Annotated in this window: 54 protein-coding genes and 1 pseudogene (2 of these 55 only partly in view); 25 read left to right on the forward strand and 30 right to left on the reverse strand. The window is 38.1% G+C overall.

Going from position 1 to position 57671, the window contains the following annotated elements; genetic code table 11:
- On the reverse strand, positions 1 to 685 hold the 5' portion of the coding sequence (locus tag K6I41_RS04285; RefSeq protein ID WP_013197042.1) for a Tim44 domain-containing protein. It extends 308 nt beyond the left edge of the window; 685 of the gene's 993 nt are visible here — the first part of the coding sequence; it begins with the start codon at positions 683 to 685; its stop codon lies beyond the left edge, outside the window.
- 82 nt (positions 686 to 767) lie between these two features.
- Positions 768 to 2156 (reverse strand): DNA repair protein RadA, encoded by a 1389-nt coding sequence (gene radA, locus K6I41_RS04290; protein ID WP_111854510.1) that lies wholly within the window; start codon positions 2154 to 2156, stop codon positions 768 to 770.
- Between the two features lie 488 nt (positions 2157 to 2644).
- Here radA and K6I41_RS04295 point away from each other — a divergent pair, with 488 nt between their 5' ends.
- From K6I41_RS04295 to K6I41_RS04315, 5 genes are all read left to right on the forward strand, one after another.
- On the forward strand, positions 2645 to 4051 hold the full coding sequence (locus K6I41_RS04295) for an amino acid permease (RefSeq protein WP_005307657.1): 1407 nt from the start codon (positions 2645 to 2647) through the stop codon (positions 4049 to 4051).
- Between the two features lie 140 nt (positions 4052 to 4191).
- Positions 4192 to 4413 (forward strand): LPS translocon maturation chaperone LptM, encoded by a 222-nt coding sequence (lptM, locus tag K6I41_RS04300; protein WP_004790575.1) that lies wholly within the window; start codon positions 4192 to 4194, stop codon positions 4411 to 4413.
- 22 nt (positions 4414 to 4435) lie between these two features.
- Complete coding sequence (lysA, locus tag K6I41_RS04305) at positions 4436 to 5686, forward strand: diaminopimelate decarboxylase (RefSeq protein WP_151964215.1); 1251 nt, start codon at positions 4436 to 4438, stop codon at positions 5684 to 5686.
- A 5-nt stretch (positions 5687 to 5691) separates the two neighbouring features.
- Positions 5692 to 6537, forward strand: a complete 846-nt coding sequence (gene dapF, locus K6I41_RS04310; RefSeq protein ID WP_250375268.1) for a diaminopimelate epimerase — start codon at positions 5692 to 5694, stop codon at positions 6535 to 6537.
- A 99-nt stretch (positions 6538 to 6636) separates the two neighbouring features.
- On the forward strand, positions 6637 to 7242 hold the full coding sequence (locus K6I41_RS04315) for an alpha/beta fold hydrolase (protein WP_250375269.1): 606 nt from the start codon (positions 6637 to 6639) through the stop codon (positions 7240 to 7242).
- A gap of 50 nt (positions 7243 to 7292) precedes the next feature.
- Here K6I41_RS04315 and K6I41_RS04320 read toward each other — a convergent pair whose 3' ends face one another.
- Positions 7293 to 7916, reverse strand: coding sequence for a LysE family translocator (locus tag K6I41_RS04320; RefSeq protein WP_250375270.1), 624 nt, complete (start codon positions 7914 to 7916; stop codon positions 7293 to 7295).
- A gap of 169 nt (positions 7917 to 8085) precedes the next feature.
- On the opposite strand from K6I41_RS04320, the gene xerA reads away from it, so the two are divergent.
- The 7 genes from xerA to gyrA all read left to right on the forward strand — a co-directional run bounded on the left by xerA (position 8086) and on the right by gyrA (position 16790).
- Complete coding sequence (xerA, locus tag K6I41_RS04325; protein WP_250375753.1) at positions 8086 to 8979, forward strand: site-specific tyrosine recombinase/integron integrase; 894 nt, start codon at positions 8086 to 8088, stop codon at positions 8977 to 8979.
- Positions 8969 to 9550, forward strand: a complete 582-nt coding sequence (locus tag K6I41_RS04330; RefSeq protein WP_250375271.1) for an HD domain-containing protein — start codon at positions 8969 to 8971, stop codon at positions 9548 to 9550. The genes xerA and K6I41_RS04330 overlap by 11 nt, the downstream gene beginning before the upstream one ends.
- Before the next feature lie 449 nt (positions 9551 to 9999).
- Positions 10000 to 10749 carry an electron transfer flavoprotein subunit beta/FixA family protein gene (locus K6I41_RS04335; protein WP_005307637.1) on the forward strand — a complete coding sequence of 250 codons (750 nt, stop codon included), beginning with the start codon at positions 10000 to 10002 and terminating at the stop codon, positions 10747 to 10749.
- 17 nt (positions 10750 to 10766) lie between these two features.
- A complete protein-coding gene (locus K6I41_RS04340) occupies positions 10767 to 11699 on the forward strand; it encodes an electron transfer flavoprotein subunit alpha/FixB family protein (RefSeq protein ID WP_005307634.1) in 933 nt (310 codons plus the stop codon).
- A 78-nt stretch (positions 11700 to 11777) separates the two neighbouring features.
- Positions 11778 to 12620 carry a helix-turn-helix domain-containing protein gene (locus K6I41_RS04345; protein WP_005307632.1) on the forward strand — a complete coding sequence of 281 codons (843 nt, stop codon included), beginning with the start codon at positions 11778 to 11780 and terminating at the stop codon, positions 12618 to 12620.
- Between the two features lie 90 nt (positions 12621 to 12710).
- Positions 12711 to 13670 (forward strand): MBL fold metallo-hydrolase, encoded by a 960-nt coding sequence (locus tag K6I41_RS04350; protein WP_151988345.1) that lies wholly within the window; start codon positions 12711 to 12713, stop codon positions 13668 to 13670.
- 405 nt (positions 13671 to 14075) lie between these two features.
- A complete protein-coding gene (gene gyrA / locus K6I41_RS04355) occupies positions 14076 to 16790 on the forward strand; it encodes a DNA gyrase subunit A (protein ID WP_250375272.1) in 2715 nt (904 codons plus the stop codon).
- A 51-nt stretch (positions 16791 to 16841) separates the two neighbouring features.
- Here gyrA and K6I41_RS04360 read toward each other — a convergent pair whose 3' ends face one another.
- The 8 genes from K6I41_RS04360 to K6I41_RS04395 form a co-directional block, all read right to left on the reverse strand.
- Positions 16842 to 18488, reverse strand: coding sequence for an ArnT family glycosyltransferase (locus K6I41_RS04360; protein ID WP_250375273.1), 1647 nt, complete (start codon positions 18486 to 18488; stop codon positions 16842 to 16844).
- Between the two features lie 9 nt (positions 18489 to 18497).
- On the reverse strand, positions 18498 to 18878 hold the full coding sequence (locus K6I41_RS04365) for a GtrA family protein (protein ID WP_005307623.1): 381 nt from the start codon (positions 18876 to 18878) through the stop codon (positions 18498 to 18500).
- Complete coding sequence (locus K6I41_RS04370; RefSeq protein ID WP_250375274.1) at positions 18878 to 19858, reverse strand: glycosyltransferase family 2 protein; 981 nt, start codon at positions 19856 to 19858, stop codon at positions 18878 to 18880. Before K6I41_RS04370 ends, K6I41_RS04365 begins: the two co-directional genes overlap by 1 nt.
- A complete protein-coding gene (locus K6I41_RS04375; RefSeq protein WP_250375275.1) occupies positions 19855 to 20649 on the reverse strand; it encodes a ChbG/HpnK family deacetylase in 795 nt (264 codons plus the stop codon). The genes K6I41_RS04370 and K6I41_RS04375 overlap by 4 nt, the downstream gene beginning before the upstream one ends.
- Positions 20650 to 20908: 259 nt before the next feature.
- The gene (locus K6I41_RS04380) at positions 20909 to 22000 is read right to left on the reverse strand and encodes an A1S_2622 family ABC transporter permease subunit (RefSeq protein ID WP_005307614.1); all 1092 of its coding nucleotides are present in this window, start codon (positions 21998 to 22000) and stop codon (positions 20909 to 20911) included.
- Complete coding sequence (locus K6I41_RS04385) at positions 22000 to 23127, reverse strand: ABC transporter permease (RefSeq protein WP_250375276.1); 1128 nt, start codon at positions 23125 to 23127, stop codon at positions 22000 to 22002. Before K6I41_RS04385 ends, K6I41_RS04380 begins: the two co-directional genes overlap by 1 nt.
- A gap of 3 nt (positions 23128 to 23130) precedes the next feature.
- Entirely contained in the window at positions 23131 to 24252 is a 1122-nt protein-coding gene (locus K6I41_RS04390) for an HlyD family secretion protein (protein WP_250375277.1), read from the reverse strand.
- Positions 24253 to 24264: 12 nt separating this feature from the next.
- Positions 24265 to 25752 carry a TolC family protein gene (locus tag K6I41_RS04395; RefSeq protein ID WP_013197058.1) on the reverse strand — a complete coding sequence of 496 codons (1488 nt, stop codon included), beginning with the start codon at positions 25750 to 25752 and terminating at the stop codon, positions 24265 to 24267.
- A gap of 381 nt (positions 25753 to 26133) precedes the next feature.
- Here K6I41_RS04395 and serC point away from each other — a divergent pair, with 381 nt between their 5' ends.
- Positions 26134 to 27213 (forward strand): 3-phosphoserine/phosphohydroxythreonine transaminase, encoded by a 1080-nt coding sequence (gene serC, locus K6I41_RS04400; RefSeq protein WP_005307603.1) that lies wholly within the window; start codon positions 26134 to 26136, stop codon positions 27211 to 27213.
- Between the two features lie 239 nt (positions 27214 to 27452).
- On the opposite strand, the gene K6I41_RS04405 is transcribed toward serC, so the two are convergent.
- Positions 27453 to 28394, reverse strand: coding sequence for a hypothetical protein (locus K6I41_RS04405; RefSeq protein WP_004790613.1), 942 nt, complete (start codon positions 28392 to 28394; stop codon positions 27453 to 27455).
- Between the two features lie 245 nt (positions 28395 to 28639).
- Between K6I41_RS04405 and K6I41_RS04410 the strand changes: the two genes are divergently transcribed.
- Together K6I41_RS04410 and K6I41_RS04415 are read left to right on the forward strand one after the other, a co-directional pair.
- Positions 28640 to 29128, forward strand: a complete 489-nt coding sequence (locus K6I41_RS04410) for a YaiI/YqxD family protein (RefSeq protein ID WP_014207405.1) — start codon at positions 28640 to 28642, stop codon at positions 29126 to 29128.
- A gap of 7 nt (positions 29129 to 29135) precedes the next feature.
- On the forward strand, positions 29136 to 30044 hold the full coding sequence (locus K6I41_RS04415) for a DMT family transporter (RefSeq protein ID WP_005307596.1): 909 nt from the start codon (positions 29136 to 29138) through the stop codon (positions 30042 to 30044).
- Positions 30045 to 30073: 29 nt separating this feature from the next.
- On the opposite strand, the pseudogene K6I41_RS04420 reads toward K6I41_RS04415, so the two are convergent.
- Positions 30074 to 30154 (reverse strand): annotated as a pseudogene (locus tag K6I41_RS04420) (PilZ domain-containing protein); the annotation flags it as partial.
- Between the two features lie 149 nt (positions 30155 to 30303).
- Between K6I41_RS04420 and K6I41_RS04425 the strand changes: the two are divergent.
- From K6I41_RS04425 to K6I41_RS04435, 3 genes are all read left to right on the forward strand, one after another.
- The gene (locus tag K6I41_RS04425) at positions 30304 to 31539 is read left to right on the forward strand and encodes a lipoprotein-releasing ABC transporter permease subunit (RefSeq protein WP_004790618.1); all 1236 of its coding nucleotides are present in this window, start codon (positions 30304 to 30306) and stop codon (positions 31537 to 31539) included.
- Positions 31532 to 32218: a lipoprotein-releasing ABC transporter ATP-binding protein LolD gene (gene lolD / locus K6I41_RS04430; RefSeq protein ID WP_005307591.1), complete on the forward strand. Its 687-nt coding sequence runs from the start codon at positions 31532 to 31534 to the stop codon at positions 32216 to 32218. The genes K6I41_RS04425 and lolD overlap by 8 nt, the downstream gene beginning before the upstream one ends.
- Positions 32219 to 32301: 83 nt before the next feature.
- Positions 32302 to 34734, forward strand: a complete 2433-nt coding sequence (locus tag K6I41_RS04435; protein WP_250375278.1) for a DNA internalization-related competence protein ComEC/Rec2 — start codon at positions 32302 to 32304, stop codon at positions 34732 to 34734.
- On the opposite strand, the gene K6I41_RS04440 is transcribed toward K6I41_RS04435, so the two are convergent.
- Entirely contained in the window at positions 34687 to 35670 is a 984-nt protein-coding gene (locus K6I41_RS04440) for a lysophospholipid acyltransferase family protein (RefSeq protein WP_005307585.1), read from the reverse strand. The two genes, K6I41_RS04435 and K6I41_RS04440, sit on opposite strands and share 48 nt — an antisense overlap.
- Before the next feature lie 133 nt (positions 35671 to 35803).
- Here K6I41_RS04440 and sppA point away from each other — a divergent pair, with 133 nt between their 5' ends.
- A complete protein-coding gene (gene sppA / locus K6I41_RS04445; RefSeq protein WP_004790623.1) occupies positions 35804 to 36820 on the forward strand; it encodes a signal peptide peptidase SppA in 1017 nt (338 codons plus the stop codon).
- Between the two features lie 21 nt (positions 36821 to 36841).
- Complete coding sequence (locus tag K6I41_RS04450) at positions 36842 to 37651, forward strand: alpha/beta fold hydrolase (RefSeq protein ID WP_199942886.1); 810 nt, start codon at positions 36842 to 36844, stop codon at positions 37649 to 37651.
- 67 nt (positions 37652 to 37718) lie between these two features.
- On the opposite strand, the gene purN is transcribed toward K6I41_RS04450, so the two are convergent.
- Complete coding sequence (gene purN / locus K6I41_RS04455) at positions 37719 to 38348, reverse strand: phosphoribosylglycinamide formyltransferase (RefSeq protein WP_250375279.1); 630 nt, start codon at positions 38346 to 38348, stop codon at positions 37719 to 37721.
- The gene (gene purM, locus K6I41_RS04460; protein ID WP_005307576.1) at positions 38345 to 39415 is read right to left on the reverse strand and encodes a phosphoribosylformylglycinamidine cyclo-ligase; all 1071 of its coding nucleotides are present in this window, start codon (positions 39413 to 39415) and stop codon (positions 38345 to 38347) included. The genes purN and purM overlap by 4 nt, the downstream gene beginning before the upstream one ends.
- Before the next feature lie 135 nt (positions 39416 to 39550).
- On the opposite strand from purM, the gene cxpE reads away from it, so the two are divergent.
- The 4 genes from cxpE (at position 39551) to K6I41_RS04480 (ending at position 46082) form a co-directional block, all read left to right on the forward strand.
- Positions 39551 to 40744: a chloramphenicol efflux transporter CxpE gene (gene cxpE, locus K6I41_RS04465; RefSeq protein WP_004790632.1), complete on the forward strand. Its 1194-nt coding sequence runs from the start codon at positions 39551 to 39553 to the stop codon at positions 40742 to 40744.
- A 20-nt stretch (positions 40745 to 40764) separates the two neighbouring features.
- On the forward strand, positions 40765 to 41463 hold the full coding sequence (gene hda, locus K6I41_RS04470; protein ID WP_004790634.1) for a DnaA regulatory inactivator Hda: 699 nt from the start codon (positions 40765 to 40767) through the stop codon (positions 41461 to 41463).
- A 335-nt stretch (positions 41464 to 41798) separates the two neighbouring features.
- A complete protein-coding gene (gene rbtA, locus K6I41_RS04475) occupies positions 41799 to 43649 on the forward strand; it encodes a rhombotarget A (protein ID WP_250375280.1) in 1851 nt (616 codons plus the stop codon).
- A 15-nt stretch (positions 43650 to 43664) separates the two neighbouring features.
- On the forward strand, positions 43665 to 46082 hold the full coding sequence (locus K6I41_RS04480; RefSeq protein ID WP_250375281.1) for a CSLREA domain-containing protein: 2418 nt from the start codon (positions 43665 to 43667) through the stop codon (positions 46080 to 46082).
- 94 nt (positions 46083 to 46176) lie between these two features.
- On the opposite strand, the gene K6I41_RS04485 is transcribed toward K6I41_RS04480, so the two are convergent.
- The 5 genes from K6I41_RS04485 to K6I41_RS04505 form a co-directional block, all read right to left on the reverse strand.
- Complete coding sequence (locus K6I41_RS04485) at positions 46177 to 46566, reverse strand: DUF3106 domain-containing protein (RefSeq protein ID WP_004790640.1); 390 nt, start codon at positions 46564 to 46566, stop codon at positions 46177 to 46179.
- Positions 46556 to 46876 carry a hypothetical protein gene (locus K6I41_RS04490; protein ID WP_004643705.1) on the reverse strand — a complete coding sequence of 107 codons (321 nt, stop codon included), beginning with the start codon at positions 46874 to 46876 and terminating at the stop codon, positions 46556 to 46558. Before K6I41_RS04490 ends, K6I41_RS04485 begins: the two co-directional genes overlap by 11 nt.
- Entirely contained in the window at positions 46866 to 47480 is a 615-nt protein-coding gene (locus K6I41_RS04495) for an RNA polymerase sigma factor (RefSeq protein WP_013197068.1), read from the reverse strand. Before K6I41_RS04495 ends, K6I41_RS04490 begins: the two co-directional genes overlap by 11 nt.
- Positions 47481 to 47639: 159 nt before the next feature.
- A complete protein-coding gene (locus tag K6I41_RS04500) occupies positions 47640 to 48416 on the reverse strand; it encodes a TrmH family RNA methyltransferase (RefSeq protein WP_005307562.1) in 777 nt (258 codons plus the stop codon).
- Between the two features lie 59 nt (positions 48417 to 48475).
- Positions 48476 to 49447: a class 1 fructose-bisphosphatase gene (locus tag K6I41_RS04505; RefSeq protein WP_004790649.1), complete on the reverse strand. Its 972-nt coding sequence runs from the start codon at positions 49445 to 49447 to the stop codon at positions 48476 to 48478.
- A 184-nt stretch (positions 49448 to 49631) separates the two neighbouring features.
- Here K6I41_RS04505 and K6I41_RS04510 point away from each other — a divergent pair, with 184 nt between their 5' ends.
- Positions 49632 to 49817, forward strand: a complete 186-nt coding sequence (locus K6I41_RS04510) for an NF038105 family protein (RefSeq protein WP_004790651.1) — start codon at positions 49632 to 49634, stop codon at positions 49815 to 49817.
- Positions 49818 to 49874: 57 nt separating this feature from the next.
- Here K6I41_RS04510 and pal read toward each other — a convergent pair whose 3' ends face one another.
- The 9 genes from pal to ruvA all read right to left on the reverse strand — a co-directional run.
- Positions 49875 to 50435 carry a peptidoglycan-associated lipoprotein Pal gene (gene pal / locus K6I41_RS04515; RefSeq protein ID WP_013197071.1) on the reverse strand — a complete coding sequence of 187 codons (561 nt, stop codon included), beginning with the start codon at positions 50433 to 50435 and terminating at the stop codon, positions 49875 to 49877.
- Between the two features lie 27 nt (positions 50436 to 50462).
- Positions 50463 to 51743: a Tol-Pal system beta propeller repeat protein TolB gene (tolB, locus tag K6I41_RS04520; RefSeq protein WP_250375282.1), complete on the reverse strand. Its 1281-nt coding sequence runs from the start codon at positions 51741 to 51743 to the stop codon at positions 50463 to 50465.
- A 93-nt stretch (positions 51744 to 51836) separates the two neighbouring features.
- Positions 51837 to 53300: a cell envelope integrity protein TolA gene (tolA, locus tag K6I41_RS04525; protein WP_250375283.1), complete on the reverse strand. Its 1464-nt coding sequence runs from the start codon at positions 53298 to 53300 to the stop codon at positions 51837 to 51839.
- Between the two features lie 3 nt (positions 53301 to 53303).
- Positions 53304 to 53756, reverse strand: coding sequence for a protein TolR (gene tolR, locus K6I41_RS04530; protein ID WP_250375284.1), 453 nt, complete (start codon positions 53754 to 53756; stop codon positions 53304 to 53306).
- Positions 53756 to 54454 (reverse strand): protein TolQ, encoded by a 699-nt coding sequence (gene tolQ, locus K6I41_RS04535; RefSeq protein WP_004790660.1) that lies wholly within the window; start codon positions 54452 to 54454, stop codon positions 53756 to 53758. The genes tolR and tolQ overlap by 1 nt, the downstream gene beginning before the upstream one ends.
- Positions 54455 to 54477: 23 nt before the next feature.
- Positions 54478 to 54885, reverse strand: coding sequence for a tol-pal system-associated acyl-CoA thioesterase (gene ybgC, locus K6I41_RS04540; protein WP_004699892.1), 408 nt, complete (start codon positions 54883 to 54885; stop codon positions 54478 to 54480).
- A 212-nt stretch (positions 54886 to 55097) separates the two neighbouring features.
- A complete protein-coding gene (locus K6I41_RS04545) occupies positions 55098 to 56432 on the reverse strand; it encodes a M20 family metallopeptidase (RefSeq protein WP_250375285.1) in 1335 nt (444 codons plus the stop codon).
- Between the two features lie 204 nt (positions 56433 to 56636).
- Positions 56637 to 57641, reverse strand: a complete 1005-nt coding sequence (gene ruvB, locus K6I41_RS04550; RefSeq protein ID WP_004790665.1) for a Holliday junction branch migration DNA helicase RuvB — start codon at positions 57639 to 57641, stop codon at positions 56637 to 56639.
- 7 nt (positions 57642 to 57648) lie between these two features.
- Positions 57649 to 57671: the 3' portion of a Holliday junction branch migration protein RuvA gene (gene ruvA, locus K6I41_RS04555; RefSeq protein ID WP_016137345.1), read on the reverse strand. It continues 577 nt past the right edge of the window; the window shows 23 of its 600 coding nt (coding positions 578–600); the start codon falls outside the window, past its right edge — the gene reads right to left on this strand; it ends in the stop codon at positions 57649 to 57651.

Genomic DNA, 57671 nt, shown 5'->3' on the forward strand with positions numbered 1-57671 from the left:
TGTGATTAAAACGTTGACGTGCAATACGTAAGAAAGCAGCAGGTTCACTACCATCTGGAAGTTGATTGCCATTGCTCGTTGTTGCACCGCCAAAAGGAGCTTGGGTTGCTGCACCGCCACCAACAGATTGACCAAAGATATTTGTATTATCTCCAGCATTACGTGGTGTTGCTTGTGGTGCAGCAGAACGACCAAATGGGTTTTGACCGTCGTTATTTGGTGCGTAAGGATTATTAGCTGCTAATTTTTTTTTTGCGCCCAATTTGCGGAAAACAAAAAAGGCTAAAGCTGCTGCAAGTAATACCCAAAGCCAGCTAGGAATTCCACCTTTTTTCTCTTCTTGTTGCGCTTGAGCAGCTTGTTCTGTTCCAGCTTGAGTTGCTTGATGTTCAGTTGATGTTGGTTTGTCATCAGCTAAAGCATTTGCTGCAACAGCACCTACGGCAGCACCAGCCACACCAGCTGCAACCATTGAACCAACACCCGGACCTGATCGTTGAGGTGCAGTAGCAGGTTGTTGAGCAGGAGTCACTTGACGAGGTTGTTGATAAGACTGGCTTGAAGTAGTAGAGCGTGCCATACCGTGGCTTTTACCACCACCTGCACGTTTAGCTTCAGCAAGAGGCGAAATTGCTAAAGCAGCCATTAAAATACCGGTAATCAAGCCACGCTGGTGTACTTCCATAGGAAATTCCTGTCTAAAATTAAATTGTAATAGTATTTATGAAGGTATTTACGCTAAATTTCAACCATAAAAGTATGTTTTTTTATGTCAATTCATCACTGAGTTGCATTGCCTCAGTCAATGCTTCATGCAGACGGGCAACCGCAATGACTTGTACGCCTGGAATTGCTTTTTGGGGCGCATTACCTCTAGGCAAAATGACATACTTAAAGCCATGTTTTGCAGCTTCTTTCAAACGCTCTTGGCCATTTGGTACAGGACGAATTTCACCAGAAAGGCCAACTTCTCCAAAAACTGCAAGTTGCTGAGGCAATGCTTTGGTTCGTAAACTCGATGCACAGGCCAGTAAAACAGCCAAGTCCGAACCTGTTTCGGTAATTTTTAAACCACCGACAATGTTGACATAGACATCTTGTCCGGTGGTTTGAACACCACCATGACGATGCATTACAGCAAGCAGCATGTTCAAACGGTTTTGTTCCAGACCCAATGCTACGCGACGAGGTTGTCCTTGAGCATCATCAACTAAAGCTTGGACTTCTACCAAAAGAGGACGAGTTCCTTCACGGCTAATCATGACAATTGAACCCGGAATCGCTTCATCATAACGGCTTAAGAAAATGGCAGAAGGGTTAGCAACTTCACGTAAGCCTTTATCTGTCATGCCAAATACGCCAAGCTCGTTCACCGCACCAAAACGGTTTTTAACAGCACGTATCATTCGATAGCGTGAGTCTGATTGGCCTTCAAAGTAAAGTACACAATCCACCATGTGTTCTAAAACACGTGGACCAGCCAGTGCACCTTCTTTGGTCACGTGACCAACAATGAAGAGTGCAGTGCCACTATTTTTTGCATAACGAGTTAATAAAGCAGCAGATTCACGAATTTGCGAAACACCACCTGGTGCCGATTGAAGTGTTTCTGTATACAGCGTTTGGATCGAATCTAAGATCGCCACGACAGGTTTTTCTTGTTCTAAGACTTCGCAAATACGTTCAACACAGGTTTCTGCCATGACTTTTAACTGGTCAGTAGGTAGGTCAAGACGTTGAGCGCGAAGTGCAACCTGAGATAAAGATTCTTCACCGGTAATATAAAGTGCAGAGCTTTTCGCACTTGCCATATAGGTTGCTGTTTGCAAAAGAATAGTCGATTTACCAATACCCGGATCACCACCAATCAATACGACTGAACCCGTAACTAAGCCTCCGCCAAGTACGCGATCAAATTCGCTGATGCCTGTTGCTAAGCGTGTTTCATGGGAAAAAGTGACTTTATTTAGAGTTGTAATATTGGCAGCTTGACCAGCATAGCCCCCAACTTTTGGACGTGCGCGGTGAGCAGTGGTAGGCTCAAGTTTGACTTCAGTCAAAGAATTCCATTCACCACACTCTGAACATTGACCTGCCCATTTAAGATGATCGGCACCACATTGTTCGCAACGGTAAACAGTTTTGACTTTGCTCATATTCGACTTCAGTTAAAAACTTCTTAATTAATAGTAGAAACGGAGTATAACAAAACCAAAATAGAGAATCAGTTTTGAAGTGGAATACATTTTGCTTAATTTAAAACAACGAAAATATTAGGTCATTGTCATGCGTTAGTTAATTTAAAAGATTAAGGTCGAGCAGGGGTGTTTTTAATAAACAGATGAAGGACTGAAATGAAATTGAAGATTAGAAAAATGGTCAATTGAATCGTCTTTTTAATTTAAAAATCAGACAAGTTCAAGTCATGTTTTTAGACCGTAAAGTGCGTTGTATTGCTATGGGCTTGTGCGTATTATCAGATTTAATTGTATGTAGCTTGAAATCATCAGCAATACAGATAAAAATCGGTTAGCTGAAAAATTATCAAAGAATATACATTTAAAAGATACCTGCAAATGGTGCGATATCGTCTTTTTGATTTTAGCTAACGGACTAAAAAAAATTACTGGAGTGTATTGATAAGATGTCGAATCAAAATCTGAATGAGCCTCATGAACAAGGTGAGCTCCATCGTAGCCTCTCAAATCGGCATTTACAGCTGATCGCGATTGGCGGTGCAATTGGTACGGGATTGTTTATGGGATCAGGCAAAACGATTAGTCTTGCTGGCCCTTCAATCTTATTCATTTACCTGATTATTGGTGTGATGGTGTTTTTTGTCATGCGTGCGCTTGGCGAATTACTTCTTTCAAATCTTGCCTATAAATCATTTATTGATTTCACAACAGATTTAATTGGCCCATGGGCAGGTTATTTTGTAGGTTGGACCTATTGGCTGTGTTGGATCACTATTGGTATTGCCGATCTTTCTGCAATTATCTATTACTTACAATTCTTTAATAATGGTCTACCTTTCTCGCCAGTCGAAGGTGCCATGATCAGTGTTGCAGCCATTGTATTCATTATGGGCTTGAACTTGTTAACAGTTCGCCTGTTTGGTGAGTTGGAGTTTTGGTTTGCACTTATCAAAATCCTAGCAATTATTATTTTAATTGCAGTGGGTCTATGGATGATCTTTACAGGCTTTACCTCGACTACTGGTGAAGTGGCATCCTTTACTCATTTGTGGGCCAATGGCGGCTTCTTCCCGACGGGTGTACATGGCTTCTTGGCAGGCTTCCAGATTGCGATTTTTGCTTTCGTTGGTGTAGAGCTTGTCGGAACAACGGCTGCGGAAACTAAAGATCCTGAACGTAATTTGCCTAAAGCAATTAACTCAATTCCAATTCGTATCATTATTTTCTATGTGTTCGCATTAATTATTGTTATGTCAGTAACACCATGGAATAAAATTGATCCAGCGATCAGCCCGTTTGTAAACTTGTTTAGTCAAGCAGGCGTTGCGGCAGCAGCAATCTTAATGAACTTGGTTGTGTTGTCATCAGTGATGTCATCAATGAACAGTGGCGTGTTTTCAACAAGCCGCATGTTGTTTGGTCTATCTCGTGAAGATCAGGGACCAAAAGCTTTTGGTAAATTGAACAGACGTGCGGTACCTGCAAATGCATTGTATTTCTCTGCTGCGTGTTTATTGTTAGGTGCAGCATTACAGTATTTTGTACCAAATACCGTTGAAGCGTTTACGCTTGCAACAACACTTTCAACGATTCTGTTCATTTGCGTGTGGTTACTCATTATCTGGAGTTATATCCGTTACTACACTACACGTCCTGAGCTGCATGCAAAATCAACATTTAAATTGCCGGGCGGCCTATTTACATGTTGGATCACGATTATTTTCTTTATTGGTATGATTTACGTGTTGTCTTTAGAGCCAGATACGTTTAAAGCGCTTAAAGTCAGCCCAATCTGGTTTATTATCTTGATCATTGGTTATTTCTTCTTCTATAAACCGCGTCATAAAAAGTAATTAAATTTATTTAGTTATGATCAAACGCCAGCTGAAAAGCTGGCGTTTTTTATGCATATTGTTTTTCTCTTTAAGTTTACTCTTTAGCCGCCTGCATGATCACGGTATACTGCATCGAATTGTTTAAATCAGGTGCTCAGATGCGTCGTGTCATTTGCCTCATCAGTTTATTGAGCAGCAGTATTTTGCTAAGCGCTTGCGGTCAGTCAGGAGCATTACAGCTACCTTCTGATCCGAATTATGACAAACGCGCGAAATACTTGCTCTATCGTAATAAAGAACAGAAACAAGTTGTGCAACAGGATGAACAAGCTGATCAGCCAGTTGAATCATCAGCCCCAACCCAAACAACTTCACCTTAAGCTTTGAAATAAGGACAAATTCATGAGTTTCACTCGCATTAATGGAGTATTGCACGCAGAGCAATGTTCTATGGAGCAGCTTGCGCAGCAATTTGGCACACCTTTGTATGTTTATTCAAAAGCAGCTTTTGAAAAACATTACTTAGATATGGATCGTGCTTTTGATTTTATTGATCATCAAATCTGTTTTGCGGTGAAGTCTAACTCAAATTTAGCTGTTCTTAATGTATTGGCAAAACTTGGTGCTGGTTTTGATATCGTATCAGGTGGTGAGCTTGCACGTGTTTTAAAAGCGGGTGGAGATGCATCTAAAGTTGTTTTTTCTGGCTTAGGTAAAACTGAAGCCGATATTGAAACATCGTTAAATGTAGGCATTGCTTGCTTTAATGTAGAGTCGTATGCCGAACTAGATCGTCTTCAAAAAGTTGCAGCTCGTCTAGGCAAAAAAGCACCGATTTCTTTACGTGTAAATCCAGATGTAGATGCAAAAACACATCCTTATATTTCAACAGGTTTAAAAGAAAATAAATTTGGTATCCCAAGTGATACCGTTTATGAAACCTATCAATATGCTGCATCTTTACCAAACCTTGAGATTATTGGAATTGACTGCCACATTGGTTCGCAATTAACCGAGACTAAACCATTCGTTGATGCTTTAGATCGTGTGATGGTAATGATTGAGGAACTAAAAAAACTTGGTATCAATCTTAAACACATCGATATCGGTGGTGGTTTAGGGGTTTGCTATAAAGATGAAACACCACCAAGTGTTGAAGAATATGCCAACTCAATGAAACCTGCTTTAGAAAAGTTAGGTCTTAAGGTTTATATGGAACCGGGTCGTAGCATTAGTGCAAATGCAGGTGTGCTTTTAACCAAAGTCGATTTGCTCAAGCCTACGAGTCACCGTAACTTTGCCATTATTGATGCAGCAATGAATGATTTAATTCGCCCTGCATTATATGAAGCTTGGATGGATATCCAACCTGTGGTACCAAGTTCAGATACTGAAGAAAAAACTTGGGATCTCGTGGGTGCAATCTGTGAGACAGGTGATTTCATTGGTAAAGATCGCTCATTAGCGTTAAAAGAAAATGACCTGTTAGCTGTTCTTGGCGCTGGCGCTTATGGTTTTGTAATGAGTTCAAATTACAATACACGTGGACGTGCCGCAGAAGTAATGGTGTCTGGCGACAAAGCCCATTTGATTCGTGAACGTGAAACAGTTGAATCCCTTTGGGAAAAAGAAAGTTTATTGCCTGAGGAGTAAATGAAATGTTGTTAGAATTTACTAAAATGCATGGCCTAGGCAATGACTTTATGGTGGTTGATCTGATCAGCCAACGCGCCTATTTGGATACAGAAACAATTCAACGCTTAGCCGATCGTCATTTCGGTATTGGTTTTGATCAACTTTTAATTGTTGAACCACCTGATTTACCGGAAGCAGATTTTAAATATCGTATTTTTAATGCAGATGGTTCGGAAGTTGAACAATGTGGTAACGGTGTACGCTGTTTTGCTCGCTTTGTACATGAGCGTCATTTAACAACGAAAACTAGTATTACTGTTCAAACCAAAGCTGGGATTGTCAAACCTGAACTGGGGCAAAATGGTTGGGTTCGCGTGAATATGGGCTACCCAAAATTCTTGCCGAATGAAATTCCATTCATTGCTGAACAACCAGAAGCTTTATATACACTAGAGTTAGCCAATGACCAAAACATTAGTATTGATGTGGTCAATATGGGCAATCCTCATGCTGTCACTATTGTTCCAAATGTATTAACTGCAGATGTTGCTAGCATTGGTCCACAAGTTGAATCACATAAACGTTTCCCTGAACGTGTGAATGCTGGCTTTATGCAAATCATTGATGAAAAGCATGTACGTTTACGTGTATTTGAACGTGGTGTAGGTGAAACCCTTGCATGTGGCACAGGGGCTTGTGCTGCTGCGGTAAGTGGTATGCGCCGTGGCTTACTGGGTAATTCAGTGGAAGTTGAATTGGCTGGCGGTAAGCTACAAATCGAATGGCAAGAAGGCGATGTGGTCTGGATGACGGGTCCAACAACTCATGTATATGATGGGCGTTTGGATTTACGTTATTTCCAAAGTTAATAGCATTACCTAAATAGAAGCCTCTTTTATTAACTAAAATGATAAAAGAGGCTTTCTTTTATATACAATAATTTTTCAATTTTATTACTTTATAAAAATATGAATAATCTAATTTTCTTACCTGGTGCATCAGGCAGTACGACATTTTGGCATCCCTTAATTGAAAAATTACCTCCGCATTACCAGACAAAAATTATTGGTTACCCCGGTTTCGGCGATACAGCTGAATCCTTTGAGGTCAAAATTTTTAAAGACCTAACAAATCATGTGGTCGATCAAATTAATGAAGAATCTGTAATTATTGCGCAATCTATGGGTGGCATTTTTGCTGTTGCGGCAGCGTTGCAAAAACCTAAGCTGGTGAAAGGGCTGGTTTTGATTGCAACTTCTGGTGGAATTAACCTTGAAAGATTTAATGTACAAGACTGGCGAGAAGCATATCGCCAAGCATTTTTAAAATATCCAGATTGGTTTATTACTACCAATGCCAACTATGAAGAGTTTTTATCAGATATAAACATTGAAACTTTATTAATCTGGGGCGATAACGATCCAGTGAGCCCCGTTCAAGTGGGTCAATATTTAAATCAAAAGTTTGAAAATTCGACGTTATATGTTGTGAAAGGTGGGGACCATCAATTAGCAGAAAAACATGCCGATGAAGTTTCAGTTCAAATAAAAACCTACTTAGAACAACTAAAGTAAATTTTTAAGTCTTATTTAGCGTGCTATGCGTTAGCACGCTTTTTTAAAATTTATCTTTTACTCAAAGCCAGTTTCAAAGCAAACAACACAAAAATACTGCCCGTAATTCGGTCCATATATTTCACAAATTTGGGTTGCTTCAGATAACGTGAAAGTGGCTGCATAGCCAAAATTAATAAAATTGACCATAAGGTTCCAATCACCACATGAATCATCACAAGCGCTATAATCCAAGTGACAGCCGATGCTTGTGGTGGAATAAATTGTGGAAGAAATGAAATATAAAAAATACCAACTTTGGGATTAAGTAAGTTACCCAAAAAACCTTTAATAAACCAATTCTGTGAAGAAGGGATATTGGAGTTACTTTCTTGCATGTCTGCAAGTTGGCTACGCGGTTTTAAAATCATATTCAAACCTAGCCAAGCTAAATAAGCAGCCCCCATCCATTTCAGAATATTAAAGGCTAGATCAGAAGCCATGAGTAAAGCCCCTAGACCACAAGCAACCACAATTCCCCATGCAATACAGCCAAGGCTAATACCCACTGCTGCTTGAAATGCTTTAGATTTGCCTTCAAGAGTAGCGGTACGAATAATTAAAGTCGTATCCAGACCAGGGGTAAGCGTAAGTAAAGTAATGGCAATTAAGTAGGGAATGAGTATGGTAGTCATGACAGCAGGGTTCCGACGAATACTTAAAGTGAAGTGTAATATATAAGGTAATGAGTTGTTGCGCTGTACGATCTTAAATTTCCTGAACAACTACTTTTTGATACACTGAAAAAATAAAATGAGCAAATAAATGGAGAGCAATTTGGATTTTGCATTACAGCTGCTCTCAATATGGTTAAAAGAAAGAAAAATTCAGAACCAGTCTGAGCACACGATTACAGCGTATGAAAGAGATGTTAAAAGCTTTCTTAAGTTCTGCGAGCTCAAACAAATTGATTTAAGAAATATTGAAGCTTCAGATTTACGTGAATATTTGGCCCAGCGTGTTGAGCAAGACCAGTTAAGTTCAAGCAGTATGCAGCGTCATCTCACATCAATTCGCCAGTTTATGAAATGGGCTGAGCAAGGGAAATATTTAGAAATTAACCCTACTGATGATTTTAAGTTAAAACGTCAGCCTAGACCCTTGCCGGGTATGATCGACATAGAAACGGTTAATCAAATTTTAGATCAGCCAATGCCTGAAAAACCAGTTGATCAGCAATTATGGTTAAGAGATAAAGCCATGCTCGAGTTACTTTACTCAAGCGGTTTGCGTCTGGCTGAACTGCAAGGCTTAACAATTAAAGATATCGATTTTAACCGTCAACTCGTACGTATTACGGGTAAAGGAAATAAAACCCGAATTGTACCATTTGGGAAAAAGGCGAAAGAAAGCCTATTGAATTGGCTGAAAATTTATAAAATCTGGAAAGGCCATTTTGATCAAAATGCTTCTGTTTTTATTTCTCAAAGAGGCGGTGTGTTAACCCCACGGCAAATCGAAAAGCGTGTAAAGCTTCAAGCGCAAAGAGCAGGTGTGAATGTAGATTTGCATCCTCATTTATTACGGCATTGTTTTGCTAGCCATATGTTATCAAGTAGTGGTGATTTACGATCAGTACAAGAAATGTTAGGCCACAGTAATTTGTCTACGACACAAATTTATACGCATATTGATTTTGATCATTTGGCACAAGTCTATGATCGAGCTCATCCGAGAGCACAAAAGAATGAACACTAAAGAAGGTTTGATTTTATCACTTGATCAAGATGCATTTAGACAATGTAGTATCTTGATTGAGACAATTTTACAGGAATATCAAACTACGATTGATGCAGATTATCAAGGCTACCTAAATCACTGTAAACGTGTGGCAGCATGCTGTTTAATATTAAGCCAAGATAGTAATGAAGAGACTATACGTAAAATAGCTATTGCAGCTGCCTTTCATGATATTGGGATATGGACAAGTAAAACAATTGATTATTTAGAGCCATCCGTCAAAGTGATGTTAAGTTATTTGACTGCGCATCGGTTATTAGATTGGCAAATAGAAATAACATTAATGATTACAGAACATCATAAATTAACAACGACAAAGTTTTCAGAATACCCATTGGTTGAATATTTTAGACAAGCTGACTATGCAGATTTCTCTTTAGGCTTATTACGTTCAAATATTTCTAAAAGTGAGTTCAAAAAGTTAACACGCCAATATCCAAATGCTGGATTTCATAAAACGCTAGTTTATTTAGGATTAAAGCGTTTTTTACAAAAGCCTTGGAGTCCTTTGCCTATGTTTAAATGGTAACTTAATATTTTGTTTTTAATGGAAATATATTCTGAAAAATTAAGTAATTAGCAGTAAGTGGCTTTTTATTTTGTTCAACATTTATTTATGGATGTTCTTACCTAATTGCCAATTTTTCAGAGTACCGTGAGTGCTCTCATGCGGGGAGGAAATGATGTTTTTGTTGTTTTTTTCCTCTCTAAAATTAAAGGATTTTAAGCTACTATATTTTTTAAAATATTAAGAAATTCAAGGTTTAAAATTTGTTTGACTTATTTGCTAAATTCATTGAGCGAATAAGCAATTTGAATTAGTGAACTGGGCATTTCATCTTTTTTATAGCAGTAGCGAAAATTGTGACTTGACCGAAATGCCAAACACATTGCAAGATAGGGTACCTAAAAAATTTTAATTGAAGAGTTAATATACTTTTCTCAACATTTACTTTTGCTAGAACAGCCGAGGATTACATGAAGGCTCTTGTTGCTGTAAAACGCGTGGTTGATGCCAACGTCAAAGTTCGTGTTAAGCCGGACAATAGTGGGGTTGACCTAACTAACGTTAAAATGTCAATTAACCCATTTTGTGAAATCGCAGTGGAAGAAGCGGTTCGCTTAAAAGAAAAAGGAACAGTAACAGAAATCGTTGTTGTTTCTGTGGGTCCTAAAGAAGCTCAAGAACAAATCCGTTCTGCAATGGCTTTGGGTGCAGACCGCGGTATTTTAGTTGAAACCACTGATGAAATTGGCGCTTTAGAAGTTGCTAAAATTTTAAAAGGTGTTGTTGACGCTGAAAAACCAGAACTTATCCTTCTTGGTAAACAAGCAATTGATGATGACTCTAACCAAGTAGGACAAATGCTTGGTGCATTATTAGGTGCGGGCCAAGGTACATTCGCTTCTGAAGTGAAAGTTGATGGTGGCAAAGTACAAGTAACTCGTGAAGTTGACGGTGGTTTACAAACTGTTGAACTGGCACTTCCAGCAATCATTACAACTGACTTGCGTTTGAATGAGCCACGTTATGCAGCATTGCCTAACATCATGAAAGCTCGTAAGAAGCCACTTGATACTAAATCTCCTGCTGATTATGGCGTTGCAGCTGGTACTAAGCTTAAAACTGTTAAAGTTGAAGCTCCAGCAGAACGTAAAGCTGGCGTACAAGTGAAATCTGTAGATGAGCTTGTTGAAAAATTGAAAAATGAAGCGAAAGTGATCTAATACGGAAGGATAAAATCATGAGTATTTTAGTTATCGCTGATCACAACAACCAAGCACTTAACGGTGCTACTTTAAACGTTGTTGCTGCAGCACAAAAAATCGGTGGTGATATTACTGTATTAGTTGCTGGTTCTGGTGCTCAGGCAGTTGCTGATGCTGCTGCTAAAGTTGCTGGTGTAAGCAAGGTTTTACTTGCTGACAATGCTGCTTATGCAAACCAGTTAGCTGAAAACGTAGCTGCCCTAGTTGCCGATTTAGCTAAAGGTTACAAATACGTATTAGCTGCTTCTACAACAACTGGTAAGAACATTCTTCCACGTGTTGCTGCTCTTCTTGATGTAAGCATGATCACAGACATTATTTCTGTTGAATCTGCAAATACATTCAAGCGTCCGATTTATGCAGGTAACGCGATTGCGACTGTTCAATCTGACGAAGCAATCATTGTGGGTACAGTTCGTGGTACAGCATTTGATCCAGTAGCTGCTGAAGGTGGTTCTGCTGCGGTTGAAGCGGTAAGTGAAGCGAAAGATGCAGGTATTTCTCATTTTGTATCTGAAGAAATCGTTAAGCTTGATCGTCCAGAATTAACTGCGGCTCGCATCGTAGTTTCTGGTGGTCGTGGTGTAGGTTCTGGTGAGAACTACCATAAAGTACTTGATCCATTAGCTGACAAGCTTGGTGCAGCACAAGGTGCTTCACGTGCGGCAGTTGATGCGGGCTTCGTACCTAACGACTTCCAAGTGGGTCAAACTGGTAAAATCGTTGCGCCTGATCTTTATGTTGCTGTAGGTATTTCTGGTGCGATCCAGCATTTAGCTGGTATGAAAGATTCTAAAGTTATTGTTGCAATCAACAAAGACGAAGAAGCGCCAATCAACAGTGTTGCTGACTACTGGTTAGTTGGTGATTTGAACACTGTAGTACCAGAGTTAGTAAGCAAGTTGTAATTTACAGCTTGTCACTTATTCGAAAAACGCCCTTGTGCTATAAATAGCCAAGGGCGTTTTTTTATTTAGATCATCATTATGAATATTAATTATTCCGCTTCCCTAGAGGCCCACCAATTGCATCAATCACTTGTGAGATTGGCACGGGCAGATATGGCACGAGATTATTTATGTATTCGTTCGAAAAATCAGCATGGACTGTCCAATATTAAAGTTAGTCAGTTGCACATGGGATTTATTTTATATGGGCAACAACAATTAAATCTTCAAACAAAACAAATCAATTTTAGCGCTGGCGATCTCTATATTATAAAACCCGATACGGTTATCGATGCAGTTAATCTGCCTGACCCTATAACGGGTGAATATCTCACTATTCTTGTGCCTATGTGTGAAGAAGTCATTCAAGCTGCACAAATGATTTGGGCTAAGCCAGTTGTAGACAGAACTGAAGCAATATTAAAGTTTTCAATTGATGATTTTGCTACCTCTTTAGCTGAGTGGCAAACGGCTTTATTTAATCATGATGTAGTGAAAGCACGTTTATGTATTACCGCTATACTTGTACAGCTATGCCAACAGCATTGTTCTGATGTTTTAATTGTACCTCCACCTAAATTGACAAAAATCATTCATGATTGGGTCATAGAAAATCCACAGCACCATTGGCAGTCTAGTGAGTTTGAAATGAGACTAGGTTTGAGCAGTGCCACACTTCGCCGCAAGCTTAGCCATGAAGACACAACCTTAAGAGAAACGATTACGCATGCACGGCTTACTTTTGCACTTGAGCTGTTGTATTCGAAAAAGTTACCTATGAAAACTATTGCAGCAAAATCTGGGTACCAGTCTGTTGCTATTTTTCGTGATCGCTTTGTAGAGCGTTATGGTATAGATCCTGCTGTGCTAGCTGCCGAATAAGTCAATTTGAGCGTTTCTTATCGCTTATTGAGCGATTTAAATAGATAAAAACCAATAGAGTTAAAGTATGAAAATACGAAGGACTCTATGATGAAATCATTAAAATCACTTACGATATTATTGCTACTGAGTGCCAGTACAGTTATACATGCAGAACAAACGCCAAGTGTACATCAAGTCGATGGTTACTTTTTACAACCAGTAGGCAACCTTAAGGTAACAGCATTGTTTGATGGGGAACTGGGACTGCCTCGTAGTGATTTACTAGGTATTTCAGCTGAAAAAGCCAATCGACTGTTTGCAGAAAACTTTGTTCCTGTAGATGAGCATAATCAGATTGTCACAGATTTCTCTGCCTATCTTGTTCAAACACCCACACAAAATATTTTAATTGATGCTGGCACTGCAAAATGTTTTGGTCCAACCTTGGGTCATGTACGTGAAAATTTAAAGAACGCAGGCGTACAGCCTGAACAAATAGATACCATCTTGATTACACATGCCCATCCTGATCATTTATGCGGTATTACACTCGATGGCAAAATGGCTTATCCAAATGCGAAGGTTTATCTAGCTAAAGAAGATGTCGATTTTTGGACATCATCTGCAAATGAAGCAAAAGCTAATGATTTTTTTAAGCCAATATTTAAAATGACGAGAGATGCCTTACAGCCATACCAAAAGGCAGGGCAACTCGTCGCTTTTACCAAAACCTCTTTTAACGTACCGAATGTTCAACTCATCGTTACTCATGGTCATACTGAAGGTCATTCTTCATATTTGGTAGATGGACAAAACGGTCAAAAGTTTTTAGGTCTTGGCGATGTTGTACACTATGGTGCAGTACAATTTCCTTATCCTGAAGCAAGCTACAAACCTGATACTCACTCGAATCAGGCTATAGCTGTTCGTAAAAGTATTTTTGAACAAGCCTATAAAAACCAATGGTGGGTGGGAGCTGCGCATGTTGCTTTTCCTGGTATTGGGCATATTAGTAAAAATTCAAAAGGATATCAGTGGATTCCTGCTCAATATCGGCCTACAAAATGATATTTCAAACCTATTATTAAAAGAATAATGGGTTTACAACAAGACAAGTATGTTGAAGCTAAATATTATTTATTTTGGCTAATAAACTAAGTTTTGTTTTTAAGATTAGATGAAAAGTGCTCTAAAGAGAGCACTTTTGTGTTGTCTATATTTTGGTCGAACTGTTGAGTTTTAAGAAATACATTTAAAACTAGAATTCTCTAATTTTAACTTATTAATTCTAATGAAATTTTTATTGTAAAAAAATGCTATTTTCAGATTGCTAAACTCCCAGTTAACGAGCAGTTTGTGCTATACTATACAGCTATATTTTTTTCGATTTTAGTTCAGTTTTCAGAACTAAATTTTTTGCAAGATCAAGACATATTAGCAGATGGAAATTTCTATCTGTAAGAAGGAGTATGCATGAGCGTATCGGAAATCCGACCGATTGCCATTGAGGATGAACTCAAGCATTCATATTTAGATTACGCAATGAGTGTAATCGTATCTCGTGCATTGCCGGATGTGAGAGACGGTCTGAAACCTGTTCACCGTCGTGTGCTATTTGCCATGCACGAATTGGGCAATGACTATAACAAAGCCTACAAGAAATCTGCACGTGTTGTTGGGGACGTAATCGGTAAATATCACCCTCATGGTGACTCAGCTGTTTATGAAACTATTGTACGTATGGCTCAGGATTTTAGCTTACGTTATTTATTGGTAGATGGTCAGGGTAACTTCGGTTCAATCGATGGTGATAGCGCGGCTGCAATGCGTTATACCGAAGTCCGTATGACTAAGTTAGCGCACGAGCTTCTTGCAGATCTAGAAAAAGACACAGTTGACTGGGAAGATAACTACGACGGATCTGAGCGTATTCCTCAGGTGCTTCCAACACGTGTTCCTAACTTGTTAATTAATGGCGCTGCTGGTATTGCCGTAGGTATGGCAACCAACATGGCACCGCATAACATGACAGAAGTTGTGAATGCATGCTTAGCCTATGCTGACAATCCGAATATCTCGATTGAAGGATTGATGGAATACATTACTGGTCCTGATTTTCCTACTGGCGGTATTATTTACGGTAAATCAGGCATTGTTGATGCTTACCGTACAGGTAAAGGCCGACTACATATTCGTGGTAAGTACCATTTCGAAGAAGATGAAAAGACAGGCCGTACAACCATTGTCTTTACTGAAATTCCATATCAAGTCAACAAGGCAAGAGTTATTGAACGTATTGCCGAGTTAGTTAAAGAGAAAAAACTTGAAGGTATTTCAGAGCTTCGTGATGAGTCTGACAAAGACGGTATGCGTATTGCGATTGACTTGAAACGTGGTGAAAACGCAGAAGTCGTTGTAAATAACTTATTCTTAAATACACAGCTTGAAAACTCATTCAGCATCAACATGGTTTGTCTTGATAACGGACAACCAAAATTGATGAATCTGAAAGATATTATTGCGGCATTTATTCGTCACCGCCAAGAAGTAGTGACACGCCGTACCATGTTCGAATTACGTAAAGCACGTGAACGTGGTCATATCTTAGAAGGCTTAACTGTTGCTTTAGCCAATATTGATGAAATTATTGAAACCATCAAAACTTCTGCTAACCCAGCTGAAGCGCGCGAGCGTTTACTAGCTGGTGAGTGGGCTGGTGGTGGCGTTATTTCTTTACTTGAAAAAGCTGGCGCTATTTCTGTTCGCCCAGATGAAATCGAAGGTGAAAATCCAGATCGTCCATTTGGTCTAACTGAATCAATTTACCGTTTATCACCAACGCAAGTGGGTGCAATTTTAGAATTGCGTTTACATCGTTTAACGGGTCTTGAGCAAGACAAATTACATGCAGAATATACTGAAATTTTAGGTCAAATTGCTGAACTTACGGCAATTCTTAATGATTTCAATTTATTGATGGCTGTAATTCGTGAAGAATTAGCGCAAGTACTACAACAGTATGGTGATGGTCGTCGTACAGAAATTATTGAATCACGTATTGATTTTAGCCGTGAAGATTTAATTCCTGAAGAACAAGTTGTATTAACGGTTTCACAAACAGGTTATGCAAAAACTCAACCACTTTCAGACTATCAGGCTCAGCGCCGTGGTGGACGTGGTAAGTCTGCAACCTCAATGAAAGATGATGACTTTATTCAACATCTGATTGTGGCTTCAAACCATGCGACTGTACTCTGCTTTACTAACGTAGGTAAAGTGTATCGTCTTCGCGTATTTGAAGTACCTCAAGCATCACGTGGTGCTAAAGGCCGCCCGATTGTAAACTTGTTACCTTTAGAGGCGAATGAAACAGTTACAGCTATCTTGCCGTTAACTGAGTTCCCAGAAAACCATTATGTATTTATGGCGACAGCTTCAGGTACGGTTAAACGTGTTGATTTGGAGCAGTTTGCTAACATTCGTTCAAATGGCTTACGTGCAATTGAACTGAATGAAGAAGATACCTTGATTGGTGTTGCGATTACTGATGGTAATCAGCAAATCATGTTGTTCTCGAATGAAGGTAAGGCAATTCGTTTTGCAGAAACTGACGTGCGTTCAATGGGTCGTACTGCTAAAGGCGTCCGTGGTATGCGTGTTAGCTTTGCAAGCAGTACTTTAAGTGAAGAAGATGCCGAAGTTGAAAATGATGAATCTGATGACAATGAAGATTCAGCAGATTTAAATGTAGTAAGTCGCATCGTATCGCTTGTTGTTGTTCCTGAAACGGGTGAAGTGCTGTGTGCGAGTGCTAATGGTTATGGTAAACGTACTCCTGTAAATGACTTCCCAACCAAAAAACGTGGTGGTAAGGGCGTTATTGCGATTAAGACAAGTGAACGTAATGGTGAGCTTGTAGGTGCAGTATCTATTGATGAAAGCAAAGAACTGTTGCTTATTTCTGATGGCGGTACATTAGTTCGTACGCGTGCTGCTGAAGTTGCAATGACTGGTCGTAATGCACAAGGTGTTCGTCTGATTCGTTTAAGCGAAGAAGAAACTTTAGTGGGTGTTGTGTCTATTGAAGCTGTTGAAGATGAAGAAGAGTTTCTCGAAGGAGAAGTTGATACTTCAGAACTAGATGGCGAAGATGCAGTTTCTACGAATGACGATGTGTCAGAAGAGTAAGTCTTAATTAAATAAAAAAGGAAGCGTAAGCTTCCTTTTTTATTGGGTTATTTATTTGTTTGAGTGGAAGATAAATACATCATAATTTCGATAATGGAGTGTTTTAACAGATGGATCTTTAGTTGCAAAATTATTAGGCTGACTTACGACAATCAAATCTTGCTTTTGCGTTAAAGCATCTTGAAGCTGTTGCTCACTCCATAAGTATTTTTTGCGTTGTGGTTCAAACAATAAACCATCTTTAATTTCTAAAGAAGCACTATCTGAATGTACTGTATCCCATTGATTCACAATATATACAGGTTGTTTTAGCTGTAAAAGGAAAGGCACATCATAGAAATAGTAATTGTAGAAAACTATTTTTATTGATGGTGTCATATATTCAGAAAAACTCGTTTGTCCCACATTATTTTTAGTATCTAAAATACGAACGGCAAATGGGACTGAACTACACAGAACAATTAAACTGATAAAAATATAGTTCAAATAGTTTAATTTCTGCTTTTTATATAACCAGACTAAAGCCAGTGGAAGCATAACCAATAGCGTGCCAATGATATAAATAAATACCGCTTGGTTTTGGAAAAAAGGTTGATGTGCATGCATGAAATGCGGTGTAGCAGCAATACCTATTCCGACAAGCATAATAAATATAGGTAAACCCCAAACCTGTAATTTGGTTTTATATTCACTTTCAAGTACTTGGTTAATAACAAGAGCCAAGAAAACAGCGAGTGGAGGTACAGCTGGTAAAATATAGCCAGCTAGTTTAGATGGAGGAATAGAGAAGAAAATTGTGACAGAAATAAACCACCATACAAGCAGGGCAAGTAAAGCGGATTGCTTGTAATTTTGAAATACGGCTTTAATAAATCCAAATCTACTTGACAGAATCCATGGTAAAAAGCTGAACATTAAAATAATCAGATAGAAACACCACGGTTGTTTATTATTAAACTCTTTTGAGCTAAATCGACTAAATTGTTGGTCGATAAAGAAATAATGCAAAAATTGAGGGTATTTAAGCTGAACTGCATAGAGCCATGGACTAACCAGTAATATAAATAGCAAAATCGCCAAAGGGTTAAGCAATGAAGGGATTTTTTTCCATTGTTTGGTGTAAAGCAACCACGGTAAGAGAATCATACCGGGAATTAACACACCAATCAGGCCTTTACTTAAGAACGCAGCCGCACCTGCAAAATATCCTAAAAATAAAATAGATTTACGCGCTGAAATTGTGAAATCAACAAAACATAAAACACTGACGGTAATCCATGAAGCAAGCAGTAGGTCATGGTTAATATATTCACTACTACCAAAAAACAGTAAATTTGTGCCTAAAATAATGGCAGTAAGTTGGGCTACACGTTCTGAAATGTGCTTTCTAACGAATAAAAATAGGCTGACTAGCATGAGTGTAGCTGCTAGTACGGGAACTAATCTCAATACCCAAATATGCATACCGAAAAGTTCCATAAATATAGAACTTAACCAGTGTAATAGAGGAGGCTTATGCATAAATGGCAAGCTATTGATACGGGGAATCAACCAATCTCCCGACTCAAACATAGATCGACTAATATCTCCGTAGCGTCCTTCATCTGGCACAGAGAGGGGTCTTATCCAAGACAAAACAAACAACCAAATCGGTAAAAATATTAATAAGAATTTGGAACTACGAAGCCATTGCTGCATACATAATCCTTAATGTTGAAATGCAAAAAAACGGTTAAGCAAGAAAGTCACAATTGAAGTCAGGACAATAGCTACACAAACCAATGTTGAAACAGGGGCGCTGAAGTAAAGATTAGAAAGTAAGAGAAAACTCTCATTAAATAAAAAACCTAATCCAGCGACTAAGGTAAATTTGGGTAGTGTGTGTCGATGAGAAATATGCTGGGCTTTAAAAGTAAAAATACGATGCCCGAAATAGCTTACCCAATAGGCAAGTAGAAAGGCGACTAAGTTGGCATATTGCAATGCAATGTTTCGTTTAAACAAGAGCATGACAATACTGTAGTGCGTAAGTGCCGCCGCGGCCCCAGTCGTGGTAAACCGCGCGAGCTGAAAAATATGTGCAAACATTAGAAACTAGAGAACGTATTTTCGGAGTGAGTGATTGGGTGTTCTTGCTTAATACGAGAATGTTCGGTTGAAACAATATATTTAGGTCGATTTTTAACTTCTGCATAAATTCGGCCAATGTATTCACCTAAAATTCCAATGAATAACAATTGAATGCCACCTAATAGCGTCATACCTGCCGCAAGAGTTGCCCAACCTGGTACAGAAACTCCTTCAATTAAGGTTTTAATAATGATCCAGACACCGTAACTCATAGCGCCTAAAGCCAATAGGGCGCCTAGATAAATACAAATTCGTAAAGGTAAATCTGAAAACCCAGTTAAACCAGACATTGCCAGATTGAATAATGACTTTACGTTAAAACTAGAACGACCATGTTGACGATCTTGCTCAGAGAAATTGATCCCGATACTTTTAAAACCGACCCATGCATAAAGGCCTTTCATGTAGCGATTTTTTTCTGGTAGTTGTTTAATTGCTTCAACAACTTTTGCGTCAAGAAGTCTGAAATCACCAGCATTTTCGGGAATATCAATAGGTGAGCTTAAATTTAAAATACGATAGTAACCTTGGGTGAGAGTCCGTTTTAGCCATGATTCAGTAGTACGATTACGAATGCCATAAACCATGTCATAACCATTTTTCCAAAGGTTAATCATGGTCGGAATTGCTTCAAAAGGATGTTGAAAGTCAGCATCAATCAGTAGTGCAACTTCACCATTTACATGGTCTAAACCTGCGCTTAAAGCAGCTTCCTTACCAAAATTTCGTGATAATTCCAGTACAACTAAAGGATAATCTTCGATCATTGTTTGCAAGATCGGAATGGTATCGTCCTTACTGCCATCATCGACCACAATAATTTCATAGCTAAGATTTTGTTGCTTTAAGCTGTTTGCTAAAGCTGGAATGAATGTCTTTAAATTCTCTGCTTCGTTATAAGCGGGAACAACGCAGGATAAAAAAGGTTTTGTGCTCATTGCATTGCCCCTAGTCTGGTAAGTTGGATGCCATTTTTCTGGCAATCAAGAGGGAACTGATCAGAAGAAAAATATTGGTATTCTTGGATACGTGCATGCTGGATTGGGTCTTGCTCACTTGGTGTAGAAAGTGAGGGATGGCACATAATCAGCAAGTGATCTTTTGCTTGAGCAAGCCAATATTGATTCAGTTCGGCATAATCAGTTTGTTTAAAGTCGTAGATACCAGCGAAATATTCATTTTGGCTAAACTGGTAAGTTTGGCACGCCTTTGCTAAGGCATTTGAGCCAAGTGCAGAAAGCATATGCGTTTTAAAACGATAATGGGGTAGATAAATTGGATGTTGTAAATTACGTATCCAACCAGTGAAATTTTTCTCTTTTAAAAGCTGTAGCAAAATATCCCGTATAAACGGAAATTGATGAACATGTTGGTGTCCATCAATAAAATCGGGTTGTTTTCCCATGACTGAAACAAATGCATCCCATTGTTCTTCAATACACTGGGTAATTAATTCACGGTTAAGATTTGATGACCATGCGCGAAACATGAGTGCAGGTAATGAGAAAACCGTATTACCTGAAGTAAACGCATGAGTGAAATTTAAGTGTAAACCAATGTCAATTTGATTCGAAAAAGGTTTAAGTTTGGCAGCAGCAGTTTCCCAGAGTTCAGATTGGGTCATACATGAGGTCGCTTGAAGTGCTCCTCTTTCAATTAACTGAATAATTGCGTTAGATATCTCTGCATTCATTGCAAAGTCATCTGCGCAATAACATACCTTTGCCATATCAAATTCCGTCATAGAGCAGGGTAGCAGAGTTACCCTTTTAGGCTGCTGAAAAACTAAACAGTTTTACTATGGAGAAATTTTCTTAATTTCAACTTAAAGTTTTTTTAAGGTTTTATGACAATTGTTACTAATTAATAATTTGAATTTATTGGTTTTTTTATATTTTTATGGTCAATGGTTTTTAAGGAATGACTTTTAACTATCAGATTTTATAGTAAATAAAAATATAATTTATGCTCCAAGTTCAGAAAACTCTTCACTTGGAGGTTTTTAAACGTGAATATGCCCAGATTAAAAAAATAAGACCGATTGTCGCAAGAAAAATCAGTTTTGGTACAACTGTGGCTAAAGGAACACCCATCTGGTTAAGTTGCACAAACATTTGTACCCCATGTGTTGATGGTAAACACCACGCAAACCATTGTAACCATTCGGGCATTGCTTGATGTGGCCATGCAGCGCCAGTTAATAAGAATAAGGGTACAGAGCTAAACACAATAATATGTCCGGCACGTTCTGGCATATCTAAAAGTGAGCCAATCAACATGCCTAATCCAATCACACAACTAATAAAAATAGGAACAGCAACGAGTAAACCTATGAAGTTTCCACCGTGTGGATAGTCGTTGAACCACAACGTAAAACCAAAAAGATAAAAACTACTTAAACAACCAATGGTAAATATACTTGCGAAAATTCCAGCGAAGCGAACAGCTGTAATTTTTTGGTGTTGCTCACGGTAGCTTGCAATCAGCATCGCTAAACCTAACACAATGGTTTGATGGATAATTAAAGATGCAACAGCCGGAAAAATGTAACTTCCATAGCCTGAAAGGGGGTTAAATAAAGGGACTTGATGAATAGAAAGCGCGGGTTGGAAATGTGTGCGCTCTCCAAATTTTTCGACATATTCTTTTAAGGTTGCTTCGATGGATGTAGCTAAGCCTAAACCAATTTCTTTAGTTTTTAAAAAGTTGGTTGTACTTAAATATAAGCCAATTCCGCCAGCTTCTCCACGGCGTAAGCTTTGCGTTAGGTTGCTTGGTAAAAGTAAAATACCATCGGCTTTTTGTTCACGAACCATTTGTTCTGCTTGTAAGAAATTGCTTGTAACAGTAACAATATGAACATGCGGACTATTTGCACTTTGACCGATTAATTGAGAAGTTAAGAGACTTTGCTCTTCATCAACAATGACAATAGGAATTGATTCTGCCCGCTCAGCTTTATAGGCGGTCGGGTAAAAAAAACTATAAAGAATGACCGATAAAATCAGAGTCGTGAAAACTGAACTATTCCCTACAATATCTTTAAAAGTCTGCAAATATGCCTGAAAAAAATCTTTCATTAAATTGCTCCCCGAATTAATTTTTTAAGCAGCAAAGAACTTAAAAAGAAGTAAATAAGGCAGTAACCCAGAAGTATTAAAAATGGAGTGATTGAAATGAAAATTGGACTTCCAATGACCCATTGTTCAGTTTGCAGTTTGGCATAAGGGGTATAGGGAATAATAAGTGACCAAAACTTAGTGAAAATCGGTGCATTATTTAAAGGCAGGGTAACGCCTGCGAAACTCAAAGATGACCCACCATAAACGGCAATAAAGCCAAAAGTTTTGCTTAAATTTTTGGTTGCTAAAATAACTGTGCTGCTAATCAAAGCGTAGGCAAAATAAAGTAGGAACTGTGCGCATAGCAATAAACTAAGAGAACCCGCTACAAACCAGCCACGGATTTCGACTAGCCAAAACATCCATAACCATGTCCAGAAACAAAAAATAAGGCTATAGAGCAAATTTTTAGCCAATAAGCCTTGAATAAAACTTTCTCGGTTTACCCAAGTGGTTAATGTGCCACGTTTAAGTTCTTGTCCAATAGCAAAGGCAACACAGCTGCATAGCAACAAATGCAATACGGCTGGAACCATGAAGGGTTCTAAATAAAACTCATAGCTCATGCTTGGGTTATAAAGCGTTGAGATTTTGACATGAGCGGTAGGAACATCTAAATAGGGGATATTATTTGCTAGATAACTCTGGCCTGCGTAGTCTGCTAAAGCATTGAGGGTACTGATCAACATTGCGGAGGAAATCGTGTTCCCGACACTAAAAAAAGACTGGTTAAATGCAATGCTGATTTGAGCATCTTGCGCTTTCACAAAGCGTTTTTCAGCACCGTCTGGAATGAAAACATATCCCCATATTTGGGTTTCATTGAGTAGTTGTTCCGCTTCTGTGGAGCTCGCCGTAATTGTTTTAATATCTACCGTATGATTTAAAGAAAGATACTTTTCAATATTACGGCTGAGTTCACTTTGATCCTGATCAATAATCGCAATTGGTAAGTGTTCAGCTTTACCTGCGTAAAACATGCTGCTAAACATAAAAATGATAAAAGCGGGGATGAGTGTCACCATACACAAATCCCATTTGTTGCTTTTTAGATAGTTTAGTTCACGTAATATACTGGTAAACATGCTTTATTTTTCTTCTTTAATTTTAAATAGAACACTCATCCCAACTTTTAAATCTTGCAATGGACGCTCAGGCACAAGATGCAATTTAAAGCTGCGAATATCATAGCCTCCAGTTTGGCGAGTCGTTTTTATAGTGGCAAATTCACCTTCAGCATCTATATTCTTAATTTTAAAATTCACATTCTGATTAAGTGCTGGAATGAATCCTTCAAGGGTTTTATTTTTATAAACAGAGGCATATTGATTTTCACCCACGTTTAAACTTACCCATAAATCATCATCTTCTAAAATGCTGACAACAGGTACACCCATAGCAACTAATTCAGAAGGTTTACCGTAAGTTTTTGAAACCGTACCTGAAATAGGAGAGAGTAAACGTGTTTCTTCCTCTAGTGCTTTTGCTTCACCTACAGCTGCTTTTGCAATTTCAACCTGTGCATCTGCTGTAGATTTTTGTTGGCTCGTACTGCCACGTTTTGCACGAGCATATTGTTGATAAGAGGCTTCACTTAATTCTTGAGCAGAAGTTTGTGCTGCAAGCATTTCATCTCGTCTTTGACGTGAAATGACACCTTGTCTATATAAATTTTCACCACGTTGGTAAGTGGTTTTTGCAAGATTTGCTTGTGCTTTCGTGCTTTGCCAGTTGGCATAAAGTGTATCGATATTCTCTTGTTGAGAACCACGATCTACCGTAGATTGAAATGCTAAAGCAGATTGTAAGGTAGCCAAAGCCTGTTGTTTTTTAGCTTCTATTTCCGGGCTAACCAAACGAACAAGTGGCTGGCCTTTGGAAATTTTCTGGCCTTCTTGTACATAAATTTCTTCAATACGACTCGGAACTTTTGTGCTTACGTGAATTGTTTCGGCTTCAACTCGGCCTTGTAGTTCAATAGGCTTTGGTTGATAACTTTTCCATAAACCAAAAATAATTAAACCCAATAGGGCAATAATGATTACACCAATAATCAGTTTAATTTTTGAATTTTTAGGTGGTTTGGAGTCACTTTTATTTGTGCTTGATTCTTGATGATCACTCGCTTGATCATCTTTTTGAACTTGGTTGGTTTCTGCTGTATCCGCAACAGGAGCATCTTGTTCTGAATGAGCTGAGTCTTGATTCATTTTATACTCCCCTTAACGAATATAGTCGGTATGTGGTTGATTAACGTATGCTTTAAACTGGTCAATTGAGCCGTGACTTTGTAGTAAAGTCGCGAGTGACATGACATATTTATAAGCATTTAAAGCCATTTCAGTTTTTAACGCGCTTAATGCATTTTGTGCATCAATTACTTGGGTTGCTGTACCCATTCCTTCACGGAAAGAAAGCTCTTGGATACGTAGGTTTTCTTGAGCGGCATTTACGTTTCTTTGTAAGAGCTGATGACTTTGTTGAGCAGAGTTAAGTTCGTTATATGACTTATTCAAAAGAGCTTCAATCTCTTGTTTAGTTCGTTCAGTCATGAGTTCAGAGGCATAGCGCTTCAATTCAGCAGCGTGAATATTCTTATTTTTATCAACACCTGAAAATAGGTTGTATTTTGCCATTACACCGACAATCCAGTTTTCATTTTTATCGAGAGCATATTCACCAAAGGCAAAAAGACTTGGTTTTTTTGCAGCTTCCTGAGCTTGAATATTTACATTAGCCAGTTGAGTATCCATCTGCATTTTTTGTACAAGGCTAGATTTTTGTGAATAACTGCTTAAAAGAGATTCTAGAGACTGGCTTGGGGTGTTATTTACAAATAGTGGCGTACTTAAATCTATATTATTTTGTTGATGTAAAAGATTATTAAGACTGAAGCGACTGGCATTTAAGTTGGCTTGAGTATTTTGTAAAGTACGTTCTGCATTATTACGAGCGACTTCAAACTGCATGCGTTGCCCTTTACTAATAAATCCTTGTTGTTCGAGCTTTAGGGCATTGCTGTAATGTTTCTGCATCGCGTTAAAGTTAAATAAGCTACTTGCGACCAGCTGCTGCTGTAATTGCACATTAAAGTAACTTTGTACTACTTCAAACCGCTGTATATCTTGTTGTTGCTGGCTTGAAAGCTCCGAACGCTGTGCTTGAATATTTGCTAGTTTTTTTGCACTGCTGGTTAAACCACCTGTATAGAGTGGCATAACGACTGAAATAGAAGGGCGTACAACCTGATCTTCAATGGTCAGATTCGCATAATCTGGAAATCGGTTAATACCATCATGGATGGTTTGATTGGCGCCTTCTTGAACTTGTCCCAGCACATCCGATGGAATGACATTGTTCCACTGTGAAAGTTTGTCATTCAGCCCTTGGCTTAAATCATTCTCAAGTTTTTGTTTAAAAGAGCCAAGAGGTACATCTGTTTCACTATGAAAAGCATAGGCTCTCACATTTAAATCAACTCGAGGTAATCCGAGGCCCTTTACTGCTTCAGCTTCTAATTGAGATGCTTGCTGTAATGCTTGGTTGGCTTGAGTACTGTATGAACTTTTTAAAGCTTGTTGTTCTGCTTCAGCATAACTTAAGCTTCCGGCATATAAATGATTAGTGAAAAAAAAGCCTAAAGCCAAAGCAAGATGTTTTGGTTTAAATGAAAAGGGAAAAATAGACTGTCTATATCGATGTGCTGGCATTTTAAATAACAATTTCTGGCATCCCTTATAGTTTAAATTTCTTGTTATTAAATTCAATTATCATATTGTTTATTATACATTTGTATAAAAACATTTTGATTTTAGCTCCTTTAATTATTGAATTTACTAAGCCAATATTTTTTCTAATATCTATCAAGGTATGTGAAATGATAATCACAAGTCAAGTTGATCTTTTTGCTTAAAATCTTTTTAAATTTTGAAGGCGATAATTAAAACTATGGAAATAACAACAATAATTGAAAAAATAAACTTAAATACAGTCCAGCATTGAAATATTTACTTGAGAAGCTGCTGCAAGCTTAAGCAATCTGTGGTTAAATGCCATTTTTATTGTGTTTGACTTTATACAAGGGAAAAATCATGCGCGCGTACAATTTCTGTGCTGGTCCTGCTGCATTACCTACTGCCGTTTTAGAAAAAGCTCAACAAGAATTGTTGGATTGGCAAGGTAAAGGTCTATCCATCATGGAAATGAGTCACCGTAGTGCTGACTATGTTGCTGTGGCTGAAAAAGCCGAAGCAGATTTACGCAAGTTAATGAATATTCCAGAAAATTATAAAGTACTGTTTTTACAAGGCGGTGCGTCATTACAATTTTCTGCGATTCCTTTAAACCTTTTAGGTAAGAACAGTAAAGCTGATTATATTGACACAGGCATCTGGTCTGAAAAAGCATTAAAAGAAGCAAAACGTTATGGCGACATTAATGTTGTAAATGCTGGTATTAAAGTAGATGGCAAGTTCGCAATTTCTGAGCAAAGCGAATGGAATTTATCTGACGATGCAGCCTATGTACATTATGCGGATAATGAAACGATTGGTGGCTTACAGTTCGCAGGAATTCCTGATGTAAAAGCTCCACTCGTTTGTGACTATTCATCAAGTATTTTATCTGCTCCATTAGATGTGACCAAGTTTGGTTTGATTTATGCTGGCGCACAAAAAAATATTGGTCCTGCTGGTTTAACAATTGTCATTATTCGTGATGACTTACTTGATCAAGCTAAACCAGAAATTCCAAGCATTTTAAAATATGGTGACCAAGCGAAAAATGGTTCTATGGTAAATACTCCATCGACTTACGCTTGGTACTTGTCTGGTTTGGTATTTGAATGGTTGTTAGAGCAGGGTGGGGTAGATGCTATCCATAAAGTTAACCTTGAAAAAGCTCAGTTGTTATATGGTTATATCGACTCAAGTGATTTCTACAATAACCCGATTGCAATTCCGAACCGTTCAATTATGAATGTACCGTTTACCTTGGCAGATGAAGCTTTAGACAAGCAATTCTTAAAAGAAGCGGAAGCAAACCATTTGTTGAATTTAGCTGGACACCGCTCTGTAGGTGGTATGCGTGCAAGTATTTATAATGCTGTACCATTAGAAGGCGTACAGGCTTTAATTAGCTTTATGGATGATTTTGCAAAACGTAATGGTTAAGCAAATCAAATAAATAAAGCCCTCAAATGAGGGCTTTATTTTTGAATAAATTTTATAAACTAAAAAGGTACTAAACCAAGTTGGTGCATGAATATGGCAGCTAAAAACATACCCAATACAAAAAAGCAAAACGCACCAGTATCGACCTTTACGCGCAGGCTACTAGATTGAATGAGGCTGGTAGTTTGTTCGGGTATAATCTTCATTCAATAACCTAATTATTAAAATATTAGTGAAATTCAATTAGTTTCACCCTTTTTAGCACAAATAGTCGCCTGAATCCAGATATTACCGCGAATATATTCGCCAATATTAAAGTTTTTATACAAATCGTTTTTGGTCGCAATGCGCACTAATATGGCAGGAAGATCATCTTCTAAAACCAAAGTGACATCATAAAGGGTATATTCTGCCCCCATAAACGTCATAGAAGTTTTACCAACAATATTACCTTGGAACCATGCTTCATCTTCTTGACCAAGATTTTCGCCATATAAATAAGCAACCATTTTAGAAAAATCAACAGTTACAGGTTCTTGATCTTCTGGGGTTTTTGGCTGCCATTCATTAATGAGTTCCTGTAAGTTTTCAGGAGCAATACCATTATGTTCAGTCAAAATTGCATTTAATGCACGGTGATGTTTAATTGAAGCTGGGTCATCAACAACAATTTTTTCGCCTGCTGGAACTGGTTCTAATTCATAAGCCCATGCATTAAATTGAACTTGATAGTTTTGATTTTTGTCATATTGACAAGCGTTAACGCTAAATAAATTATCAAATGCATAAACAGTTGTATTTTTATTTAGTCTTAAACTTAACACGGCTTGCGTTGCAGAGTCACAAGTAATGATACGTTCAATTTTTGCATTATATTGATATGGACTTTCAAAACTTGGAAACGCTGTTTTGAGTGCTCGAGGCTTTTGGTTTTCAACAGCAATAATCTGGTTGATTGTAACTTTTTGGTTTTGTGGGCCTTGGATCAACCAAAAAGATTGATCCATATCTTCTTCATGTTCGCATAAGCCCATCGGCATTACAGGTGCATCAAGTGCTAGTCCTAACCATTTTGGTACATCTGTTTCAGGATGGGACGTCAATAGATTCCAATGTTCGCCATGACTACCAAAATTTTGGTCATTTACTTTAATTACTTCTGGACTGTTTTGATTTTTCATAAGCACGATGCTGTTGGGTTCACATTACTTGTTATATTAAATCGAGGGTGTTTACTATTTTTCAAGTCATCATGTGTAAATTCTCTTGTAAAAGCACATATTTAGTCATTTAAAGAGAAATGTGGCTTCTATTTATAAATTAAAAGTAAGCTTCATCTATAAAAACTTTAATGTTGAAATTAAAAATAAGTTTAATGTTTATTTCTACTCACCTTCGAAAAGCATCTGTTAGACTTAGATTTTTAGTGGAAATAGAGAATAACGTGCTGCCATTTAAGCTATGGGTAGACGCAGACGCCTTACCAAAAATTTTACGTGAAGTAATTTTGCGTGCATCAGATCGTTATCAATTAGAAGTTATTTTTGTTGCCAATCAGAATGTTGGGATTACACCTTCTGTTCGTATTAAGTCAATACAGGTTTTAAGTGGTGCTGATCAGGCCGATAAAGAAATAGTTGATCGTATGACTGAAAATGACATTGTCATTACGCAAGATATTCCACTGGCAGCTCAAGTGATCGAGAAAGGAGGTGTTGCTATTCATCCACGTGGTGAAGTCTATACAACGGCGAATGTTAAAGCACGTTTACATCTGCGTGATTTTATGGATACGCTTCGTGGTGCGGGTGTGCAAACTGGTGGACCACCGCCTATTTCTGAGCGAGATAAGCGTGAATTTTCAAGTTCATTAGATCAAACAATTTTAAAGCAAAAACGTAAAACAGCTAAGTGAGCATCACATGCCATCGCAAACCAATTTGGCTTTAACTTATGCCTTGTTAGTGTTCATTTGGGCAACCACTCCATTAGCCATTGTTTGGAGTGTGTCTGATTTACATCTGATGTGGGCATTGTTGTTACGCTTTTTTATTGCATTGCCTTTGGCAGTAATCATATTACTGATTTTAAGAACACCTTTTCCGACTCATCGACAAGCAGTTCATAGCTACATTGCCGGATCTTTTAGCTTAATTGGCTCCCAAATTTTTACTTATGCCGCAACCCAATATTTAAGTTCCGGCATGATTGCACTTATGTTTGGCTTAGCACCTATTATGGCAGGGCTTATTGGTCGGTTTGCATTTGGTCAGCAACTTTATAAGTTGCAATGGCTGGGTATGGCAATTGCTGTCAGTGGGTTAGCCATTATTTGTCTGAGCGGTGCAAATCAGCACGTGCATCCGTTTGGTATTGTCCTTATGCTGATTAGTGTGTTTGTTTATTCTTTTTCAATTTTCTGGGTTAAGAAAGTTAATGCGCAGATCCAGCCGATGGCTCAGGCAACAGGTTCTATTTTAGTGTCTTCTATTTTTGCTAGTTGTTTTATTCCATTTATTTGGCAATATGCACCGACACATTTGCCAGAAGCTAAATCTTTATTTGCCCTAATTTATACGGTACTCATGGCTTCATTAGTCGCCATGTTTTGTTATTTCAAACTTATACAAAATATTCAGCCAACGACTTTATCTTTAACGACAGTAATTACACCAATGTTAGCGATGATGATTGGAGCTGCTTTAAATCATGAACAACTTTCGATTATGGTTTTTGTAGGAGCTTTAATCATCTTGTCTGGACTCTTTTTATATTTTTATAAAGATATTCAGGCAAACCGGAACTTTGCTCAACATATGAAGTCTAAATAGGAGAAGATTGGGGTAATTTGTTGAGCTTATTCATTAAATTGTTCTAATTCGTAGCGAAATGCATGATCAAATTGATCTCCTAACTTAAGTAGTAGAAAATAGCGCAGCAATATAATATTAGGATTGTTAAGGGAAGATCAGAACTTACTGATTTTTAAACCTTAATACAGCATCTAACGATATGGCCAAATAGTAAATGTGAATGTAATTTGACATTGGCATCTGCTATTTCCCATCAATCACCTTGGATTTAGAAGGTATGTTTAAACCAATCTCACTGTATATAGGGTTGAGATATACTCGCGCAAGACGCAGTAATCATTTTATTTCTTTTATTGCATTGGTTTCGATGGTCGGTTTGACACTAGGTGTCGCAGTGCTGATTACGGTACTTTCTGTAATGAACGGTTTCGATCGCGAATTGAAAAACCGTGTTTTGGGAATGGTGCCGCAAGCGACAGTTTCATCTACACAAATCCTTACGGATTGGCCTGAACTGGTAAAGCGAGTTGAACATCATCCACATGTAACTGGGGTTGCACCTTTTACCCAATTGCAAGGTATGTTAACCGCGCAAGGGCAAGTCGCTGGTATTATGGTGACGGGTATTGACCCAAAATATGAAAAGAATGTTTCTATTATTCAAAATCATATTGTTGCTGGGAGTCTAGATTCACTTAAAAAGGGTGAGTTTGGTATTGTGCTTGGTAAAGATATGGCTGACTCATTAGGCTTACGTCTAAATGACAGCGTGACATTGGTTTTACCTGAAGCAACACCATCTCCAGCCGGTGTTGTTCCTCGTTTCAAGCGTTTTAAAGTGGTGGGTATTTTTAGTGTAGGTGCTGAAGTCGACTCTATGGTGGGTTATATCGCCCTATATGATGCTTCAACCTTATTACGCCTACCTGATGGTGCTCAAGGTGTTCGTTTAAAACTAGATGATATTTTTGCTGCGCCACAAGTTGCCGATGACTTGGTAAAAAGTTTACCAAGCAATTTCTATGCAACGAACTGGACCTATACGCATGGCAATCTTTTTAATGCCATTCAAATGGAAAAAACACTAGTTGGTTTATTGCTTGTACTTATCATTGTGGTTGCAGCATTTAATATTGTTTCGTCGTTAGTCATGGTTGTGACTGATAAAAAATCAGATATTGCCATTTTACGTACATTAGGCGCTTCGCCATCAATGATTACTAAAATCTTTATGGTGCAAGGCACCGTGATTGGTGTGATTGGAACAGTTGCTGGTACAGTTTTAGGTGTAATTTTAGCTTTAACCATTAGCGATATCATTTCATGGTTTAACAATGTGTTGGGCTTAAATCTATTCGATGCTTATTTCGTGCATTACCTTCCTTCTTATTTAAGATGGCAAGATGTGACGATTATCGTGATTGTTTCTTTACTTTTAAGCTTCTTGGCGACTATCTATCCGGCGCTTCGTGCTGCCAAAGTTCAACCTGCCGAGGCACTGCGCTATGAGTAAAATTGTTTTAGAAGCAAAAGAAATATATAAACATTTTGATGATGGTAAATCTAAGGTTGAAGTCATTAAAGGTCTTTCTTTACAAGTTGAAGCAGGGCAGTTTGTTTCGATTGTGGGTGCAAGTGGTTCAGGTAAAAGTACTTTGCTTCATGCATTAGGTGGTCTAGAACAACCAACACAAGGACAAGTATTCTTAAATGGTCAGCGTTTTGATAATTTAGGTGAAGCCGAACGTGGTTTTCAACGTAACAAATACCTTGGTTTTGTTTATCAATTCCACCACTTATTACCTGAGTTTTCTGCGCTTGAAAATGTGGCAATGCCTTTAATGCTTCGAGCAGACAGTCAATATAAATCGGTAAAGGCACAAGCTGAATATTTACTAGATCGAGTGGGATTATCTCACCGTATGGATCATAAACCAGGTGAACTGTCAGGTGGTGAGCGCCAACGTGTGGCATTGGCGCGTGCTTTAGTCACTAAACCTGCCGTAGTTTTAGCAGATGAGCCAACGGGTAATTTGGACCGTAAAACAGCTGTTGGTATTTTCGAATTACTGACTGATCTTAAGAAAGAGCTCAATATGGCTATGCTTATTGTGACTCATGATGAGCAGTTAGCTCAGGCAGCAGATTCAATCTTGCATATGGAAGATGGTCTGTGGGTAAGCGGTTCTTAAAAAATTGTCATTAAATCACATTGTTAAAGCCCACTCAGTTGGGCTTTAATTTTGCCCCTAAAAAGATAACGATATGATTTTAAATGTTAAAGCTTATTTTAATGGGGTGGGTTGTAGGTATTGCATTTATGGGAATAGATCTTCCTCTCATAACGCAATATGGTTGGATTGGTAAAGTTTTGCTCTTTATCTGCTTAATTTTTTATATTTTTAAGCGGCATCTTGTTGTTAATCGTCCCATATTAAAAGGAGTTTATTATTTAATCTGTGGTCTAAGCCTTTTTATTATAGGCCATCAGTATGCTCAGTATGCCTTAAATGAAAGACTACAACTACGGGAGATGCAACCTGAGTCTTTAGAGATTGTTGTCTATATAGACCGAATAAGTGAAGAAAAAGATAATAAGACACAGCAACTCGCTCAAGTTCTAGGGCGGTCATCTCATGCGGTGAATTGGTTGCTATATTTAAAAAATGAAAATGAGAGTGCATTAATAGAGGGGCCAAAATTACAATTAGGTCATTACTATCGAATTTCGGGTAAAACCAGACCAGCTCATAGTTATGCAGTATCAGGTGCTTTTGATCAAGAACAATGGTTCATTCAACGAAACATAATGTCAGGTTTCAGTGTTCAGCATATTGAGCCTTTAAACTCTAATGAAATTTATCGGTTGGGTTATCAAAATCACTTAAAACAGCAACAAAATTTTTTGACTAGACAACAATTAAATATAGAAAAACTCCGTCTAAAATTTAGATTAATGCTAAAAAAATCTTCATTTCAGAATAAAGGATTGTTATTAGCGCTTTTAACAGGGGATGAAAGTCTTTTAAATGAAGACATTAAAAATCAATTTAAACAGTTAGGAATCTCTCATTTGTTGGCCATTTCAGGGCCTCATGTCCTCATTTTTGCAATCTTGTTAGCTTGGGGATTACATCAATTAGTACGACGTTATTATCCCCAGCTTTATTTGTGGCAACCCAAGCAAATTTTAGCAATGATTCCGTTATGTTTTGGAGTTTTGATTTATACAGCTTTTGTCGGCTTTGAAATTCCAGCCTTAAGAACTTTACTCTCAGTATTTTTATTTGCCTTTTTATTGTTGGTCAAACTGCCAGTTAAGCCATTTTCGTTATTGGTTTATAGCGCAAGCCTACTTTTACTTTTTGATCCATTTAGTGTTTTATCAGCAGGTTTTTGGCTCTCTTATGGTTCTTGCTTTATTTTATTACGCATTTATCAAACCATAGTACAGGCACCAAATCTTGCCTCATTGAGTTTGCTATCTAGAATAATTCTTTTAGCTAAAACCCTAATTGAATCTCAGGGCAAAATATTTATTGCTCTATGTCCTCTAATGCTGATTTTCTTCCAACAGATTTCATGGGTAGCACCTCTTACAAATATTATTGCTGTTCCTCTGTTAGGAGGAGTTATTGTTCCTTTAAATATTTTCGCTGCTTGTGTGTGGCTTATTTTTAATTCAGTTGGAAATGCACTCTTTCAGATTAATGATATTTTGCTCAGTATGGTGCTGACATGTTTTAATCTTTTAGAGAAATTATCTCTACCGTTGCAAGGTTTTAGTCTGACACCACTGGCTTTGATAGGTTTAAGCTGTGCCATTATTATTTTATTTTTACCGCGTGGTGTTTTACCAAAATCATGGAGTCTTATATGTTGTTTACCCTTAGTCATTCCGAATAAAACCTCACAGCAAATTCAATTAAATATTATAGACGTAGGCCAAGGACAAGCGATTTTTCTACAACATCCAGAGCAGACATGGTTAATTGATACGGGTGGTTCTTATGATGAAAAGGCTTTCAGCATTGGTCAAAATGTAGTAATTCCATATTTACGTCAGAAAGGTATTAAGCAACTAGATCATGTAGTGTTATCTCATCTTGACCAAGATCATAGTGGGGCATTTCCTTCTATCGCTCAAGCATTTCCTATCAAACAAGTCATATCAAATCAGCTATGGGCAGAGCAGGTGAAAGAACCATTTACCTATTGTCATCAAGGTCAAAAATGGCAATATCCACAGTTAGATATTGAGATACTTTGGCCTAAAGAAAATGATTTAAATTTAGTTCCTACTAACCAAAATGAATATTCTTGTGTTGTTTATATTCATTTAAAACAAGTAAGGGGTTATCAAAATTATTTAATTATGGGGGATGCGGGATGGGAAGCAGAATATCAATTGATAAAAGAATATCCTGATTTAAAAGTAGATGTTTTGGTCTTAGGTCATCATGGTAGTAAGCATAGTTCAGCCTATGACTTCTTGGCGACGTTAAATCCCAAGCTTGTTATTGCGTCTGCCGGCTTTAATAACCGATATGGTCATCCAAGCAAAGAAGTTTTAGCGAGAATACAAGAACTTAATATTCCATTTAAAAGTACAGTTGAGCAAGGAACATTAAGTTTTGTATCTGAGAATCATCAAATGATTTTATACACTCGACGTTTCGAGCGTACTTGGCTTCACAGAAATTTGTGAAGCTTCTGCTTTAAGTTTATCTACAATTTGAAGAGCTTCAGCTGGATCAATATTATAAATATTATCTAAAGCAGGGTTTGCTTTAAAACGTTTATAGCTCCAGTGGTAATGTTCTGGATAACGATGGATGAGTTGTTCAATAGCCTGATGAATGACATAAGTTCCATCATCGGCACTACCTTCGTAGATTTTCTCATCCATAGGTTCAACGTGCATCGTAAAACCGTCATTTTCATTACGAATCGCGTAAAGGAATAAAGCTTTTGCTTTAGTTTTTTGAATAAGCTTGGTACTTAAATTACTTGAGGCAAGGGGAACACCAAAATAATTGATCATACTGCCGCCGACGTTAGGCGTATGGTCAGGTAAAATTACGGTAGTTTCACCTTGTTTTAAGGCTTTAAAAATTTGTCTTACACCAGTTTCGTCAGTAGGAACCAAGTGAGCTTGTTCACGACTACGTGCTTCTCGAACAAAACGGTCTGCATCTTCATTTTTTACTGGCTTGTATAAAATTGTCATTGAAGTGAATTGTGAACACCAAGCATTCAATACTTCCCATGTACCAAAATGTGGAACAATCAAAACCACACCTTTTTTTGCTGCAAGTGCTTCGTGAAAGTAATGTTCACCTTCAATATGGTGAATACGTGAAATATTCTTACTATTTGATGAGCCCCAAATACTTAAAAATTCAAAGTATGAGGTGACTTCATTACGAATAGCTTGTTGCGTAATTTCTATTCGCTGCTGTGGCGTTAAATGTGGAAGGGCGATTTGTAGATTTAGTTCTATACTTTTTGATGTTTTAGTAATTTTTAAAGTATTGATTAACCCTGCCAACATACGAGCAAGAAAACGTCCAAATTGAATTGGCTGGCGGCTAAAAGTTTTGAGTAGGTAGTAGTTCATGCTTTTTGTATCTAATTTGGTCATCTATCGCGGTAAAAAGGAAGCAATAATTAAAAAAAGATAAAATTATTATAAATGAAATCATATTATTTAGACAGTTTTTATCAAATCAACGTATATAATGACATCATTTTAGATTAATTTGGATTGGAATTTTATGTCCGATTGGCCACCAAAACCACAAAATGAACCTATAATCCCTAAACAAAATGGACCAGAATGGCAAATTCTTGAGAAGGCTGTACTTGCTTCAGTAGAGGAACAGCGCCGTAGTCGCCGTTGGGGAATCTTCTTTAAAACATTAACTTTTATTTATTTATTATTTATTATTGTACTCATGGGTAAAGGCTGTTCAACCAGCAAAGAAGGCTCTGCTGTAAGTAGCAGTAGTGCTCATTTGGCAGTAGTAGATATTATTGGAACTATTGATGCTTCGAGTAATCAATCAGTAAATAGTGAAGATACAAATAAAGCGCTTAAACGTGCTTTTGAAGCTTCAAATAGTAAAGCTATTGCACTTAATATTAACTCGCCTGGCGGTTCCCCAGTTCAGTCTGATGAAATCTGGCAAGAGATTCGTTATTTGAAAAAACAGCATCCAGATAAAAAGGTTTACGCTGTGATTGGTGATATGGGCGCATCAGGTGCTTATTATATTGCGTCTGCTGCGGATGAGATTATTGTCAATCCATCAAGTCTGGTCGGCTCAATTGGTGTGATCATGCCTAACTATGGGATTACTGGTTTAGCTCAGAAACTTGGCATTGAAGATCGTACTTTAACAGCAGGAACCAATAAAGACATTTTAAGTATGACAAAACCGATTGATCCTGTGCAAAAGCAACATATTCAATCTGTTCTTGATAATGTTCACACTCACTTTATCACTGCAGTTAAAGAAGGGCGTGGAAAGCGTTTGAAATCGAACGATCCAGCTATTTTTTCTGGTTTATTCTGGACTGGCGAACAAGCAATCCAATTGGGCGTTGCTGACCGTTCAGGTAACATTACGAGCTTGATGCGTGAACTAAACCTTGATAATAAAGTTGACTACACAATTGAGCGCAACCCATTACAATCCATTTTAGGTCGTATGGGGGCACAAATCGGGCAAGGGGTAAGTGAATCTATTGCTCAAGAAGTGCAGACTCGTCAAAGCGCAAAATTACAATAAAATCTGTTTTAGGATAGCGGTATGTCAATGAAACCAGTTATACACTTTGCTCATGCGAATGGCGTGCCATCAAAAGTGTATCAAAAACTGTTTGACCAGTTAAAAGGGGAATATGACATTATTTATGTTCCCCTGATTGGTCCTGATAAACGTTATCCTGTGACTAACCATTGGCCTGCTTTGGTTGATCAGGTAATTGACAGTATTGTGCGACAGGCGAAAGGACGTAAAGTGATTGGACTTGGCCATTCTCTTGGTTCGGTTTTAACGTTGATGGCATCTTTTCAGCGTCCTGAACTCTTTTCTCAAGTCATTATGTTAGATCCGCCTCTTATTTTAGGACGATATTCATTTGCATTTCACATGGCAAAACTATTTCGTCCTAAATTGGTTGATGCGATGACTCCTGCTGGCTTATCTGCACGCCGTCGTGAACATTGGGAATCGAGAGAGCAGGCTGCTGAGTTATTACGTCCTAAAGGTTTCTATAAAGATTTTGATGAAGATTGTTTTCAAGCCTACATCGACTATGCTTTGAAAGAAGATTCGGTTCGAGGTGGAGTAACTTTAACGATTTCTCGTGAGGATGAAGTTGCAATTTTCCGTAAAAATCCTTCTTGGTGGTGGTTACCTATGCCAAAACCTAAGATGTCTGTGCATTTAGTTGTGGGTAAAGGAAGTGATTTCTTAAAAAGAGGCTTTCCTCAAATGGCAAAGCGAAAAATGGGAATTCCGTTTACTGTGGTTGAAGGGGGGCATATGTTCCCTCTAGAACATCCTATTGATACAGTGAATTCTATAAAGAAATTGATTCATCATCAGCCAAATTAATTTTTAGAATTATAAAAAAGGACATGCTGGCATGTCCTTTTTTATTTTTGCTTTTGAGTAAAAAGTTTTACCAATTTGCAAAACGAATAGGGTGTTCAAGAACTTGATCACGGAAATAAGCTTGGCCATTTTTCCATGTAAGTTGACCGTTACATAACCATTCTGCTACTTGTGGGTAGATAAAGTGCTCAAGTGCATGCACTCGATTTGCTAATGAAGCGGCAGTATCATGTTCTTTAACTGAAATAGCGGATTGGGCAATTGATTGACCAGAATCCAGTTCAGCCGTTACAAAGTGTACGGTACAACCATGTAAACGCTCACCTGTGTTTAAAACACGTTGATGAGTGTTCACACCTTTATAAGCTGGAAGAAGTGAGGGATGTATGTTCAGCATTTTCCCTTGCCATTTGTTGACAAAGGTGGGAGTTAAAATGCGCATGAAACCGGCTAAAATAACCACATCCACTTGCCAAGCCAAGAGCTGTTGATGCATTGCTTCATCAAACACTTCACGCGTTGGAAAGTCTTTATGAGAAATAACGGCCGTAGCAATATTGGCTTTTTGAGCACGTTCTAGGGCATAAGCATCTGCTTTATTAGACAGTACACCTACAATTTGCCCTGATAGATTTGCATCTATCAAGGCTTGTAAATTACTACCGTTCCCAGAGACTAGAACAGCAATTTTTATCATGCAAAGATCACACGAATTTTTTCGTCTGCACCTTCCACTGATTCAGCATTTTCTTGAATGTGTCCAATTTTCCAAGCTTTTTCGCCTTGAGCATTAAGCACTTCAATTGCTTTTTCAGCATCATTTGCATCAACAGCAATGACCATACCTACGCCACAGTTAAACGTACGGTACATTTCAAAGCGCTCTACATTGCCTTCACGTTGTAGAAGTTGGAATAACTCAGACCATTCCCAAGAAGCTTCATCAATAACTGCTTGAGCACCATTTGGTAATACACGTGGTAAGTTACCAGGTAAACCGCCGCCAGTAATGTGTGCCATAGCATGCACATCGACTTGTTTGCAAAGTTCAAGAACTGGTTTTACATAGATACGTGTTGGTTCCATTGCAACATCTGCAAGAGGACGACCATCAATCACTTGAGTTAAATCAACATTTTTAACGTCTAAAATTTTACGTAATAATGAGTAACCATTCGAGTGAGCACCACTTGATGCAACACCGATAAGTACGTCACCAGACTTTACTTTAGAGCCATCAATAATTTTGCTTTGCTCAACAACACCAACAGCAAAACCAGCAAGATCGTAATCTTCGCCTTCATACATGCCTGGCATTTCTGCGGTTTCACCACCTACAAGTGCGCAACCTGCAAGCTCACAACCTTTACCAATACCAGTAACAACATTTGCAGCAACGTCAACATTTAAGTGACCAGTCGCGTAATAATCAAGGAAGAATAATGGTTCTGCACCACAAACTAAAAGGTCATTTACACACATAGCCACAAGATCTTGGCCGATTGTGTCATGACGATTAAGATTAAGTGCCAAACGTAATTTAGTTCCTACACCATCGGTTCCAGAAACTAAAACAGGCTCTTCATAACCTTTAGGAATTTTGCATAGTGCACCAAAGCCACCAAGACCGCCCATTACTTCAGGACGACTTGTACGTTTAGCGACTGACTTGATACGATCGACCAGTGCGTCGCCCGCTTCAATGTCGACACCCGCATCTTTATAGCTTAAACCGGTATTTGGGGTAGAAGTTGAGTTGCTCATAAATGAAGTCTCCGCATTGGCGGCAGATTATAACCTGAATATACGAAACTCTTATGTTATTTATGCTCGAAAATGCTATCTTTAATAAAAATATTTTTTCATTTATAACGATTAAATCAAAAAAGGCTAGATTTTATGCAAGATCGTATACTGCGCCGTATTCTTTTACTCGCAGGTATTGTATTGCTGGTATGGGTATTGTACTTACTCAAGCCTGTAGTCATTCCTTTTATCGGTGCTTTTTTCCTGGCTTATTTATTCAGCCCACTCGTTGATGTTCTGGTAAAAATCAAACTGCCTCGCTGGTTAGCAATTAGCGTGGTGTTCATAGGAATTGGTGTAACACTGACCATTGCATTATGGTATTTGGTTCCTTTGATCTGGAAACAATTGGTTTACGCTCGAGATAGCATTCCAGCAGGTATTCACTGGATTAATGCAGAACTATTACCGTGGGTTTCTTCGACATTTAATGTTCAGCAAATGGAAATTGATACTGATCAAATGTCCAAAGCTGTCATGGATTATGTTCAGACAAATTACAGTGCCGATAGTATTCAAGCTGTCTTATTAAAGCTTGCACAATCAGGTCTAAATTTTATTCAAATTGGTGGAACAGTTGTTCTAATTCCAATTATTGCTTTTTATTTTTTATTAGACTGGGACCGTATGCTACAAAACTTACGCCGTCTCATTCCACGCCCATATGAAGCAACTACTTTACAGATTGTTGGTGAATGCCATAGCGTTTTAGGAGCGTTTGTTAAAGGTCAGTTTCTCGTCATGCTCTTACTAGGCGTAGTATATGCAGTTGGTTTGCAGCTCATTGGTTTGGAAGTTGGTCTTATTATTGGTATGGTAGCTGGTCTTGCCAGTATTATTCCTTATTTAGGATTTGCCGTAGGTATTATTGCAGCTGTTATTGCCAGCTTGTTCCAGTTCGGTTTGGATTGGATGCATTTATTACTGGTTGGCGTAGTATTTATGATTGGCCAAGCGGTAGAAGGTTATATTCTTCAGCCATTCCTACTGGGTGATAAAATTGGTTTATCTCCTGTGGCAGTTGTTTTTGCCGTATTGGCAGGTGCACAGCTTGCAGGTTTCTTAGGAATGTTAATTGCATTGCCTGTTGCTGCTGTTATTGTAGTGTTGTTGAAGCATTTAAGAGAGAATTATGAAAGAAGCTCACTTTATGCTCCACCTTCTACATTAGTGATCCAACATGGCGATATTGAGCAAATTCATGTAGAAACCGAAAGCACTAAGCTTGATCTTGAAGTTAAAACACAGCAAGATACAGATGAACTGAAATCCCCTAACCAGAAATAATTTCAAGGTTAATTCAATATATGCGTCAACTCCAACTGGATATAGAACCTCAACTTGATGCCCGAATCAGTGATTTTTCGGGACCGAGTTGGGGGAATGTAGTCGATGCTGTGCGTCAACTACATGCTGGTCTGGTGAGTAGGTTTTATATCTACGGTGGAGCAGGGACAGGAAAGAGTCACTTACTTTCCGCAATTTGTGACTCTTATTTAGAAATAGGCAAATCTGCAATTAAAGTTTCTTTGCTTGAACTCCTTGATGCTCCTATCGAAGCAATTACTTCTTTAGAGCATTATGATCTTGTCGCTTTGGATGATATTGAATCAATTAGTGGTGTGCCTCATTGGCAAAAAGCTGTCTTCCATTTAATGAATAATCACGAAGGACAGCTAGTATTCTCTTCACGTGTAGCGCCTATCGAATTAAAGTTAGAATTGCCAGACTTACAGTCACGGCTTACGCAAGCTGTTAGTGTTAAAGTGCCGAGTGGAAGCTTATATGCGGACCGTTACTCTTTAGTTACGTCTGTAATGTCTAGACGTGGTATCCATTTTGATCAGCAAATTGTTGACTACTTATTATTACATGGCCCTCACCAAGCTTCTCTTTTACTACAGACCGTTGCTCAGTTAGAAAAACTTCTCAAAGGCGAAAAAACAAAACTTTCGAATGCAACTTTAAGGCAAATTTATGCTTTGATTGATGAATATCAACCATAGATATTCTTTAATCTTGTCTTATTGCCTCACCTGCGCACATAAAAAACTATTAAAAATAGTGTCTCGGACACAAGATTTCTAATTTCAGAGCACTTGCCTATATATCTTTTTAAAGCTCCTTCTAATTTTTAAACATTCACATTTTGTATTTAAAAAAGTTTTTTAAATGTATGAAGCTTTTTGTAAGCTGGTTCAAAAATGACTCTACAGACCGACCAAAATGTCTTGAGAAATTCTACTTGCTGTGACAAAGTACGCACAAAGGATGCGATTGCAAAAGCGGAAATTTTGCAATATTGACAAAGAAAAATGAAAAAAGATGTAAGGAGATGGGTATGCTCAAACGGAGCATTGCTTTTGCTTTATTGGCTGCTGCTGGACACGCTTATTCTGCCGATATTCAAGTCACAAGCTTAATTGATGAAGATAAAGACGATACGTTATGTACGTTGCGTGAGGCTGTACAATTTCTTAATTATCGAGCATCTTCCAATGCTGCTGATGTTGAAAAATATGCAACTGGTTATCATGGATGCGGAGGTAAAGACGCCTCTTCAAATATTATTTTGAAGCGTGATAAAGAATATGTATTGAATACAAGTATAACAATTACTGGGCCTCTAAATATCCTTACAGAGAGTGACTCTAGTTTTATTGATAATGATGCTCCAGGAACCCATAACGCAAGCATTAAAATGGCAGGTACAGACCGCCTGTTTAAAATTGATGATGGTAATGTTGAAAAAACCTCTTTTTCTGTTTCTTTGAGTGACCTTAATTTACAAGGGGCTGGCTCTAAAACCTCCGCATTAGATGGAGGATTAATTTATAACCATGAACAATTAACTATTAAAAATTCACGTTTACTTAATGGTTACGCTACTCGTGGTGGTGCAATTTACAATGCTGGTAATTTATCTAATACGACAAGAACAGCAGGTACAGTTACTCTTACCAATAATTTAATACAGAATAATAAAGCGGCTCAGGGAGCAGTTTTATATAGTGAAATGCCTCTTTATTACATTACTCAATCTGTTTTACGTGATAATGAAGTTACAGCCGCAGATAACGCTTTATTGTATGTTCAGACCAAGTTTGCAGATGAAAGTACTGGGGGATATTTAACTTCACGTGCTATTGGATTAAGTAATAGTACAATTTTTCATAATAAAGGTGGTTTTATTGCAAATATTCGAGATGGGATGTTTGTTAATAACATTACGATGATTAAAAATGACAAAGGACTATTTCTTGATGCTCCTCAAGGAAATGTTTCTGTTTCAAACAGTATATTAGTAGGGAATACGCTAAATTGTCAGGTTGGTACAACCGATAAAGCAGTTATACAAAGTAATTTGGTTACCGCAGAATGTAACCGAAATGCGACCTCAAAGCTTCCTAATATTCTTTATCCCGCTAATGAAAAATTAATTGCGGGAGATACAGATGAAGGTGTGTGCGATGTAACTGCTCAAAATGGATTGTTATGCCCTTATAACACGCCAAAAAATAGCTTTTTGGGTTTCTTTAGACCACGATTACTTGAGAATTATAAAAATTTAGCTGAATCATTGATCATTAATAAAGGTCGTCTTTATAGTGATGGCTCTTCAATTGGTTTAGCAAGTTGTGAAAGATACGATCAACGTGGCAAGAGTCGGAGTGGATATGATGAGCTCTGTGATTTAGGTGCAATCGAATATATCGTAGATAGTGAAGTCTCTTCAGTTGGTCAAGATATTAAATATGGCCAAGTTGCAAAATTCGGTATTTTAGGTTCTTTAAGTGAAGCTGATTTGGTTACGCCTGCTACGTGTAAGCGATTGTTTGGTGAGCGTGCTGATGGCAAAGACTGGCAATCAGGATGTCTTAAAGTTAGACAAAGTACAGATACACCAGTTTCAAAAGGTACTATAACCCTAGATCAAAATGGTAATGTAATTTATACGCCAAACGGAAATTGGCATGGTGCAGATATTTTTAGTATTCAAGTAGTTACTAGCGTGTCTCGTTTTAATGAGGGTGAAGATTTTCAATATATTACTATCCCAACAAGAATTGTTCAGGAACCTTTATCTGGAATTGAAGATAAATCGGTGAGTACTGGCGGTGGGGGAAGTGTAGGCGGTGGTTTAATTTTAGGGTTATTTGGATTAATTGCATTACGCCGTTTCAAGTCATAAACAGGGATGTGGGCTATGAAAAATTATCAAAAAGCACTGGGTGTAATTACTGTTATCGCAGCAATGCCTTTAATGGCTCAAACAACAATAAAAGTTACAACATTTGCTGATGAGGATAATGAGAACATGAATGCATGTTCTCTACGTGAAGCGATTACAGCAGCTGAAATGCGTAAATCTTATGGAGGGTGTGAGGTTTCTGCAATTGATGCAAACTACACAATTCAACTAGAAGGTGGTACTTACACCTTAAATAAAGAATTAACCCCTAAAATCGGTTTGAATATTATTGGGAAAGAAGCGACGGATTGGGAGCGAAAAGGAGTTCTAACTAATGACTATCCAGCCCAAAAAGCGCTTGAAACTCGTATAAATGCTGGGGGAAAATCACGTATCTTTAATACGGCTGTTTACCAGCAACCTTTAACATTAACTAATATTATTTTAGAAAATGGTAAAAGTACTGAGTTTGGTGGTGCAATTTATGCTGGCGCCGATGTAACTTTAAAGAATAGTCAGATATTAAACTCACAAGCATCTAAAGGTGGAGCGATTTACCTTGGAGGTAATACTGCCAGTTTAACGATGAGTCATTCTTTAATTCAAAACAATGGCCTGACTTCAACTGAAGGTAGTATTCTCGCAATGAGTTGTATGTTTAATACTTCATATAGCGCACGTACTATATCATTAGATTCAAATAGTTTTGTTAATAATGGATCGACTAGTTCAATAAGTGCTTTTAATTTTTGTGGTAGCCCTACAGCCTCCTTTACAAATAATACAATTGCACAAAATATTGCAAGTCCGGCTAACGGTAGTATTCTTAAATTTACAGGAGATGCTGATCCAGCAAAAAATCAAACCAGTAATTTAAGTTCGGATAGTAGCTTAACATTGCAAAATAATACGATTGTTGAGAACTCTGCAAACACAACTTTTTTATATGATAAATTAGGTGATAAAAATTTAAATTTTAATGTATTAGCTTTTAATAAAGGGTCTTATGCTTGCCGATATTTACTTGGGGCAGCAGCTGAGGAAAAAGATACTGGTCTAGATTTGAAGTTTAATGCGTTAAATTTAACAGGCAATGCACCAAAATGTGATGTACCCAAAGAAGTAGTTCCTACAGGTAATACTAATATTGATGTAAAAAATAATACTTTAAATACTTTATTGGAGCCTTTAAAAGGACCTAATGAAAATAATGGTTTTTTACCAATTTACTATCCAAAAAATAATTTTTCAGAGCCAGATTTAATTGATGTAGATTCAGAAAATAAAGGTACTTGCCAGACTCAAGATCAGCGTGGGTTAGCTAGGTTGGTAAGTAATACATACTATTATCAAACTTTAAATAAAAATAGTTGTGATATTGGTTCGGTTGAGTTGATGAAACTTACGGCAGGTGATCTAGAAGGTTTAGGTAATATTTCATTTACGACTTTAATAGATACATATCAAAAAAGCTATGATTTGTATGATAGCCTTCTCAAAGATCCAACTACGCCATCAAACTTTATCGTTTACTATAAAGTTCGTTTAGCTGAATTTAAGGATTTACTCGATAAGTTTAAAAATGATACGGCTCATGTAAATACAAAATATCGAGCAATTTATATAGATTTAAAAAATTATGGTTTTCCTCTACCAACTGAAGACAGTAACCATGTGTTAAAGTTTTTTAATACAGCTGATTATAATGTTAAAGCAGAACCTTTGGGTGTGGCACAAAAAGTAGAAGATTTAACTCCTAAAACAGAGACTAAGAAAAACCAGAGATGTGTGTGGAATCCAACCGTACAGCAAATTCTTTTTTATCGTGTCGATGATGATGTTACTTCAAGTACAACTAATGAATTTTGTAAATATACAATTACCACTAAAGCGGGTGTCGAACTTAGTAGTGGATTGATTAAAGCAAAATTTGCAAATATCGCTCCTGTTTCTGGAGACGGCACAATAACTTTTAAGTATTTAGCAAATGAGATGATTCCTTTGAATTTGCTCAAATATGCGAATGATGATGGAGATGGGCCGGCTAGTACACTTAGTACAAATTCTAATAAGTCTCAATTTGCGGACTTACCAATTTATTTACCAAGCAAAGCTTCAAAAGATGGAATTTTTACGGTCGTTAAGGCAGATCGAGAAGGACCGTGTCCTGGTAAAGACAGTAAAAATACATGTTATGGCGGTAATATTTATATTCAAGCTAAAAATGTCTTTAACACTTTTAACGATACACTATCTTATAATGTCTATGATGCTAATGGATTAATTTCAGCGAAACCTGGGACAATTAATCTAATAAGTACTGCAACTACCACAGATGATTCTCGAAGTGGTGGGGGCGGTGGTGGTAGCTTAGGAATTTTGTCTTTAGCATCTTTACTTGGTTTAGCTGTCTATAGACGCTACCGTAAATAAACGATATAAAATAAAAAGCCTCCAATTGGAGGCTTTTTATAGAAAATTGTTTAAGACATTAAATTCACTGTGTACGAATTTTACTGAGTTATATTTAATGTTCTAAATACTTGTTCATATACTCTTCACGAATAGCTGTTCTTTCTTCACCATTCGCTTTAAGCATACGCTGGCGTAAATCATTACGCTCTTGTGTACTCATTTTTTGCCATGCTTCACGCATTTTTTCTTTTTCAGCATCGGGGAGTTGAGTAAACCAGTCCATACGTTGCTGTAGGTTCGTACTTTGATTCGCTGGTAACTCTTTTAAGCTCTGGTAGCGTTTAATAACTGCACGTTGTTCCTCTTCAGAAAGAGCATTCCATGTGTCATCAACTTGTGTATTGGCATCCTTAGAAAAAATCCAAAATCGTTCAAAACCTGCAAAACTCGTTTGCAGGAAACTTAATGAACAAAGGATAAGTGCTAATTTTTTAGCTGCCATGTTGTACTTTATCCTCACCCAAGACCATTAGCATTTCTAAATCTTCCACCATTTGTGGAGATAATTTAGGATTTACAATCACTTGATTTTGCGGCTTATCAACAATATCTGCTGAATTAGGTAAAATTACAAAACCTGTGATCGCAGCTGCAAGTGCAAAACCAGACATTTTCCAGACACTATAAAAAGAGGCTGGTTTTTGTTGAATATGGTCAAGCACATGATTCATGACCACTGTTTTATTTTTATGGTGATGTGCCAAACTATCAAGTTTAGACGTCACCTTTTTAGTGAAATCATCATGATTCATCAGAACCTCCCAAGGGATTTAAATGGGCTAAGTACTCTCTAAGTCCCTGAATTGCTCGGTGATAATGGGTTTTTACACTACCTTCAGTACAGTTCATGATCTGAGCTGTTGTGTGTGTGTCAAAACCTTCCCACGCACGTAACATAAATGCCTGTTGTTGACGAACAGGTAGCCTTGAAATTGCTTCTCGAATTTCTTCGATAGTCACTGCTTGATCAAGAAAATCCGCAGGATTAATGGCTTTTTCATCAACTACATCAATAACTTCATCGTCGTCACTATCCAGACTAACTTTTTTGAAGAATGAAAATGGGTTTGCTCTACGAGATTCTTTGCGGCGCCAGTCCTGAAGTTTGTTGTTTAAAATAGTATAAAACAGGGGATACCATTCTTCAGTACTTTTATCGGCATAAGATTTGTGTAAAGCAATAAATGCTTCTTGAACCAAATCCATCGCAATACCTTGTTGACCTTGGGTAGCACTCTCCATCATCACCAAAGCACGCCCAGTAACATCTTGCATGAAAACTTTCAGGCGTTGTTCAGCCGTGCTTGCATGAGCACTAGATGTTTCCGATCGAGACTTTTTCGGTGCTAAATCCATGGAGATGGAAAATCCTGTCATTGGACATACCCACCTTATCTTCAATATATCTCTTATATAACGTTGAAAAGAGGTGGGAGGTTGACAACAATCGGTTATTTTTTACTAGTGTAATTGATTTTTTTCACAAATAAGTGAGATGTAAAATAAATTAACGTTTTATTGGCGTTGACGAACCATCTCAAAAAAACAAATAGATCCTGCTATTGCTACATTTAATGACTCTTGTCCACCAGGCTGAGGAATAGTCACAGATTCTGCATGATCTAGGGCGTAATCACTTGCACCTTGGCCTTCATTTCCTAAAATCCAGACACACGGTTTTGAAAGATCTTTTGAATAAAGACTTGTTGAGCGATGAGAGCTTGTAACAAAAACTGGAATTTGAAATTTTGGAAGAATATCTGTGAGTTGGAAGTTTTCAAAACAATGTAAGCTAAAATGAGCTCCCATGCCTGCTCTTAAAACTCGTGGTGACCAAAGTGATGCAGATCCTTGAGTGCAAATAATTTGTTTAATATTTGCCGCTGCTGCTGAACGTAACAATGTGCCTACGTTACCTGGATCTTGTATATTTTCCAGAATTAAAGTATCTACTTTATAGTCAATTGTTGATGCAGTTTTAGGTAAATCAATAATAGCTAAGCAAGGTAAGCTTGTACCTAATGTACTCAAATCTCTATATAAAACTTCACTAATAACAAAGATATGACCTTGATGCAGTTCAATTATTTTTTTTAAATCAGTATGTTCTAATGCTTGTTCGGTCGTAAATAAAGAAAAAATCTTCTTTTGCTGTTGTAGCCACGTCAAGCAGAGATGGGTACCTTCAAGGACTGTTTGTTGGTGCTTTTTTCGGGCGCTATTAAGTTCGATTAATCCACGCAAATGTTTAATTTTTGCATTGTCTTTTGATTCTAAAAAAATAACCGCCATGAGAAAATATCCAACAAAAGGGCATCATGATACTATGATGCCCTAAATAATTAAAATTATTAATGATAGCTTGTTACACGCTCAACTTCATTTTTAGAACCAATAATTACAGGAACACGTTGGTGAAGTTCTGTCGGTTCAATATCTAAGATGCGAACACGACCTGTAGTTGATGCGCCACCAGCTTGTTCAATCAGCATACTCATTGGGTTTGCTTCATACATTAAACGTAAGCGACCTGCTTTTTTCGGATCTTTTAAGTCGTACGGATAAAGGAAAATACCGCCGCGGCATAAAATACGGTGAATATCACCCACCATACATGCTACCCAGCGCATATTGAAATCTTTTTCACGTACAGATGTTTTGCCTGCAAGTAATTCATCAATATATTGTTTTACAGGTTCTTCCCAATGACGTTGGTTAGATGCGTTAATTGCAAACTCTTGAGTATCTGCTGAAACTTGAACATTGTCAGTAGTAAGCAAGAATGTTTGAGTTTCTGGGTCTAAAGTAAAGAATACTACGCCATTTCCTACAGTTAAGGCCATCATGGTTGATGGACCATAAAGTACGTAACCAGCAGCAACTTGCTGTGTACCTGCTTGCATGAAATCTTCTGCTTGGGTTACCGCATTTTTCGCAGGCAGAATAGAGAAAATTGTGCCTACACACATATTGATGTCGATGTTACTTGAGCCGTCTAATGGATCAAATAAAACCAGATATTTACCATTTTCTTGTGCAGGTGTGAACTCATCAAGCTCTTCAGAAGCGAGGCCACCCACTTGGGGATGAACTTTTAAAGCATCAATTAAATAGTCATTAGAAATCACATCAAGTTTTTTTTGTGTTTCACCTTGAACATTTTCATTACCAGCACTACCCAAAATACCAGCGAGTGCACCTTTTTGTAAGGCTTGATCGATCGTTTTACAGGTGGTGGCGATAGTGTCGATGACTTGAGCCAACTCAGGTGTTAGATTCCCTTTTTGTTGTTGTAAAAATTGGGACAATGTGAGGTTGGACATAAAAAAAGCTCCTGTGCTTCAAGCATCAAAATGAGTCAGATAAATACGTGGCATATTCTAGATGAGAATGTCACAAAATAAAAATTATCTTACTTTATTTGTGTTGGATTTATGCTTACAAGCCCCAATTAAAATGGTATGTTGATTGCATTACAAAGGACTGTATATTTTTAGGAGAATCGAAATGACAACAAAGAAGTTTGATGCGACCCCAACAGCAGGTGAACCAATCAATCTAGATGAAATTTCGAAAGAAAATGTTCAGGAAGCTTGGAAAGACTACGAGGCTAAGCCTGAATATAAAGATTTTAATAAGCATGATTTGATTGAATCTATGCAACATTCTGAAGAAGAAAAGAAATCTTCTTAAGTTCTGTTGTTATAAAAAAACGCTCATAAAATATGAGCGTTTTTTTATGCAGATGCCTTATTTTAATAAAGGAGGCACTGCTTCGTAATTAATTTCAACGCGGCGATTTTCTTTCCACGCAGATTCGTCATGTCCTGCATTAACAGGAGCTTCTTTACCATAACTTACAGCTTCAAGTTGCTGTGGATTTACACCATTGGTAATTAAGTAGCTTTGTACCGCTTTAGCACGACGCTCGCCTAAAGCCATATTGTACTCACGTGTACCACGTTCATCTGTATGGCCAGTTAATGCAACTTTTGAATTTGCATTTGCCATAAGGAATTGAGCGTGAGCTTGAAGCGTTTGATAGTCTTCAGTAGATAAATCACTGCTGTCATAATCAAAATGAACAACGCGTTTAGCCAAAGCTGCTTTATTTGCTTCAGTTACACCTTTCGATGAAGCACCAGCCAAATTTTGAGCATTTAATGCCGCATCTTCACTTAAACCAGAAGTGTTAACTGTACTTGGATTTGTGCCAGTTGCAGTAGTTGTTGCTGGTTTGCGGCTAGCACAACCCGTCATTACAAGCGCTACGCTAAGAAAGGGTAAAGCTAAATATTTGATTGATTTCATGATCTTCTCCATCAATGGAATTAAAAGTTATTTTGGTGCCCAAGCTGGTTCACGTACTTCACCTTGTTCACTTGGTAAATTCATACGGAAACGTCCATCAGTCGACATGATAGATAACAAGCCACGGTTACCTTCACGAGTCGCGTAGACCACCATTTGCCCATTCGGTGAGAAACTTGGTGATTCGTCTAAACTGGTTGGAGTAAGAATATTGGTGATGCCAGTATTAATGTCCTGAATTGCAACTTTATAACTGCTGCCACTTGGGCGATGAACAAGAGCAATCTTTTTGCCATCTGCACTCAAAGTTCCGCGTGCATTAAATGAACCTTTAAATGTTAGACGTTTTACTGAACCATCAGCAAAGGTATAACGATAGATTTGGGCTGAACCACCACGGTCAGAAGTGAAAATAAACGATTTTCCATCTGGTGTATAACGTGCTTCTGTATCAATTGCCGAGTCGTTTGTCATACGTTTAACTTGGCGAGTTGATAAATCCATTTGATAGATTTCTGGATTGCCATTCATAGATGCTGTAAATAGCATTGATTGACCATCAGGTGAAAAACTCGGTGCGCCATTTAGACCTTTAAAGCTAGTGAGTACTTCACGTGTTCCAGTAGATAAATCTTGTAGATAAATTGCTGGACGTTTGGTTTCAAAAGAAACATAAGCAATTTTCTTGGCATCTGGTGTCCATGCCGGAGAAAGAATTGGGTCACGAGATGACAAAACAGTTTTTGGCTGTTCACCATCGGTATCTGCAATTTGTAGAGTATAACGCTCTGCAGGGGTGGCAGGGTTTCTGAGTACATATGCAATACGGCCGCTAAAATCACCTGGAATACCAGTAAGTGCCTGATAAATAGCATCACTCACCATATGGCCAGCTTGACGTATGCGTGAAGCGGGTACATTTAAAAGTTCATTTAAAATGTATTGTTGCTTTTGTACATCATAAAGTTGGTAATGAACTTCAAAACCTGTAGCTGTTTGTTTAATTTGTCCAGTAACTACATATGGAATTCCGGCAGCTTGCCAGTCAGAAGCTTGGATCTGATTAATTGCAGCATTGGCAGGCAAATTTTTAGATGAGCTTGTAAAGCGTCCAGAACGGTTTAAGTCAGTTTCAACAATAGGAGAAAGCCCATTGTCATTGTTAAACGGGACAATAGCAATTTTTGGTGCCTGATCTGGTGCTTTGGCAATTTCCAGATATAACTGGGCAAAAGCAGTTGTAGAAGTAATAGGGCTTAAGGCGGTGATCAATGCTAAAGATAGCAGGTGTTTGCGGCTCGTATTCATAAGTTTAAAGTCATAGCAGGTATTTTTGTGACTGTTGATTTTGTAGCATAGTTACATGCCTTAAACTATTTAAAGCATGTAACTCTTTCAAAATTATTGCGCTCTAAATGTAGAGTTAACACTTCTTGCTTCCCGTCTTGCATCAGGGTCTGATGGCATAGGATATGGCGCAGATGCTTGAATTGCGGCCTTAATACTTGCATCTAAAGCATCATCGCCACTTGAACGTGTGATCACAATAGAATTAACGCTACCTGAGTCTGAAAGGGTAAAACGGACACCAACTGTTTTACCGCTACTACCAGTCGGAACATCCCAAGAGCGTCGAATTTTTTGCTCAAAATCACGTCTAGCTGAAGAAGCAATTTTTTTAGCTTCGGCTTTCTTCTGAGCTGCTTCTTCTTGTGCTTTTTGAGCAGATGCAGCTTTTGCTTCGGCCTCTGCTTCAGCTTTACGTTTAGCATCATCAGCAGCTTTTTGCTGTTTAGCTTTAGCGTCTGCTTCAGCTTTTTGTTTAGCGTCGTCAGCTTTTTGCTGCTTAGCTTTTGCATCTGCTTCAGCTTTACGTTTAGCATCATCAGCAGCTTTTTGCTGCTTAGTTTTAGTGTCTGCTTCAGCTTTACGTTTAGCGTCGTCATTAACTTTTTGCTGTTTAGCTTTAGCGTCTGCTTCAGCTTTACGTTTAGCATCGTCATTAGCTTTTTGCTGTTTAGCTTTAGCGTCTGCTTCAGCTTTACGTTTAGCATCATCATTAGCTTTTTGCTGCTTAGCTTTAGCGTCTGCTTCAGCTTTACGTTTAGCATCATCATTAGCTTTTTGCTGCTTAGCTTTAGCGTCTGCTTCAGCTTTACGTTTAGCGTCATCATTAGCTTTTTGTTGCTTAGCTTTAGCATCTGCTTCAGCTTTTTGTTTAGCTTCTTGCTGTGCTCGAAGTTTAGCGTTTTCGGCTTTTTGAGCCTCACGTTTTAGCTTTGCATCGGTCTCTGCTTTTTGCTTAGCTTCTTCAGCAACTTTTTGTCTTGCCTTAGCATCGGCTTCAGCTTTTGCACTTTGTTCAGCCTTACGTTTTTGTTCGGCTTCGGATTTTGTTTTAGCCTCAGCTTGGCGTTTAGCTTCAGCTTGCTGCTTTTGTATTTCCTCTATACGTTGCTGTTCTGCTGCTGCTTGTTTAGCTTTTGCAGCTTCTTCAGCTTTACGCTTTTGTTCAGCTAATTTTGCTTGCTGTGCCTGTTCCACCTTTTGCTTTTGAGCAGCAAGTTGTTGAGCGGTCGGAGGAGGGGGCGTAGCCGGAAGATTTTCAGGAAGCGTTTCATCTACAATAGGGGTTAACACCTCTTTTGCTTCATTGGTAGCTGTAGTCTCTTGTTCAACTTCTTTGGCTAAAGGAGGAGGTAAATCTTCTGGCTTAACTAAAATAGTTGTTAGCTTTTTTGGCTGTTCAGGTGGTTTACTCAAGCCTAAAAAAAGCAAGCCAACAATGGCAATTGCATGAACTCCTAGTGTGAAGCTCAATGCAATCGCATTTTGTTTAAAGTGTGGCTTTTGATTTTTATTCATAGCTTATTTTAAAGGCTCTGTCAGAAGGCCAACTTGAGTTAAACCTGCTTCTTGTAAACTTGCCATCAATGATACGACTTCTCCATAAGGACGAGACTTATCACCATTGACTAAAACTGTGAGTTGTTTATTTTCTTGTTCAGCTTGTTTTTGTGCACCGCTTAAAACTTCTTCAAGTTTTTCACGAGACAATGGTTCACTATCTTTGTAATCTTCATACTGAAGATAAATATTGCCATCTTTACCAATCGTGACCATGGCTGGCATATCTTTTGATTCGATTGGATGGTTATTTGCTTGAGGTAAATCGACTTTAATACCACTAGTAATCATGGGAGCAGTCACCATGAAAATAACCAAAAGTACGAGCATAACGTCAATATAGGGTACGACGTTCATATCACTTTTTAGTGGTTTTTTTATGCGCTCAAAGCGCCCTGAACGCTGAATTTCCATTATGCATCTTCCTGTGATGAACCCACAGACTGACGTTGCAATAAGGCAATCATCTCTTCAGCAAATAAAGCACGATCAGAGTAAACACTTTCACTTTTAGAAGTGAAGTGGTTAAAAGCCAATACAGCAGGAATTGCAGCAAATAAACCAATTGCGGTTGCAATAAGTGCTTCGGCAATACCTGGTGCAACAGTTGCCAAAGTGACTTGATCAACAGCAGCTAAACCGATAAATGCATTCATAATCCCCCAAACGGTACCAAATAGACCGATGTAAGGAGCTACAGAGCCAATACTTGCTAAAGTACCTAAGCCGTATTCTAGATGGCTCTGATCACGGCTCAAACCTACACGTAAAATACGTTCAGTGCCTTCGATCGTTTGTGAAACAGGGGCCTGACGTTTTTTAAGTTTAAAAAATTCACTCAACCCTTGATAAAAAATATCTTCAAGACCTGAGCGTTTTGAATTGAGCTGGGCATTGTTGTAAAGCGTATTGAGTTCAGCACCCGACCAGAACATTTTCTGGAAATGTTCATCTTCTTGATGTGCTTTTTTATAACTCATATGTAACTTGGCAATCAGATACCAACTAAAGATTGATGCTAACAGTAAAATTAGCATGACCAACTGAACGACTGGACTTGCCTGTAAAATAAGGTCAGAAATATGCAGGGTTGATTCAATGTTTGTTGCCATAGTTACATATGCCGGTTGTTTTTTTAGTCTTGTTCCAATTCTTTACGAATAAGATCACGTATTTCTTCTGGAAGACGACGAGCTACAAGTTCTTTGCTTAAACATGCCAACTCAACCTCGCCAGAAGCAAGCAAGATTTCACCACGATAAATATTTTGTTGCAACACAAATGACGCAGCTTTACATGAAACTACACGTGCTGTAACAGTAATTAAATCATCCATTAAAATAGGACGCATGTATTTTACGTCAATTTTGTGTACGACAAAGTTGTAGTCTTTTTGATGCCAGTAATGATCAACGCCAGAAGCACGGAGCCATTCAGTACGGGTACGTTCCATATAGCGAATGTGGTTGGCATGGTAAACAATACCACCTGCGTCTGTATCTTCAATATAAACACGAATGTTGAATTCAAAATGATTCGCCATGAGAGGATTCCGTTTTAGTTCACTATAGAGCTTTATATTTAAAATATGGCTTTGAATAAAACATTGGTTCCATTCAAAAGCCATACATCTGCTTTTAAATACGGGGCAGTTTAGCAGATTGCATACTAAGTCCTATGGCACAACCTTTCAATTGCGATTGCTGAATTTCTAATCTAAAAACGCTACATCTTATGGCTAGCAAGCTTTTTAAGTTAAGAGGGCTTCCATGAAGTTTGGACTTGTTTTGATATATTCGGATAATCTAATACGAACCTTACATGTAGCTCGGTTCCAGTTTTTAAGGTCTTGTCATCTACAATAAAATAGGGATTGTGATTCGGTGCAGCCTGAGTTAAGTCTTGATTTTCTGGTGTCGCCCCTAAGAAGACAAAGAATGAAGGCATCAGTTTGCCATAATAGGCAAAATCTTCACTAGCGCTTGCATTGTGATCAAGCACATGCAGTTTTGAATCTCCTACAACTTTGGCTAATGTTGGCTGAATAAGTTGAGTAAGGGTTTTATCATTCATGGTTACTGGTGCATAAGATGCAATTTCAACTTTAGCAGTTACATCATTGGCTTGAGCATTATGCTCTATCATGACTGGTAAATTTTTTAAGATGTTATTTCTTATTTCTTCGTTATTAGAGCGAATGGTACCAATCATATTGACTTGTTCGGGAATCACATTTCCTGCCGTACCACCTTGAATATTGCCAATACTAACCACGCCTATACCTTGGGTTAGATCTGTTCTTCGGCTAATAAGGCTTTGCAAATTATTAATCATTTGTGCCGATGCATAAATTGGATCTCTGCCTAACCATGGCGTCGAACCATGAACCTGCTTGCCGTTGACCTGAATACGTAAGTGGTCTGCACTATTTAAAATGGCACCATCTTTATAGTAAAGATGACCACTTTTCATACCCGCAATGACATGCATTCCAAAAATAGCTTCTGGTTTGTAGTCTTTAAAAGCACCATCAGCGATCATTTTTCGTGAACCGATTTGATCACCCTGAGTGAAGTTATCTATATCTGCACCACCTTCTTCAGCAGGTTGGAAAACAAAAATAACTGTGCCCGATATTTTATCTTTATTCGCAGCTAAAATTTTTGCTGCGCCTAATAACATTGCAGTGTGTGCATCATGTCCACATGCATGCATCACATAAGTTCCCTTACCTTGATAGATTGCTTTTTGTTTACTGGCAAAGGAAACACCGCTCTTTTCTTCCATAGGTAAAGCATCCATATCCGCTCTAAGCGCAATAATAGGGCCTGGTTTATTACCTTTTAATATGCCAATTACACCTGTTTTCGCATAACCTGTTTTGACTTGAATGCCATAAGACTTTAATTCTTTTTGAACAAGGGCAGAGGTTTTAAATTCCATATTGCCGAGTTCAGGGTGTTGGTGAATGTTTTGTCTTAGCTGAATGACTTGATTTTCATTTTGTTGAGCAGCATCGTTTACCCAATCTGCTAGGCTCAGTTGACTCATTAAGGCAAGTGGTAAAATTAAAGCGGCTTTCTTATACATGTCCTTATCCTAAAAAATATTATTGTTCATAAGATTTAATATCTAGATTTCTTATAATTCAGTTTTTGAAAATATTAAAAAATCAATAAGGTATAAAGAAAGACTTAAAAGGTATCGAGTGGCTAATATATTGATAAGAAAATAATTATTTGATTTGGAAGAGTAGAGGAATTAAAAAAGGAAGAGAAAATTCTCTTCCTTTGATTAGTTTTTAGGCTCAGGTGGTGTCATTCCAAACTGTAAATAAGATTGGTTGGTTGCAATACGACCTCGCGCAGTACGCATCACATAACCTTGTTGAATTAAATACGGTTCAATCACATCTTCAAGTGTGCCGCTATCTTCAGCCATGGCTGCTGCAAGTGCTTCGACTCCAGCAGGCCCGCCATCAAAACGCTCTAACAGCATGCTCAAATAACGGCGGTCTAGGGTGTCTAAGCCAGCTTTATCAACATTGAGCATATCAAGCGCACGTTGTGCCATTTCATGAGTCACTTCACCTGTACCTTTCACTTGAGCATAGTCACGAACTCGACGTAATAAACGATTGGCAATACGAGGCGTTCCGCGTGCACGGCGTGCAACTTCTTCTGCACCCTCAACTGTAATGGGTACATTCATCAAGTTTGCAGAGCGTGACACAATATGAGTAAGGTCTTCTACAGAATAGAACTCAAGACGTTGCACAATACCGAAACGGTCACGTAGAGGAGAGGTGAGCAAACCTGCACGTGTTGTAGCCGCGACAAGTGTAAACGGGGGTAAATCGAGTTTAATTGAACGAGCAGCAGGGCCTTCACCAATCATAATATCTAATTGGTAGTCTTCCATTGCTGGATAAAGAATTTCTTCAATCACTGGTGAAAGGCGGTGAATTTCATCAATGAACAAGACGTCGCCTTCTTCGAGATTGGTCAACATTGCTGCTAAGTCGCCGGCACGTTCCAAAACTGGTCCCGAAGTAGATTTAAGATTTCCACCCATTTCACGCGCAATAATGTTGGCAAGGGTGGTTTTACCTAAGCCCGGTGGACCAAAAATCAGCGTGTGGTCAAGTGCTTCACCACGACCGCGAGCTGCGCCAATGAAAATTTCCATTTGCTCGCGTACTACAGGTTGTCCGATGTAGTCGGCAAGAGAAGTTGGTCGAATAGCCCGATCAAAATGATCTTCAGGCTTTTCTGCTCCACTGATTAGACGGTCTTGCATAAGTGTTTTACTTCATCATTGATTTAAGAG

The organism is Acinetobacter sp. AS23 (assembly GCF_023612055.1).
Lineage (GTDB): Bacteria > Pseudomonadota > Gammaproteobacteria > Pseudomonadales > Moraxellaceae > Acinetobacter > Acinetobacter oleivorans.

What these genes read in the sequence shown, in the direction of transcription:
- hda (WP_004790634.1), top strand. Translation starts at nt 40,765, where the DNA reads ATGCGTCAACTCCAACTGGATATAGAACCTCAACTTGATGCCCGAATC.
- purM (WP_005307576.1), bottom strand. Translation starts at nt 39,415, where the DNA reads ATGAGCAACTCAACTTCTACCCCAAATACCGGTTTAAGCTATAAAGAT.
- ybgC (WP_004699892.1), bottom strand. Translation starts at nt 54,885, where the DNA reads ATGGCGAATCATTTTGAATTCAACATTCGTGTTTATATTGAAGATACA.
- K6I41_RS04395 (WP_013197058.1), bottom strand. Translation starts at nt 25,752, where the DNA reads ATGCCAGCACATCGATATAGACAGTCTATTTTTCCCTTTTCATTTAAA.
- K6I41_RS04435 (WP_250375278.1), top strand. Translation starts at nt 32,302, where the DNA reads ATGTTAAAGCTTATTTTAATGGGGTGGGTTGTAGGTATTGCATTTATG.
- lolD (WP_005307591.1), top strand. Translation starts at nt 31,532, where the DNA reads ATGAGTAAAATTGTTTTAGAAGCAAAAGAAATATATAAACATTTTGAT.
- K6I41_RS04370 (WP_250375274.1), bottom strand. Translation starts at nt 19,858, where the DNA reads ATGAGCACAAAACCTTTTTTATCCTGCGTTGTTCCCGCTTATAACGAA.
- K6I41_RS04440 (WP_005307585.1), bottom strand. Translation starts at nt 35,670, where the DNA reads ATGACCAAATTAGATACAAAAAGCATGAACTACTACCTACTCAAAACT.
- K6I41_RS04405 (WP_004790613.1), bottom strand. Translation starts at nt 28,394, where the DNA reads ATGAAAAATCAAAACAGTCCAGAAGTAATTAAAGTAAATGACCAAAAT.
- K6I41_RS04345 (WP_005307632.1), top strand. Translation starts at nt 11,778, where the DNA reads ATGAATATTAATTATTCCGCTTCCCTAGAGGCCCACCAATTGCATCAA.
- K6I41_RS04375 (WP_250375275.1), bottom strand. Translation starts at nt 20,649, where the DNA reads ATGGCAAAGGTATGTTATTGCGCAGATGACTTTGCAATGAATGCAGAG.
- K6I41_RS04490 (WP_004643705.1), bottom strand. Translation starts at nt 46,876, where the DNA reads ATGAATCATGATGATTTCACTAAAAAGGTGACGTCTAAACTTGATAGT.
- K6I41_RS04295 (WP_005307657.1), top strand. Translation starts at nt 2,645, where the DNA reads ATGTCGAATCAAAATCTGAATGAGCCTCATGAACAAGGTGAGCTCCAT.
- K6I41_RS04500 (WP_005307562.1), bottom strand. Translation starts at nt 48,416, where the DNA reads ATGGCGGTTATTTTTTTAGAATCAAAAGACAATGCAAAAATTAAACAT.
- gyrA (WP_250375272.1), top strand. Translation starts at nt 14,076, where the DNA reads ATGAGCGTATCGGAAATCCGACCGATTGCCATTGAGGATGAACTCAAG.
- lptM (WP_004790575.1), top strand. Translation starts at nt 4,192, where the DNA reads ATGCGTCGTGTCATTTGCCTCATCAGTTTATTGAGCAGCAGTATTTTG.
- K6I41_RS04390 (WP_250375277.1), bottom strand. Translation starts at nt 24,252, where the DNA reads ATGAATCAAGACTCAGCTCATTCAGAACAAGATGCTCCTGTTGCGGAT.
- tolA (WP_250375283.1), bottom strand. Translation starts at nt 53,300, where the DNA reads ATGAATAAAAATCAAAAGCCACACTTTAAACAAAATGCGATTGCATTG.
- K6I41_RS04380 (WP_005307614.1), bottom strand. Translation starts at nt 22,000, where the DNA reads ATGAAAGATTTTTTTCAGGCATATTTGCAGACTTTTAAAGATATTGTA.
- K6I41_RS04450 (WP_199942886.1), top strand. Translation starts at nt 36,842, where the DNA reads ATGTCAATGAAACCAGTTATACACTTTGCTCATGCGAATGGCGTGCCA.
- K6I41_RS04330 (WP_250375271.1), top strand. Translation starts at nt 8,969, where the DNA reads ATGAACACTAAAGAAGGTTTGATTTTATCACTTGATCAAGATGCATTT.
- K6I41_RS04320 (WP_250375270.1), bottom strand. Translation starts at nt 7,916, where the DNA reads ATGACTACCATACTCATTCCCTACTTAATTGCCATTACTTTACTTACG.
- K6I41_RS04335 (WP_005307637.1), top strand. Translation starts at nt 10,000, where the DNA reads ATGAAGGCTCTTGTTGCTGTAAAACGCGTGGTTGATGCCAACGTCAAA.
- tolB (WP_250375282.1), bottom strand. Translation starts at nt 51,743, where the DNA reads ATGAATACGAGCCGCAAACACCTGCTATCTTTAGCATTGATCACCGCC.
- K6I41_RS04480 (WP_250375281.1), top strand. Translation starts at nt 43,665, where the DNA reads ATGAAAAATTATCAAAAAGCACTGGGTGTAATTACTGTTATCGCAGCA.
- K6I41_RS04485 (WP_004790640.1), bottom strand. Translation starts at nt 46,566, where the DNA reads ATGGCAGCTAAAAAATTAGCACTTATCCTTTGTTCATTAAGTTTCCTG.
- serC (WP_005307603.1), top strand. Translation starts at nt 26,134, where the DNA reads ATGCGCGCGTACAATTTCTGTGCTGGTCCTGCTGCATTACCTACTGCC.
- rbtA (WP_250375280.1), top strand. Translation starts at nt 41,799, where the DNA reads ATGCTCAAACGGAGCATTGCTTTTGCTTTATTGGCTGCTGCTGGACAC.
- dapF (WP_250375268.1), top strand. Translation starts at nt 5,692, where the DNA reads ATGTTGTTAGAATTTACTAAAATGCATGGCCTAGGCAATGACTTTATG.
- K6I41_RS04385 (WP_250375276.1), bottom strand. Translation starts at nt 23,127, where the DNA reads ATGTTTACCAGTATATTACGTGAACTAAACTATCTAAAAAGCAACAAA.
- K6I41_RS04350 (WP_151988345.1), top strand. Translation starts at nt 12,711, where the DNA reads ATGAAATCATTAAAATCACTTACGATATTATTGCTACTGAGTGCCAGT.
- cxpE (WP_004790632.1), top strand. Translation starts at nt 39,551, where the DNA reads ATGCAAGATCGTATACTGCGCCGTATTCTTTTACTCGCAGGTATTGTA.
- K6I41_RS04315 (WP_250375269.1), top strand. Translation starts at nt 6,637, where the DNA reads ATGAATAATCTAATTTTCTTACCTGGTGCATCAGGCAGTACGACATTT.
- pal (WP_013197071.1), bottom strand. Translation starts at nt 50,435, where the DNA reads ATGAAATCAATCAAATATTTAGCTTTACCCTTTCTTAGCGTAGCGCTT.
- tolR (WP_250375284.1), bottom strand. Translation starts at nt 53,756, where the DNA reads ATGGAAATTCAGCGTTCAGGGCGCTTTGAGCGCATAAAAAAACCACTA.
- ruvB (WP_004790665.1), bottom strand. Translation starts at nt 57,641, where the DNA reads ATGCAAGACCGTCTAATCAGTGGAGCAGAAAAGCCTGAAGATCATTTT.
- K6I41_RS04340 (WP_005307634.1), top strand. Translation starts at nt 10,767, where the DNA reads ATGAGTATTTTAGTTATCGCTGATCACAACAACCAAGCACTTAACGGT.
- K6I41_RS04505 (WP_004790649.1), bottom strand. Translation starts at nt 49,447, where the DNA reads ATGTCCAACCTCACATTGTCCCAATTTTTACAACAACAAAAAGGGAAT.
- purN (WP_250375279.1), bottom strand. Translation starts at nt 38,348, where the DNA reads ATGATAAAAATTGCTGTTCTAGTCTCTGGGAACGGTAGTAATTTACAA.
- K6I41_RS04365 (WP_005307623.1), bottom strand. Translation starts at nt 18,878, where the DNA reads ATGTTTGCACATATTTTTCAGCTCGCGCGGTTTACCACGACTGGGGCC.
- sppA (WP_004790623.1), top strand. Translation starts at nt 35,804, where the DNA reads ATGTCCGATTGGCCACCAAAACCACAAAATGAACCTATAATCCCTAAA.
- K6I41_RS04415 (WP_005307596.1), top strand. Translation starts at nt 29,136, where the DNA reads ATGCCATCGCAAACCAATTTGGCTTTAACTTATGCCTTGTTAGTGTTC.
- lysA (WP_151964215.1), top strand. Translation starts at nt 4,436, where the DNA reads ATGAGTTTCACTCGCATTAATGGAGTATTGCACGCAGAGCAATGTTCT.
- tolQ (WP_004790660.1), bottom strand. Translation starts at nt 54,454, where the DNA reads ATGGCAACAAACATTGAATCAACCCTGCATATTTCTGACCTTATTTTA.
- K6I41_RS04495 (WP_013197068.1), bottom strand. Translation starts at nt 47,480, where the DNA reads ATGGATTTAGCACCGAAAAAGTCTCGATCGGAAACATCTAGTGCTCAT.
- K6I41_RS04545 (WP_250375285.1), bottom strand. Translation starts at nt 56,432, where the DNA reads ATGTATAAGAAAGCCGCTTTAATTTTACCACTTGCCTTAATGAGTCAA.
- radA (WP_111854510.1), bottom strand. Translation starts at nt 2,156, where the DNA reads ATGAGCAAAGTCAAAACTGTTTACCGTTGCGAACAATGTGGTGCCGAT.
- K6I41_RS04425 (WP_004790618.1), top strand. Translation starts at nt 30,304, where the DNA reads ATGTTTAAACCAATCTCACTGTATATAGGGTTGAGATATACTCGCGCA.
- K6I41_RS04360 (WP_250375273.1), bottom strand. Translation starts at nt 18,488, where the DNA reads ATGCAGCAATGGCTTCGTAGTTCCAAATTCTTATTAATATTTTTACCG.
- K6I41_RS04510 (WP_004790651.1), top strand. Translation starts at nt 49,632, where the DNA reads ATGACAACAAAGAAGTTTGATGCGACCCCAACAGCAGGTGAACCAATC.